The organism is Pseudomonas sp. IT-P294 (assembly GCF_949767865.1).
GTDB lineage: Bacteria > Pseudomonadota > Gammaproteobacteria > Pseudomonadales > Pseudomonadaceae > Aquipseudomonas.
Window position 1 is genome coordinate 57,317 of sequence record NZ_CATKQW010000058.1, and the last position, 55,820, is coordinate 113,136.

General features: G+C 59.8%; 56 protein-coding genes (2 of these 56 running past the window's edge). 20 read left to right on the forward strand and 36 right to left on the reverse strand.

Annotated elements, in window-relative coordinates; all coding sequences use genetic code 11:
* Window positions 1-94, reverse strand: partial view of an MFS transporter gene (locus tag ACM6I0_RS29090; RefSeq protein ID WP_414923877.1) — the 5' end (the start) only. 1,247 nt of this gene lie to the left of the window's left edge; 94 of the gene's 1,341 nt are visible here — the first part of the coding sequence; its start codon is at window positions 92-94; its stop codon lies off the left edge, out of view.
* Window positions 95-471: 377 nt separating this feature from the next.
* On the opposite strand from ACM6I0_RS29090, the gene ACM6I0_RS29095 reads away from it, so the two are divergent.
* From ACM6I0_RS29095 to ACM6I0_RS29110, 4 genes are all read left to right on the forward strand, one after another.
* Window positions 472-1,488: a Bug family tripartite tricarboxylate transporter substrate binding protein gene (locus ACM6I0_RS29095; protein WP_414923878.1), complete on the forward strand. Its 1,017-nt coding sequence runs from the start codon at window positions 472-474 to the stop codon at window positions 1,486-1,488.
* Between the two features lie 52 nt (window positions 1,489-1,540).
* A complete protein-coding gene (locus ACM6I0_RS29100) occupies window positions 1,541-2,074 on the forward strand; it encodes a tripartite tricarboxylate transporter TctB family protein (RefSeq protein WP_414923879.1) in 534 nt (177 codons plus the stop codon).
* A complete protein-coding gene (locus tag ACM6I0_RS29105) occupies window positions 2,071-3,600 on the forward strand; it encodes a tripartite tricarboxylate transporter permease (RefSeq protein WP_222590212.1) in 1,530 nt (509 codons plus the stop codon). The genes ACM6I0_RS29100 and ACM6I0_RS29105 overlap by 4 nt, the downstream gene beginning before the upstream one ends.
* Before the next feature lie 69 nt (window positions 3,601-3,669).
* Window positions 3,670-4,611 carry a LysR family transcriptional regulator gene (locus ACM6I0_RS29110; RefSeq protein ID WP_208671748.1) on the forward strand — a complete coding sequence of 314 codons (942 nt, stop codon included), beginning with the start codon at window positions 3,670-3,672 and terminating at the stop codon, window positions 4,609-4,611.
* A gap of 38 nt (window positions 4,612-4,649) precedes the next feature.
* Here the strand turns inward: ACM6I0_RS29110 and ACM6I0_RS29115 are convergent, their stop codons facing one another.
* The gene (locus ACM6I0_RS29115; RefSeq protein WP_414923880.1) at window positions 4,650-5,513 is read right to left on the reverse strand and encodes a DMT family transporter; all 864 of its coding nucleotides are present in this window, start codon (window positions 5,511-5,513) and stop codon (window positions 4,650-4,652) included.
* Window positions 5,514-5,847: 334 nt separating this feature from the next.
* On the opposite strand from ACM6I0_RS29115, the gene ACM6I0_RS29120 reads away from it, so the two are divergent.
* Together ACM6I0_RS29120 and ACM6I0_RS29125 are read left to right on the forward strand one after the other, a co-directional pair.
* Window positions 5,848-6,498, forward strand: a complete 651-nt coding sequence (locus ACM6I0_RS29120) for a hypothetical protein (RefSeq protein WP_414923881.1) — start codon at window positions 5,848-5,850, stop codon at window positions 6,496-6,498.
* A gap of 42 nt (window positions 6,499-6,540) precedes the next feature.
* Window positions 6,541-6,720: a hypothetical protein gene (locus ACM6I0_RS29125; protein ID WP_414923882.1), complete on the forward strand. Its 180-nt coding sequence runs from the start codon at window positions 6,541-6,543 to the stop codon at window positions 6,718-6,720.
* 43 nt (window positions 6,721-6,763) lie between these two features.
* On the opposite strand, the gene ACM6I0_RS29130 is transcribed toward ACM6I0_RS29125, so the two are convergent.
* Both ACM6I0_RS29130 and cysK read right to left on the reverse strand, forming a co-directional pair.
* Window positions 6,764-7,702: an aspartyl/asparaginyl beta-hydroxylase domain-containing protein gene (locus ACM6I0_RS29130; protein ID WP_414923883.1), complete on the reverse strand. Its 939-nt coding sequence runs from the start codon at window positions 7,700-7,702 to the stop codon at window positions 6,764-6,766.
* A gap of 222 nt (window positions 7,703-7,924) precedes the next feature.
* Window positions 7,925-8,899, reverse strand: coding sequence for a cysteine synthase A (cysK, locus tag ACM6I0_RS29135; RefSeq protein ID WP_285436617.1), 975 nt, complete (start codon window positions 8,897-8,899; stop codon window positions 7,925-7,927).
* A gap of 126 nt (window positions 8,900-9,025) precedes the next feature.
* Here cysK and ACM6I0_RS29140 point away from each other — a divergent pair, with 126 nt between their 5' ends.
* The 3 genes from ACM6I0_RS29140 (at window position 9,026) to ACM6I0_RS29150 (ending at window position 12,405) form a co-directional block, all read left to right on the forward strand.
* Window positions 9,026-10,102, forward strand: coding sequence for a DUF748 domain-containing protein (locus ACM6I0_RS29140; RefSeq protein ID WP_414923884.1), 1,077 nt, complete (start codon window positions 9,026-9,028; stop codon window positions 10,100-10,102).
* Window positions 10,103-10,355: 253 nt separating this feature from the next.
* Window positions 10,356-11,201, forward strand: coding sequence for an AAA family ATPase (locus ACM6I0_RS29145; protein ID WP_090181335.1), 846 nt, complete (start codon window positions 10,356-10,358; stop codon window positions 11,199-11,201).
* A gap of 25 nt (window positions 11,202-11,226) precedes the next feature.
* Window positions 11,227-12,405 (forward strand): vWA domain-containing protein, encoded by a 1,179-nt coding sequence (locus ACM6I0_RS29150; protein WP_285436620.1) that lies wholly within the window; start codon window positions 11,227-11,229, stop codon window positions 12,403-12,405.
* A gap of 107 nt (window positions 12,406-12,512) precedes the next feature.
* Here the strand turns inward: ACM6I0_RS29150 and ACM6I0_RS29155 are convergent, their stop codons facing one another.
* From ACM6I0_RS29155 to ACM6I0_RS29170, 4 genes are all read right to left on the reverse strand, one after another.
* On the reverse strand, window positions 12,513-13,439 hold the full coding sequence (locus tag ACM6I0_RS29155) for a biotin-dependent carboxyltransferase family protein (RefSeq protein ID WP_414923885.1): 927 nt from the start codon (window positions 13,437-13,439) through the stop codon (window positions 12,513-12,515).
* On the reverse strand, window positions 13,436-14,140 hold the full coding sequence (pxpB, locus tag ACM6I0_RS29160; protein WP_414923886.1) for a 5-oxoprolinase subunit PxpB: 705 nt from the start codon (window positions 14,138-14,140) through the stop codon (window positions 13,436-13,438). The genes ACM6I0_RS29155 and pxpB overlap by 4 nt, the downstream gene beginning before the upstream one ends.
* The gene (locus tag ACM6I0_RS29165) at window positions 14,137-14,889 is read right to left on the reverse strand and encodes a 5-oxoprolinase subunit PxpA (protein WP_414923887.1); all 753 of its coding nucleotides are present in this window, start codon (window positions 14,887-14,889) and stop codon (window positions 14,137-14,139) included. Before ACM6I0_RS29165 ends, pxpB begins: the two co-directional genes overlap by 4 nt.
* A gap of 78 nt (window positions 14,890-14,967) precedes the next feature.
* Entirely contained in the window at window positions 14,968-16,254 is a 1,287-nt protein-coding gene (locus ACM6I0_RS29170) for an MFS transporter (RefSeq protein ID WP_285436626.1), read from the reverse strand.
* Between the two features lie 147 nt (window positions 16,255-16,401).
* Between ACM6I0_RS29170 and ACM6I0_RS29175 the strand changes: the two genes are divergently transcribed.
* Window positions 16,402-17,316, forward strand: a complete 915-nt coding sequence (locus ACM6I0_RS29175; RefSeq protein WP_414923888.1) for a LysR family transcriptional regulator — start codon at window positions 16,402-16,404, stop codon at window positions 17,314-17,316.
* 146 nt (window positions 17,317-17,462) lie between these two features.
* Here the strand turns inward: ACM6I0_RS29175 and ACM6I0_RS29180 are convergent, their stop codons facing one another.
* The 3 genes from ACM6I0_RS29180 to ACM6I0_RS29190 are packed head-to-tail and all read right to left on the reverse strand — an operon-like array spanning window position 17,463 to window position 19,319.
* On the reverse strand, window positions 17,463-18,005 hold the full coding sequence (locus ACM6I0_RS29180) for a DUF2937 family protein (RefSeq protein WP_285436629.1): 543 nt from the start codon (window positions 18,003-18,005) through the stop codon (window positions 17,463-17,465).
* 13 nt (window positions 18,006-18,018) lie between these two features.
* On the reverse strand, window positions 18,019-18,795 hold the full coding sequence (locus ACM6I0_RS29185; RefSeq protein WP_090181320.1) for a class II glutamine amidotransferase: 777 nt from the start codon (window positions 18,793-18,795) through the stop codon (window positions 18,019-18,021).
* Window positions 18,796-18,821: 26 nt separating this feature from the next.
* Entirely contained in the window at window positions 18,822-19,319 is a 498-nt protein-coding gene (locus tag ACM6I0_RS29190; RefSeq protein ID WP_414923889.1) for an MFS transporter, read from the reverse strand.
* A gap of 152 nt (window positions 19,320-19,471) precedes the next feature.
* Here ACM6I0_RS29190 and ACM6I0_RS29195 point away from each other — a divergent pair, with 152 nt between their 5' ends.
* Window positions 19,472-21,526, forward strand: coding sequence for a S9 family peptidase (locus tag ACM6I0_RS29195; RefSeq protein ID WP_414923890.1), 2,055 nt, complete (start codon window positions 19,472-19,474; stop codon window positions 21,524-21,526).
* 195 nt (window positions 21,527-21,721) lie between these two features.
* Window positions 21,722-22,195, forward strand: coding sequence for a cyclic nucleotide-binding domain-containing protein (locus tag ACM6I0_RS29200; protein WP_285436634.1), 474 nt, complete (start codon window positions 21,722-21,724; stop codon window positions 22,193-22,195).
* Here the strand turns inward: ACM6I0_RS29200 and ACM6I0_RS29205 are convergent.
* Window positions 22,192-22,482, reverse strand: coding sequence for a hypothetical protein (locus tag ACM6I0_RS29205; protein WP_285436635.1), 291 nt, complete (start codon window positions 22,480-22,482; stop codon window positions 22,192-22,194). The genes ACM6I0_RS29200 and ACM6I0_RS29205 overlap by 4 nt on opposite strands.
* Before the next feature lie 80 nt (window positions 22,483-22,562).
* On the opposite strand from ACM6I0_RS29205, the gene ACM6I0_RS29210 reads away from it, so the two are divergent.
* The 4 genes from ACM6I0_RS29210 (at window position 22,563) to ACM6I0_RS29225 (ending at window position 24,804) form a co-directional block, all read left to right on the forward strand.
* Window positions 22,563-23,249, forward strand: coding sequence for a spermidine synthase (locus ACM6I0_RS29210; RefSeq protein ID WP_090188515.1), 687 nt, complete (start codon window positions 22,563-22,565; stop codon window positions 23,247-23,249).
* 49 nt (window positions 23,250-23,298) lie between these two features.
* The gene (locus tag ACM6I0_RS29215) at window positions 23,299-23,673 is read left to right on the forward strand and encodes a YajD family HNH nuclease (RefSeq protein ID WP_285436637.1); all 375 of its coding nucleotides are present in this window, start codon (window positions 23,299-23,301) and stop codon (window positions 23,671-23,673) included.
* A 191-nt stretch (window positions 23,674-23,864) separates the two neighbouring features.
* Window positions 23,865-24,335, forward strand: coding sequence for an RNA methyltransferase (locus tag ACM6I0_RS29220; RefSeq protein ID WP_008153126.1), 471 nt, complete (start codon window positions 23,865-23,867; stop codon window positions 24,333-24,335).
* A gap of 91 nt (window positions 24,336-24,426) precedes the next feature.
* Entirely contained in the window at window positions 24,427-24,804 is a 378-nt protein-coding gene (locus ACM6I0_RS29225) for a DUF2892 domain-containing protein (protein WP_414923891.1), read from the forward strand.
* A 57-nt stretch (window positions 24,805-24,861) separates the two neighbouring features.
* On the opposite strand, the gene ACM6I0_RS29230 is transcribed toward ACM6I0_RS29225, so the two are convergent.
* Both ACM6I0_RS29230 and ACM6I0_RS29235 read right to left on the reverse strand, forming a co-directional pair.
* Window positions 24,862-26,091, reverse strand: coding sequence for a hypothetical protein (locus ACM6I0_RS29230; RefSeq protein WP_414923892.1), 1,230 nt, complete (start codon window positions 26,089-26,091; stop codon window positions 24,862-24,864).
* 36 nt (window positions 26,092-26,127) lie between these two features.
* Window positions 26,128-26,577: a YcgN family cysteine cluster protein gene (locus ACM6I0_RS29235; protein ID WP_007898698.1), complete on the reverse strand. Its 450-nt coding sequence runs from the start codon at window positions 26,575-26,577 to the stop codon at window positions 26,128-26,130.
* A 277-nt stretch (window positions 26,578-26,854) separates the two neighbouring features.
* Here ACM6I0_RS29235 and ACM6I0_RS29240 point away from each other — a divergent pair, with 277 nt between their 5' ends.
* On the forward strand, window positions 26,855-27,448 hold the full coding sequence (locus ACM6I0_RS29240) for a nitroreductase family protein (protein ID WP_285429973.1): 594 nt from the start codon (window positions 26,855-26,857) through the stop codon (window positions 27,446-27,448).
* A gap of 141 nt (window positions 27,449-27,589) precedes the next feature.
* Here ACM6I0_RS29240 and ACM6I0_RS29245 read toward each other — a convergent pair whose 3' ends face one another.
* The 6 genes from ACM6I0_RS29245 to ACM6I0_RS29270 form a co-directional block, all read right to left on the reverse strand.
* Window positions 27,590-28,522: a D-2-hydroxyacid dehydrogenase gene (locus tag ACM6I0_RS29245; protein ID WP_285429975.1), complete on the reverse strand. Its 933-nt coding sequence runs from the start codon at window positions 28,520-28,522 to the stop codon at window positions 27,590-27,592.
* Between the two features lie 121 nt (window positions 28,523-28,643).
* The gene (locus ACM6I0_RS29250) at window positions 28,644-28,937 is read right to left on the reverse strand and encodes a YcgL domain-containing protein (protein WP_007898694.1); all 294 of its coding nucleotides are present in this window, start codon (window positions 28,935-28,937) and stop codon (window positions 28,644-28,646) included.
* Window positions 28,934-30,067, reverse strand: coding sequence for a ribonuclease D (gene rnd, locus ACM6I0_RS29255; RefSeq protein ID WP_222590190.1), 1,134 nt, complete (start codon window positions 30,065-30,067; stop codon window positions 28,934-28,936). The genes ACM6I0_RS29250 and rnd overlap by 4 nt, the downstream gene beginning before the upstream one ends.
* 123 nt (window positions 30,068-30,190) lie before the next feature.
* Window positions 30,191-30,853: a class I SAM-dependent methyltransferase gene (locus tag ACM6I0_RS29260; protein WP_285429978.1), complete on the reverse strand. Its 663-nt coding sequence runs from the start codon at window positions 30,851-30,853 to the stop codon at window positions 30,191-30,193.
* A 71-nt stretch (window positions 30,854-30,924) separates the two neighbouring features.
* Complete coding sequence (locus ACM6I0_RS29265; protein WP_414923893.1) at window positions 30,925-32,571, reverse strand: phosphoethanolamine transferase; 1,647 nt, start codon at window positions 32,569-32,571, stop codon at window positions 30,925-30,927.
* A 179-nt stretch (window positions 32,572-32,750) separates the two neighbouring features.
* Window positions 32,751-34,133 carry a glutamine synthetase family protein gene (locus ACM6I0_RS29270; protein WP_414923894.1) on the reverse strand — a complete coding sequence of 461 codons (1,383 nt, stop codon included), beginning with the start codon at window positions 34,131-34,133 and terminating at the stop codon, window positions 32,751-32,753.
* A 516-nt stretch (window positions 34,134-34,649) separates the two neighbouring features.
* Between ACM6I0_RS29270 and ACM6I0_RS29275 the strand changes: the two genes are divergently transcribed.
* Together ACM6I0_RS29275 and ACM6I0_RS29280 are read left to right on the forward strand one after the other, a co-directional pair.
* A complete protein-coding gene (locus ACM6I0_RS29275) occupies window positions 34,650-35,840 on the forward strand; it encodes a cyanate transporter (RefSeq protein WP_414923895.1) in 1,191 nt (396 codons plus the stop codon).
* A gap of 178 nt (window positions 35,841-36,018) precedes the next feature.
* Window positions 36,019-36,954, forward strand: coding sequence for a LysR family transcriptional regulator (locus ACM6I0_RS29280; RefSeq protein WP_414923896.1), 936 nt, complete (start codon window positions 36,019-36,021; stop codon window positions 36,952-36,954).
* Window positions 36,955-36,957: 3 nt separating this feature from the next.
* Here the strand turns inward: ACM6I0_RS29280 and ACM6I0_RS29285 are convergent, their stop codons facing one another.
* From ACM6I0_RS29285 to ACM6I0_RS29310, 6 genes are all read right to left on the reverse strand, one after another.
* Window positions 36,958-37,323, reverse strand: coding sequence for a 5-carboxymethyl-2-hydroxymuconate Delta-isomerase (locus ACM6I0_RS29285; protein WP_285429987.1), 366 nt, complete (start codon window positions 37,321-37,323; stop codon window positions 36,958-36,960).
* Between the two features lie 68 nt (window positions 37,324-37,391).
* Entirely contained in the window at window positions 37,392-38,309 is a 918-nt protein-coding gene (locus ACM6I0_RS29290; RefSeq protein WP_414923897.1) for a LysR substrate-binding domain-containing protein, read from the reverse strand.
* 72 nt (window positions 38,310-38,381) lie between these two features.
* Window positions 38,382-40,505: a DUF6311 domain-containing protein gene (locus tag ACM6I0_RS29295; RefSeq protein ID WP_414923898.1), complete on the reverse strand. Its 2,124-nt coding sequence runs from the start codon at window positions 40,503-40,505 to the stop codon at window positions 38,382-38,384.
* Window positions 40,502-40,888, reverse strand: coding sequence for a GtrA family protein (locus ACM6I0_RS29300; RefSeq protein WP_285429991.1), 387 nt, complete (start codon window positions 40,886-40,888; stop codon window positions 40,502-40,504). The genes ACM6I0_RS29295 and ACM6I0_RS29300 overlap by 4 nt, the downstream gene beginning before the upstream one ends.
* Window positions 40,885-41,595 (reverse strand): class I SAM-dependent methyltransferase, encoded by a 711-nt coding sequence (locus ACM6I0_RS29305; protein ID WP_414923899.1) that lies wholly within the window; start codon window positions 41,593-41,595, stop codon window positions 40,885-40,887. The genes ACM6I0_RS29300 and ACM6I0_RS29305 overlap by 4 nt, the downstream gene beginning before the upstream one ends.
* A gap of 3 nt (window positions 41,596-41,598) precedes the next feature.
* Entirely contained in the window at window positions 41,599-42,567 is a 969-nt protein-coding gene (locus ACM6I0_RS29310; RefSeq protein WP_414923900.1) for a glycosyltransferase family 2 protein, read from the reverse strand.
* A gap of 276 nt (window positions 42,568-42,843) precedes the next feature.
* Here ACM6I0_RS29310 and ACM6I0_RS29315 point away from each other — a divergent pair, with 276 nt between their 5' ends.
* Complete coding sequence (locus tag ACM6I0_RS29315; RefSeq protein ID WP_090181275.1) at window positions 42,844-43,035, forward strand: YegP family protein; 192 nt, start codon at window positions 42,844-42,846, stop codon at window positions 43,033-43,035.
* 154 nt (window positions 43,036-43,189) lie between these two features.
* On the opposite strand, the gene ACM6I0_RS29320 is transcribed toward ACM6I0_RS29315, so the two are convergent.
* From ACM6I0_RS29320 to ACM6I0_RS29365, 10 genes are all read right to left on the reverse strand, one after another.
* The gene (locus ACM6I0_RS29320; protein WP_414923901.1) at window positions 43,190-43,894 is read right to left on the reverse strand and encodes an NAD(P)H-dependent oxidoreductase; all 705 of its coding nucleotides are present in this window, start codon (window positions 43,892-43,894) and stop codon (window positions 43,190-43,192) included.
* Between the two features lie 9 nt (window positions 43,895-43,903).
* On the reverse strand, window positions 43,904-44,134 hold the full coding sequence (locus ACM6I0_RS29325) for a hypothetical protein (RefSeq protein WP_414923984.1): 231 nt from the start codon (window positions 44,132-44,134) through the stop codon (window positions 43,904-43,906).
* Window positions 44,131-45,546, reverse strand: coding sequence for an aldehyde dehydrogenase family protein (locus tag ACM6I0_RS29330; protein ID WP_414923902.1), 1,416 nt, complete (start codon window positions 45,544-45,546; stop codon window positions 44,131-44,133). The genes ACM6I0_RS29325 and ACM6I0_RS29330 overlap by 4 nt, the downstream gene beginning before the upstream one ends.
* Complete coding sequence (locus tag ACM6I0_RS29335) at window positions 45,539-46,729, reverse strand: pyridoxal phosphate-dependent aminotransferase (protein WP_414923903.1); 1,191 nt, start codon at window positions 46,727-46,729, stop codon at window positions 45,539-45,541. Before ACM6I0_RS29335 ends, ACM6I0_RS29330 begins: the two co-directional genes overlap by 8 nt.
* Before the next feature lie 27 nt (window positions 46,730-46,756).
* Window positions 46,757-48,364, reverse strand: coding sequence for a 5-guanidino-2-oxopentanoate decarboxylase (locus ACM6I0_RS29340; protein ID WP_414923904.1), 1,608 nt, complete (start codon window positions 48,362-48,364; stop codon window positions 46,757-46,759).
* A 10-nt stretch (window positions 48,365-48,374) separates the two neighbouring features.
* A complete protein-coding gene (locus ACM6I0_RS29345; RefSeq protein ID WP_414923980.1) occupies window positions 48,375-50,465 on the reverse strand; it encodes an acetate--CoA ligase family protein in 2,091 nt (696 codons plus the stop codon).
* A gap of 27 nt (window positions 50,466-50,492) precedes the next feature.
* Window positions 50,493-51,653 (reverse strand): acyl-CoA dehydrogenase family protein, encoded by a 1,161-nt coding sequence (locus ACM6I0_RS29350; protein WP_090181263.1) that lies wholly within the window; start codon window positions 51,651-51,653, stop codon window positions 50,493-50,495.
* Window positions 51,654-51,695: 42 nt separating this feature from the next.
* On the reverse strand, window positions 51,696-52,487 hold the full coding sequence (locus ACM6I0_RS29355) for an enoyl-CoA hydratase/isomerase family protein (RefSeq protein ID WP_414923905.1): 792 nt from the start codon (window positions 52,485-52,487) through the stop codon (window positions 51,696-51,698).
* Between the two features lie 407 nt (window positions 52,488-52,894).
* Window positions 52,895-54,301 carry an amino acid permease gene (locus tag ACM6I0_RS29360; RefSeq protein WP_285430004.1) on the reverse strand — a complete coding sequence of 469 codons (1,407 nt, stop codon included), beginning with the start codon at window positions 54,299-54,301 and terminating at the stop codon, window positions 52,895-52,897.
* A gap of 186 nt (window positions 54,302-54,487) precedes the next feature.
* Window positions 54,488-55,820, reverse strand: the 3' portion of a protein-coding gene (locus tag ACM6I0_RS29365; protein ID WP_414923906.1) for an ATP-binding protein. 932 nt of this gene lie beyond the right edge of the window; only the last 1,333 of its 2,265 coding nucleotides appear in the window; its start codon lies beyond the right edge, outside the window — the gene reads right to left on this strand; the stop codon is at window positions 54,488-54,490.

The window sequence follows — 55,820 nt, forward strand, 5'->3', positions numbered from 1 at the left end:
TGCTGGCCTTGGTGGTGCTGGTCAGCGGTGCGGCCGCGGCGATCGGTTGGGCAACTGCGCCGGGCAGATGCAGGGAAGCACTGGGACGAGCCATGGTGCGTACCTCATTTATTATTTTTGTGGATGCAAAACGCAGCTTCTGGGGCGGCGCTGGTGAGCACTATCGAAGGCTCATTGATAACCGTCTAATCAAAACTTGAAATAAGGCGATAGCCTCGGGTTATGGCATGCCCGGCTTTCAATGAGCTTTCAACCGATACCCTCGCCATCGGATTTCAGGAAAAAAGACTCCGGGGGCAGAGTCTTGAGCCCTCACCGCCACGTTGCCCGGCGCGACGTATAACTCCAGGCTATCGGTGTATGTATTGTTTTGACTAGACGCCGGAGCGGAGGCTTCCCACACTCAGTCCAGGCTTGCAGCTTCCAGCGTCGACAAGCCACTCATAACAACTACAAAAACGAGGCCCTTCCATGCGAAATGCATTCGTGCGCCGCACATCACGTCTGTTTCTTGGCTGCACTCTGGTCGCCGCCGGCGCCCTCCCCGCATTGGCCAGCGCCGCCTGGCAACCGGACAAAAACGTCGAAATCGTTGTCGCTGGCGGGCCCGGTGGCGGCACCGATCAACTCGGCCGGCTGATCCAGTCGATCATCACCACCCACAAGTTTCTCGACGTCAATACCATCGTCCTCAACAAGGGCGGCGGCAATGGCGCCGAAGCCTTTCTCGACTTGAAGATGAACAAGGGCGATCCGGATAAACTGGTGATCGGCACCAACAACATCTACCTGTTGCCGCTGGTATCGAAACTCGGTTACCAATGGCAGGAACTGACCCCTGTAGCGGCCGTGGCCGAGGATGACTTCATCCTCTGGAGCTACAAAGACGCCCCCTGGAAAGATGCCAAAGGCTTCTACGAAGCGGTCAAGGCCGACCCGTCGAACCTGCGCATGGGCGGCAGTCAGTCCAAGGATGTCGACCAGACCCTGACCCTGCTGCTGAACCAGACCAACAACAGCAAACTGGTGTACATCCCGTTCAAGAGCGGTAGCGAAGCCGCGACCCAACTGGCCGGCAAGCACATCGCCGCCAACGTCAACAACCCCAGCGAAAGCATCAGCCAATGGCGCGGCGACCAGGTCGAGCCGCTGTGTGTGTTCAGTAAAGAGCGCATGAGCTACACCGAGAAAGTCGCCGGTGACAAATCCTGGGCCGATGTGCCGACCTGCCACGAACAAGGCCTGGGCATCGATCAGTATCGCTTCCCGCGCACCGTATTCATGCCCGGCGAAGTCACCGCCGAACAGCGCGCGTTCTATGTCGAGCTGATGCGCAAAGTGACCGAGACCCCGGAGTTCAAGGCCTACGTCAAGCAGAACGCTTTGGTACCGACCTTCCTCGAAGGCGAGCCACTGACCGCCTACATTGAGAAAGACACCGCCCGCGTCACCCCGGTGTTCAAAGAAGCCGGCTGGCTGAAAAACTGAGTTGTTCTCGGCCGTCCGCTTGCGCACGGCCGTCACCTCTGGAGGTGTTTTGATGTCCCATTCTTCGGATTCACCGGCGCTGGTCGGCACCCGTTGGGTCGAACTCGGCCTGGCGCTCTTCACCACGCTGATCGGCGTGGTCGTGATGTTCGGCAGCGTCGAACAAGGTATTGGCTGGGGCGATTCCGGGCCCGAGCCGGGTTACTTCCCCTTCTATATCGGCCTGCTGTTGAGCGCCGCCAGTGTCGGCAACGGCGTGTTGACCGTGTTGCGCTGGCAGGCCCTGAGCCTTTCATTTGTCAGCCGCAGTGCGTTCAAGCAAGTGCTGTCGGTATTCATCCCGATTGCGTTGTTCGTCAGCGCCATGCCGTTCACCGGCATCTACGTGGCCTCGGCTTGTTTCATCGCCTGGTTCATGTGGCATGACAAGGTCCGCGTCAAACCCTATGGCAAGTGGATGATCGGCACCGTATCCCTCGGCGCGGTACTCGCCAGCTACTTGATTTTCGCGCTGTGGTTCAAGGTCCCGCTGGATGCCGGCCCGATGGGCGACTGGATTAGCCTGGCCGGGAGAAGCTTCAAATGAGCGAGTTCGATTCCCTGCTGCAAGGCATGAACCTGATCCTGACCCCGGGCCATATCGGCCTGATGGTGATCGGCGTGCTGCTGGGCATTCTGGTCGGCGTATTGCCCGGCCTCGGCGCCCCCAATGGCGTGGCGTTGCTGCTGCCACTGACGTTCACCATGTCGCCAGTGTCGGCAATCATTCTGCTGTCGTGCATGTATTGGGGCGCGCTGTTTGGCGGTTCGATTACCTCGATTCTGTTCAACATCCCCGGCGAGCCCTCATCGGTGGCGACCACATTCGACGGCTACCCGATGGCCCGCGAAGGTCGCGCCGCCGAAGCCTTGACTGCCGCGTTCAGCTCGGCACTGATCGGTGCGTTGGCCGGGGTGTTGCTGCTGACGTTCCTGTCGACCCGGATTGCCGCGTTCGCCATGTCGTTCAGCTCGCCGGAGTTCTTCGCGGTGTACTTGTTGGCGTTCTGCACCTTCGTCGGCATGAGCAAGAATCCGCCGCTGAAAACCGTGGTGGCGATGATGATTGGTTTCGCGATGGCTGCGGTGGGGATGGACACCGTCTCCGGGAACCTGCGCCTGACCTTCGACCAGCCAATCTTGATGACGGGCATCAGTTTCGAAGTAGCGGTGATCGGCCTGTTCGGCATCGGCGAAATCCTCTGCACCGTCGAGGAAGGCCTGGTGTTTCGCGGCGAGCATGCGCGCATCACGCCGATGGTCATCCTGCGCACCTGGGCCAAATTGCCGCGTTACTGGTGGACGATTGTGCGCAGCACGTTGGTCGGTTGCTGGATGGGCATCACGCCCGGCGGCCCGACTGCGGCCTCGTTCATGAGCTACAGTCTGGCGCGGCGCTTTTCGAAGAACCGCGAGAACTTTGGCAAGGGCGAACTCGAAGGCGTGATCGCCCCGGAAACCGCCGACCACGCGGCAGGCACCAGCGCTTTGTTGCCGATGCTGACGCTCGGTATTCCCGGCTCAGCCACCGCAGCAGTAATGCTTGGCGGCTTGATGATCTGGGGCCTGCACCCCGGCCCGACGCTGTTCGTGGAGCAACATGATTTTGTCTGGGGCCTGATCGCCAGCATGTACCTGGGTAACGTGGTGAGCCTGATCGTGGTGTTGGCCACCGTGCCGCTGTTCGCTTCGATCTTGCGCATTCCGTTCTCGATCATCGCGCCGATTATCATCATGGTCTGCGCCATCGGCGCTTACTCGGTGCACAACTCGTTCTTCGACGTGGTGCTGATGCTGGGCTTTGGCGCGCTGGGTTATCTGTTCAAGAAACTCGGTTACCCGATCGCGCCGCTGGTGCTGGCGGCGGTGCTGGGCGACAAGGCCGAAGATGCGTTCCGCCAGTCGATGCTGTTTTCCGACGGGCACCTGGGCATTTTCTGGTCCAATCCATTGGTCGGCAGCCTGACCACGGCCGCGCTGTTGATGCTGTTCTGGCCGTTGATTTCCAAGGCACTGGGCACCTTGACGGGCCTGCGCAAACCCCACATCGCCAAGACCAAATCGGTGCTGTGACACAGCAATGCTGGCAACGCCTGACATTTGTTGTCAGGCTTGCCGCAGTCCTTTTTGCGAGCACGGCCCATGACCCGAATTCCTGCTGCCAACGTGATCCACAGTCGACTGCGCCTGCGCCAATTGCGGCTGATGCTGGCGTTGCAGGAATTCGGTTCGTTGCGCCGCGCCGCCGATCACATCGGCATGACCCAGCCGGCTGCGACCAAGATGCTGCACGAAGCCGAGGACTTGCTTGGCGTCGAGCTCTTCGAGCGTCTGCCTCGGGGCATGCGCTCAACCCCGTTCGGGGAAACCGTGATCTATTACGCCCGCATGGTGTTTGCCGAACTCAGCGGCATGCGCGAAGAACTGGTTGCACTGGAATCCGGCAACCTCGGCCGGGTCGCGGTCGGCGCGATTCCGGCGCTGGCCTCGGGGCTGTTGACCCGCACCATCGCGACCTTGAAACAAAGCCATCCGCGGTTGTCCATGAGCATTCAGGTCGACACCAGCGACGTGCTGGTGCAAGCGCTGTTGCAGGATCAACTGGATATCGTATTGGGGCGGATTCCGGCCGGTGCGCGGGCCGAAGAATTGCTCTTCGACAGCCTCGGTGAAGAAGCCTTGTGCGTGATTGCCGGTGCGCAACATCCGCTGGCGAAGGAAAAACAGCTGAGCTGGGCAGAATTGCAGAACATGACCTGGGTATTGCAACAGCACCCGAGCCCGATGCGCGCGATCATCAATCAGGTGTTCCACAACGCGCGGGTCGACATCCCCAGCAGCATCGTTGAAACCACCTCGATCATGACCTTGCTCTCGTTGATCCAGCAGACCGACATGCTCGGCGTGACGCCCGTATCGGTGGTCGAGGACTATCCGGGGCGTGATTTGCTGGCGGTGTTGCCGATCAAGTTCGAGGCACGGTTGCCGCCGTATGGACTGATCACCCGGCGCCATCGCATTCAATCGTCAGCGATGCAGGCGTTCATGAATTCGGTGCGGGCCGAGCATGCGCTGGCCAAATGAAAAAGGCCCGGAGCGCATGCCCCGGGCCTTGTTTTGCTTCAAGCGGTTTTACGGAACACGAACACCAGACCAATGATGATCAGCAGCATGCCGAGCAGGCTCAATGTCGCCAGCCGATTACCGAAAATCAGATAGTCCATGACCGCCGTCACCGCCGGCACCAGGTAAAACAGACTGGTGACATTCACCAGATTGCCCCGGGCGATCAAGCGGTACAGCAACAACGTCGCCAATACCGACACCACCAATCCCATCCACAGCACAGGCACGAAGAACCCGGTGCTGTGTTCAAAATGAAACGGCTGGAACGGCACGAAAATCCCGCAGAGCAACAGCCCCGCCAGGTACTGCACCGGCAGCGTGCCAAGTGGATTGTCGGTGATGCGTTTCTGCATGATCGAGCCGAACGTCATGCTCGCCAGCGCCAGCAGACCGAAGAGCATTCCGGCCAACGACATGCCGGCCAGACCGATGCCCTGGTAAACCACCATGATCAGCCCGGCCAACCCCAGCATCAGGCCGAACATTCTGCTGGCTGAGCGCTGGCGCTCCATGATCGCCACCGTGAGAATCGGTTGTACGCCCATGATCGTGGCCATCATCCCGGGCGTCACTTTCAGGTCCAGGGCCAACAGGTAGAAAATCTGATACGCCCCCAGCAGCACCACACCCGTGGCCATCGCATACAACATCGGTTTGCCGCCCTTGGGCAGCTTCAGCTTGAGCAACGGCACCAGCAGCATCAATCCGCATAAGGCGATGACGAAGCGAATCAGCAGAAACGCAAAGGGTGACGCGTGGGCCAGGCCCCATTTGGAGAAGATCGCCCCGCTGCTCCACAGCAGAACGAACAGGCTCGTGGACGCCACCGCGAGCGCGGATTGTTTCGAAAGGACAAACATGAATACCACCTGTCGTCAGGCAAAAAGCCAACTCAGCCGAAGCTGAAGTTCAGTAGTTTTTTCAGACGGGCATGGGGAACAGCAGTGAAGCAGCTGATCAGCCCGATAAGCCAACGTCTGGCGGTGATACGACTGCGCACACCGGCGTGCTACGAACAGGCGGGGGGTAGTGACTGATCTGCGCAGGCTGCTGATTCCCGCACGGCGCCACGACAGCGTTGAGCGCTGAATCGAGGACCGAGTTAATGAGGGAAGCTGGCATGGGCTGATCTTTTTTGATGGGATGAACGGTGGGTTGGAAATCACCGAGCGCCGACTATAACCAGCGACTGACATGGATTGCAACGACTTGGACAAAGGGCCAGCAGCGACAGCACGTGCCGCTCAATCTACCTTGGAGGTGAATAAACGCCCAATAGTGGGGACATGGAATGCAAGAGATCACATGCCAAGGGAACGGACTCAACTTCGGTATCAGTTGTACAGGTCAAAGGCTCGAAAACTGGCCACTGTCACTATCACTCGGCTTCACCATGAACTGGAACAGCAAGGGTTAGCCTATGTGGACTTATCCAGAGTTCGTTTCGAAGCGATCACCCCCCAGGCAATGAACGCTTTCCAGCAGTGGAATGACCCGCACTTTTCATGGAACGAGGTCGCAGGATGGAAAACAAAGGAACCAATGTGTTTCGATTTAGCGATCTGGTTTGATTTGGAGCTATGCGGGTTGTGTTTCGCAAATCCGAACCAGAGTCGGCAACGCGTAAAAATAGTCCGCCTTGAAGGAAATTCAGATAAGTGTCATCCCCTGAAGAATCTCATCGCATCGCTGACACTGACCGCCGTGACTCACTATGCGCAAATCATTGGCAGCAAGCAGATCGAAATTCAGGAACCCGTGGAAGGGGCGATCCCAACCTATCAGCAACTTGGCTTCAAATTCGACATACAGGGTCGCCTTGTGATGCTTGTTGAGTGCGACTAGTATCGAACCACTGTTCATTTAATGATCAATGCTGGAGACGCAATGAAAGCGCTCGCTGAAAAAAATGCTTCTGATGGGCAATCCAACAAAATAAATCGAAAACGTCCCTCTACAGAGTTGCCTGAAAGTGTCTTGCGTCGTATCCGAGATACCCTGGCAAACCCCGTAGCCGAAGAACCTGCTGGTGTTCTCGCGGGCGATTCATTCAAATTTTCCTCATAAAAAAAACCACTCATCAGGAGTGGTTTTTCATTTCGTGCCCGGTTTACCCAAACAACCAATACCCCAACAACGTCAACACCACCACCGCCAACACCGGCCGTAACACGCGGTAGGCCTTGGGATTACGGCGTTTCCAGCGTTTGACTACGCCACTGAACTTATCGCTGGAGTTCTTGCTCCAGGCGTAAGCCTGGTTAATCCCGCCGACACGTTCATCATCAAGATTCTGTGGGGCGGTGGCGCGACCGAGAAGGCCGCTGATCCAGCGGTTGATGCGGGTCATGAGGCGATTGCTCAGCGGCCGTTCGACGTCGCAGAACAGAATGACGCGGGTTTTCTCGGTTTCGTTCTTGACCCAGTGCACGTAGGTTTCATCGAACATCACGTCTTCGCCATCGCGCCAGGCGTAAACCTGGCCGTCCACGAAGATGCGGCAATCATCGGAATTCGGTGTCGACAGCCCCAGGTGATAACGCAGGGAACCGGCGAACGGATCGCGGTGCGGGTTGAGGTGACTGCCGCCCGGCAGCAAAGCGAACATGGCGCCTTTGACATTGGGAATGCTGCTGACTAACGCCACGGTTTTCGGGCACAAGGCTTCAGCCGAAGGCAGCGGCTTGTCATACCACTTGAGGTAGAAACGCTTCCAGCCCTTCTTGAAGAACGAACCGAAACCGGCGTCGTTGTTCTTTTCGGCGGCGCGGATGTACCCCTCGTCGAACAGGTGCATGGCTTCGTCGCGGATGACTTCCCAGTTGTCCTTGAGCACGTCCAGCTCCGGGAATTTGCTGCGGTCCAGATACGGCTTGGACGGCACACCGGAGAACAGGTACATCAAGGCGTTATAAGGCGCAAACAACGCGGAATGGTTGACGAACTGACGCAACACCGGCAACCGCGCCTTGCCACGCAAATGCACATAGAGAGTGCTGCCGAGGAACAGCAACAACACTGACGCTTTCGCGGCTAAGGAAAAGGTCATTAATGACTCCTTGAGAATAGGCTCTATGCGCAACGCCTCTTACCCGACGTGGCAGCCGGCCATGATAAACATTACCGGCCTCGAGAAAAACCCGCAAAACCAAACATTCAGTATTAAGCATTGTGCAACAAAGCACTTATTAACATAGGGCTCCTGAACAGGGGCTGACCTGGATCAGCCCTGCGATCAGACGATGAATATCCGCGCATACATAGCGCCTTTTTACTGTTCATTCTCCTGATCGGTGAACAGATCGCTGAACAACATGCTCGTCAGGTAGCGCTCGCCGGAGTCCGGCAGGATCACGACGATGGTCTTGCCCTGCATTTCCGGTGTTTCGGCCAGGCGAACCGCGACTGCCATGGCGGCACCGCAGGAAATACCGGCCAAAATCCCCTCTTCCTGCATCAGACGCAGAGCCATGGCCTTGGACTCCTCGTCAGTCACCAGCTCAACGCGGTCGACCATCGACAAGTCCAGGTTTTTCGGGACAAAACCGGCGCCGATGCCCTGTATTTTATGAGGACTGGGCTTGATCTCTTCACCGGCAATCGCCTGGGTGATCACCGGCGATACCACCGGCTCTACCGCCACCGAGATAATCGGTTTGCCCTGCGTATTCTTGATATACCGCGAAACCCCGGTAATGGTTCCACCCGTTCCGACCCCGGCCACCAGCACATCTACCGCACCGTCGGTGTCATTCCAGATTTCCGGACCGGTGGTTTTCTCGTGAATCGCCGGGTTGGCCGGGTTTTCAAACTGCGCCGGCATGAAGTATTTGGCCGGGTCGCTGGCAAGGATTTCGCTCGCCTTCTCGATGGCGCCTTTCATGCCCTTGGCCGGTTCGGTCAGCACCAGTTCGGCGCCCAGAGCCTTCAGCACCTTGCGACGCTCGATACTCATGGAGGCCGGCATGGTCAGCATCAGCTTGTAACCACGAGCCGCCGCAACGAACGCCAGGCCAATGCCGGTGTTGCCCGACGTCGGTTCGATGATGGTCATGCCAGGTTTGAGTTTGCCGGAGCTTTCGCCGTCCCAGATCATGTTCGCGCCGATCCGGCACTTGACCGAATAGCCGGGGTTGCGCCCTTCGATCTTGGCCAGGATGGTCACGCCGCGCGGGGCAATGCGGTTGATCTGCACCAGCGGTGTATTACCGATGGAATGGGCGTTGTCAGCGTAAATACGGCTCATGGCTGGGTCCTTGTACAGCGTTGAATTAGCTCCCAAAGGTATGCCTGTTGCCGCTGGTCGTCCAGTCAGGTCGAACGTCCGCTGTCCGGCGCAGTCAATGCTTTACATAGCCAGAGGTATGCCACCATGAAACGTCGATACAGTTGGCCTCTGTGGACCCTCGCCGGCCTTGCTCTGGTTCTGATTGCCCTGCACATCACCCTGCCGTACCTGGTGCGTGATTACCTCAATGACAAACTGGCGAACATGGGCGATTACCGAGGCCAGGTGACCGACGTGGATCTGGCCTGGTGGCGCGGCGCCTACAAAATCAACGGATTGAAAATCGTCAAAGTTGAAGGCAAGGTGCCGGTGCCGTTCGTCAACGCTCCGTTGATCGACCTCGCCGTCAGCTGGCATTCGCTGATCTATGACCATGCCGTGGTGGCTGAAGTGAAGTTCTTCAACCCCGAGGTGAACTTCGTCGACGGCGGCGCCAACAAACAGAACTCCCAAACCGGTAAAGGCACCGACTGGCGTGCGCAGTTGAGCAAACTGGCGCCGTTCACCCTGAACGAGGTGCGCATCTACGACGGCAAGATCAGTTTTCACAATTTCAGCTCCACTCCCCCCGTCAACATGAACGCCACTCAAGTCAACGCCAGCATTTTCAATCTGACCAACGTGGTCGATACCGAAGGCAAACGCGATGCGCGCTTCGAGGGCAAGGCGCTGTTGCTTGGGCATGCGCCCCTGGAAACCAGCGCGACCTTCGACCCGTTGAGCAATTTCGAAGACTTCGAATTCCGCCTGCGGGCCAAGGACATCGAACTCAGACGCATGAATGACTTCGCCTCGGCCTACGGCAAGTTCGACTTCAACGCCGGTCACGGCGACGTGGTGATTGAAGCGCAAGCCAAGAAGGCCAAATTGACTGGCTACATCAAACCGCTGTTAAAGGACGTCGACGTGTTCAATTGGCACCAGGACGTGGAAAACAAGGACAAAGGGCTATTCCGTTCAATCTGGGAGGCCATTGTTGGTGGCTCCGAAACGGTGCTGAAAAATCAGGGCAAGAATCAGTTCGCCACGCGGGTTGAACTGAGCGGTAATGTCCATCGGCAAGATATCAGCGCGTTCAATGCGTTTTTGCAGATTTTACGCAATGGTTTCATCCAGGCATTCAACGCTCGGTACGAACGGCCGAAGCCGGAAGCAGGTTAAGGCTTGCGGGTCACGAACGGGGCACCGCTTCACGGCCACTGCTGTAGCGCGTGATATTGCGGGCGCTGACGTATGGCGATAGCTCAATGCTGGCTAGCGGCCGAGACTGAGTCAAGATGTGACGCTCCATTCAGAGACTGAATAAGCCGTCTGCGTTCACAGTCGACCGGCCTGCGCGTTATAGTCGGGCACTACAATTATTGCGCCCCGCCCTGCCCCGTTCAGGTCGGCGTTACCGTTCGAGGATTAGCAGATGAAGTTCGAAGGCACCCAGGCCTACGTCGCCACCGATGACCTGAAGCTGGCAGTCAATGCCGCCATTACCCTGGAGCGTCCACTGCTGGTCAAGGGCGAACCGGGCACGGGCAAGACCATGCTCGCCGAGCAACTGGCCGAGTCCTTCAACGCCAAGCTGATCACCTGGCACATCAAGTCCACGACCAAAGCGCACCAGGGTTTGTACGAGTACGACGCGGTCAGCCGCCTGCGTGACTCACAGCTGGGCACCGAGAAGGTCCACGACGTCCGCAACTACCTGAAAAAAGGCAAGCTCTGGGAGGCTTTCGAGTCCGAGGAGCGGGTGATCCTGCTGATCGACGAAATCGACAAGGCCGACATCGAGTTCCCCAACGACCTGCTGCAAGAACTCGACAAGATGGAGTTCTACGTTTACGAGATCGACGAGACCATCAAGGCCAAGAAGCGCCCGATCATCATCATTACCTCCAACAACGAGAAAGAGCTGCCGGACGCCTTCCTGCGTCGCTGCTTCTTCCACTACATCGCGTTCCCCGATCGCGTGACGTTGCAGAAGATCGTCGATGTGCACTACCCGAACATCAAGAAAGACCTGGTCAGCGAAGCGCTGGACGTGTTCTTTGATGTGCGTAAGGTCCCGGGCCTGAAGAAAAAACCGTCAACCTCCGAACTGGTGGACTGGCTCAAACTGCTGATGGCCGACAACATCGGCGAAGCCGTACTGCGCGAACGCGATCCAACCAAGGCCATCCCGCCACTGGCCGGCGCGCTGGTGAAGAACGAACAGGACGTGCAGTTGCTCGAGCGCCTGGCGTTCATGAGCCGTCGTGGCACTCGCTAAGCTCCATTAGATAGAGGCCAACGCCATGCTGCTCAACCTGTTCAATGAAATGCGCGCCGCCAAGGTGCCGGTCTCGGTGCGTGAGCTGCTGGACCTGATCAACGCGCTGAAACAGCGCGTGACCTTTGCCGACATGGACGAGTTCTATTACCTGTCCCGGGCGATTCTGGTGAAGGACGAAAAGCATTTCGACAAGTTCGACCGGGCGTTCGGGGCTTACTTCAACGGCCTGGAAAAACTCGACGATCACCTTCAGGCGTTGATTCCCGAAGACTGGTTGCGCAAGGAATTCGAGCGTTCACTGACCGACGAAGAGCGAGCGGCGATCCAGTCCCTGGGGGGACTGGACAAGCTGATCGAAGAGTTCAAGAAGCGCCTCGAAGAACAGAAAGAACGCCACGCCGGCGGCAACAAGTGGATCGGCACCGGCGGCACCAGCCCGTTCGGCTCCGGCGGCTTCAACCCTGAAGGCATTCGGGTCGGCGATGCCGGCAAACGCCAGGGCAAAGCGGTCAAGGTGTGGGATCAGCGCGAGTACAAGAACCTCGACGATTCGGTTGAACTGGGCACGCGCAACATCAAGGTTGCCCTGCGCCGGTTACGCAAGTTTGCGCGTCAGGGCGCGGCGGAAGAGCTGGACATCGACGGCACCATCGACCACACCGCCAAAGATGCCGGGTTGCTGAATATCCAGATGCGCCCGGAGCGGCGTAACACCGTCAAGCTGTTGCTGCTGTTCGACATCGGCGGCTCGATGGACGCGCACGTGAAGATTTGCGAGGAATTGTTCTCGGCCTGCAAGACCGAGTTCAAGCACCTGGAGTACTTCTACTTCCACAACTTCGTTTATGAATCGGTGTGGAAGAACAACATGCGCCGCACATCCGAGCGCACCGCGACCCAGGACCTGCTGCACAAATACGGTGCCGACTACAAAGTGATCTTCATCGGTGACGCCGCGATGGCGCCCTATGAAATCACCCAGGCCGGCGGCAGCGTCGAGCACTGGAACGAAGAAGCCGGTTACGTGTGGATGCAGCGGTTCAAGGAAAAGTACAAGAAGCTCATCTGGATCAACCCGTATCCGAAAGATACGTGGGGCTATACGTCATCGACCAATATCGTGCGGGACTTGATTGACGACCAGATGTACCCGCTGACGCTGCGGGGGTTGGAGGAAGGGATGCGGTTTCTGTCCAAGTAGAACACCGATCGTTCCCACGCTCTGCGTGGGAATGCATCAAGTGACGCTCCGCGTCACAGGGACGCGGAGCGTCCCGGGCGGCATTCCCACGCAGAGCGTGGGAACGATCAGTGCGAAGAAAACCGCCGCAAATACTCAACTTGCTCCCGATGCGCCACATCCTGCACCACCGGTTTCAATCGCACCTTCGCCCCCGGCAGGCACTGCGCCAAACGCGCCAATGCCAATGGCGTCAACGCTCCCAAGCGTGGATAACCGCCAATGGTCTGCCGATCATTGAGCAACACGATCGGCTGCCCGTCCGGCGGCACCTGGACCGCGCCCAGCGGGATGCCTTCGGAAATCATCGGTTTACCCTGATAGTGCAACGCCGTTCCCAGCAAGCGAATGCCCATGCGGTCGGCGCGGCTGTCGAGCGTCCAGAAACTGTTGAAGGCATCGAACAGGCTTTGTCCGCTGAACTCACCGATCTGCGCACCGAGCACCACATCCAGCGGTAAATCGACGTTGAAATCCGGTCGATGTTCTTCCGGCAACTGTCGCAGCAACAGCAGCGAACTGCCGCGATAATTCAACTGTGCACCTTTGGCCAGTGCCCGGCCCATGCCATCCAGGCCACCGAGTTCTTCGCGGACTACCGTGGCGCTGCTGCCCAACACTTTGGGGGCTTCAAACCCGCCCGGCGCGGCGAGATAGGCCCGTGCCCCGAGCAGCGGTTGAGTGAATTGCAAGCGTTGGCCTTTGTTCAGTCGGAAACTGCGCCACGGTGCCAATGGCTCGCCGTCCACTTGCGCGCCCAGGTCCGCGCCGGCCAGCGCCAGCACACAATCATCCTCGGCCACCACGGTGAACCCACCCAGGGTGATTTCAACCACCGTTGCATCCAGCTCATTGCCCAGCAACCAGTTGGCCCACGACATGGAGCGCCAATCCAGCGCCCCGCCCTGAGTCACGCCCAAGTGCCGCACGCCGAAACGGCCCGCGTCCTGCAACAGGCACAGCGGCGTGCTCGCTTCAATCGATAGATGGCTCATGCCTGCGCCTCCAACGGTGTGTCGTCGCCGCCCAGGTTGATGAACTCGGCATGGCTGACCGCTTCAAAGCGCACCGTATCGCCCGGTTGCATCAGGCTGTAACCGTCGCGTTCGCGGTCGAACAACTTGGCCGGTGTGCGGCCGATGAGGTTCCAGCCGCCGGGAGAAACCACCGGATAAGCAGCGGTTTGCCGTTCGGCGATGCCCACGCTGCCGGCGGCAACCTTTTTACGCGGCGTATTCAGACGCGGTGCAGCGAGCACTTCTTCCACCAATCCCATGAAGGCGAACCCTGGTGCGAAGCCCAAGGCGAACACCTGATATTCGCGTTCGCTGTGTCGGCGGATCACCTCCTCCGCCGTCAACCCGCTGCGCCGGGACAACAGGCTCAGCTCCGGGCCGACGCTCAGGTCATACCAGACTGGCAGCAAATGGCATTTGCCGCCGGTTCGGGCATTCGGTGACAGATCGATCAAGGCTTCGGCGATCAATTCCCGTGCCTGAGACGGACTCAACGCGCTCAGGTCGTAATGCACCATCAACGTCGTGTACGACGGCACCAGATCTATCAAATGCCCGGCGAACGCAGCACGCAGACTTTCGCTGGCAGCCAGCATCCACGGCATGTTTGCCTCGGCGATCTCGTCAAACAGACGCACCATCAGGCAATCCAGGGCCACCACCTCTACCCGCGGTTTCATGGTGCGCTCTGCTGATCGAGGGCTGCGCGGATCCGGCGCACGGCTGCCACCGAACTGGCGTTGTCGCCGTGCACGCAGAGGGTATTGGCTTGCAGGAACAAGGCGCTGCCGTCGCTGGCCGTCAGGTTGTCGCCACGGGCAATGGTCAGGGCTTGCTCAATGATTGTCTCGGGATCGTGATGCACCGCGCCCGGCAGTTGCCGCGAGACCAGCATGCCCGCGCTGTCATAGGCGCGATCGGCGAAGGCTTCGAACCACAGCGTCACGCCGTATTCATCGCCCAACTGCTGGGCGGCGCTGTTGTCGCGGGTCGCCATCAGCATCAGCGGCAAAGTGCGGTCATACGCCGCCACGGCCTGAAGCACTGTACGCAGTTGCGCCGGGTTGGCCATCATGTCGTTGTACATCGCGCCGTGCGGTTTGACGTAACTCACCTGCCCGCCCTGAGCCCGGCAGATGCCGTCGAGGGCTCCGATCTGGTAATGCAAAATATCTTGAAGTTCCTGGGCAGTGTAGGCCATCGAACGACGGCCAAAACCGACCAGATCCTGATAGGCCGGATGCGCGCCAATCTTTACGCCGTTGCTCAGGGCCAGGCTGACGGTCTTGCGCATGATGCTCGGGTCGCCGGCGTGGAAACCACAGGCGATGTTGGCGCAATCGATGAAGGGCATGACCTCGGCGTCCAGACCCATGGTCCAGTTGCCAAAGCTCTCGCCAATGTCGCAGTTCAATAGCAGGCGGCTCACGGTGAACACTCCTGTAGGCATTTTCTTTTTTTGCTGCGGGGCAGATACCCCGCAGATTATCAGTTGCTGCCGTTTTTGTTATTGGGCATCCAGTTGTTTGCCACGGGTTTCCGGCAAGCTCAGTGCCGCGAGAATCACCACGCCGTAGGACACCGCCGCAAACGCTCCGATTCCTACGCTCAACGGCACCTTTTGGCTGAGCAAGCCGATCAGCAGCGGGAACAGCGCCGCCAGTGCCCGACCGATGTTGTAGCAAAAACCCTGGCCCGAGCCGCGAATCCGCGTTGGAAACAACTCAGTCAGAAAGGCGCCCATGCCGCTGAAAATCCCAGAGGCAAAAAAGCCCAACGGGAAGCCCAGCCACAGCATCACAGCGTTACTGACCGGCAATTGGGTGTAGAGCAAAACGATGGTGAAAGAGCCAACCGCGAACAGAATGAAATTCTTCTTACGGCCAAGGATGTCAGTCAAATACGCGCTGATGACGTAACCGATGTAGGAGCCGACGATCACCATCGCCAGGTATCCACTGGTGTTGAGTACGCTCAATCCCCGCTCGTTTTTGAGGAAAGTCGGCAACCAGGAGGTGATCGCGTAGTAACCGCCCAGTGCGCCCGTGGTCAGGACCGACGCGCGAATCGTGGTGAAAAGGATGCCCGGAGCGAAAATCTCGTAGAACTTCGCCGGGTTGCTTGGCTCCTGCTTGGCCTTGGCTTCGCGGTAGATTTCCGGGTCCTTGACCAGCCGACGGACGAATATGACGAAAATCGCCGGCACGATGCCCAGGATAAACAGCGCACGCCAGGCGTCTTCCGGCGGCAACACCGAGAACAGCAGCGCGTACAGGATTGCCGTCAGTCCCCAGCCCAGTGCCCAACCCGATTGCACCATTCCCACAGCCTTGCCACGGTCCTTGGCGCGAATCACTTCACCCATCAGTACGGCGCCAGCCGTCCACTCGCCGCCGAAGCCGAACCCCATCAAAGTGCGGCTGATCAACAGTTGTTCGTAGTTTTGCGCGAAGCCGCAGAGGAAGGTGAAGCCGGCAAACCACAGCACCGTCAGTTGCAAGGTGCGCACGCGACCGATGCGGTCGGACAGAATTCCCGCCACCCAACCACCGATGGCCGAGGCGATCAGCGTGCTGGTGTGAATCAGCCCGGCCTCACCGGTGGTGATGCCCCACATCGCAATCAGGGTCGGGACCACGAAGCTGAGCATCTGAGTGTCCATGCCGTCCAGGCCGTAGCCGATCTTGCAGCTCCAGAAGGTCCGGCGTTCCTGCTGATTGATGTTGCGGTACCAGTCGAAAGGTCCCGGGCGAGCCGTGGCCTTGGGGATGTCGAGCGTGTCGGGCGCACTCATGGCAACTCTCCGTACAAATTTTATTAGTATTGTTCTGAGCCCCGACGACGCCTATCGTGGGAACCGGATGGCCTGATTTTTGGGCTGCCGGCCCTGCTGCGTCCAACTAATAAAAACCCGCCCTAGACATAAGAAAAACTTTATCCCATGAACCTGAAGTTTCTTGAGACCTTTGTCTGGGTCGCCCGCCTCAAGAGTTTTCGCCTGACGGCCGACAAGCTGTTCACCACCCAGGCGTCGATTTCCAGCCGCATCGCGGTGCTCGAAGGCGAGCTCGGCGTGAAGCTGTTTCTGCGCGATTCTCGCGGCGTGAGCCTGACGCCCGAAGGCTTGAAAGTGCTCGAATACGCCGAGCAGATGATGGACACCATGCAGGCTCTGAAGCAGTCGATCGAGACGCGCTCGAGCAAAGTCGGGCGCGTGCGCATCGGCGTGATGGACACGGTGATTCACACCTGGCTGAGTCCATTGGTGGCGCAGATGATGGATCACTACCCACTGGTGGAAATCGAGTTGGTGGCCGATACCGCGCTGAACCTCTGCGATCAGCTGCAAAAAGGCTTCCTCGATCTGATCCTGCAGACCGATCTGATGCGCCAGGAAAGCGTGCGCAGCCTGGAGCTGGCCAGCCACCCGATGGGCTGGATCGTGGCGAGCAGTTCGATCTACAACCGCGAGTATTCAGGCATTGCCGACCTGGCGCGCGAACGCATCATTACGTACTCGAAAAACTCCCATCCGCATCAGGACATCCTGAGTCTGATGCAGGCGAACGGGATTCTGACGCCCCGGCTCAATTGCGTGAATTCGGTGTCGGCGATTACCCGGTTGCTACGCGACGGATTTGGCATTGGCGCGTTGCCGCCGGTACTGGTGGCCGAGGAGCTGGCGCGGGGGGAGTTGACCCTGCTGGCCATCGATCAACGGCCGCCGAATTTGCAGGTGGTGGTGTCGTGGCGGGTGGGCGTGGAATGGGTCGAGGAGATCGTGACGCTGTGTCAGCAGGTGCTGGAGGGGTATGCGCAGAAGGTGGGCGAGGATTACATCACGTTGAGTCATTGAAGATGATCGACGATGATCGTTCCCACGTCGAGGCGTCGAACCGTCTGCGTGGTAATGCAGCCCGGGACGCTCCGCGTCCCATCCAAAGCCGAACGCGGAGCGTCCGTTGAGGCATTCCCACGCAGAGCGTGGGAACGATCACTGGCTTAGAGGCCGCGCACATCCCGGTCTACGATCGGACGGCTCTGGCGCAGGCGTTTGCCGCCCAGCACCACCCAGTCGATGAGACGGAACAGGCATTCAATCCCGAACGACAGCAGCAACGCGCCGCTCATGCCCCAGATCATCGCTTCCGGCGTCAACAGGATCTGGTAGCTGTAGCCGTACCAGGTTTCCTTGCGAATATCCGGATCAGCGGCCAGCGCCACTTGCAGGAAGCGGATGTACCACGGGCCCTGCATGGCCTGGAACTGCTTGTCGAGCGCCAGCTGGCGAGTGAGCATCGTGCTCAGGCTATCGGCATCGCTGCGAAAGATCGGGTCTTCGCTGGCACGATAATGAGCGACCAGCGCCTGCATATCGCCCTTGAAGAACTCATTGGCTGTGCCCTGGAAACCCGTCAGGCCGGTCTGGGCCTCGATCAGATGCGCTTCGACCCGTTTCGCGTAATCACTGATAAACCCAGGCACCTGAACGCCAATCAACAGGCCCGCCGCAAACAAAACAAGCCGTAGATAACTGAGCAACATGAGGGGTGAGTCCTTATTCGGTCTTGCCCTGGCTGACGCATTCGCCGCGTCGCCAGAGGCTCCATTGGCCCGGTTCATAGCGGGTCCAGGTTTCGTTTTCGGTGAGAGGTTCGGTAGCGATCACCGTGACCACGTCGTTGGGCGTGGTTTCGGCCTGGAAATCGACGATCACATCGACATCTTTCAGACGCGCCGGGCCGAAGGGCGCGCGACGGGTGATCTGCGCCAATTTGGTCGAGCAATAGCAGAACAGCCAGTCACCGTCGCTGAGCAGGCAGTTGAACACGCCTTTGCTGCGGTACTCGGCGCAGGCGGCTACCAGGTCTGGCAACAAGTCTTCGACTTCAACCGGCTCCGGGAACGCTGCGCGAACACGGTTGAGCAGGTCGCAGAATGCCGCTTCGCTGTCAGTATCGCCGACCGGACGATAGAAGCTGGCGGTCGGATTGAAATCGGCCAACTGGCCGTTGTGGGCGAAACACCAGTTGCGCCCCCACAGTTCACGCACGAACGGATGGGTGTTGGACAGGCAAACCTTGCCGACATTGGCCTGGCGGATGTGCCCGATCACCACTTCACTCTTGATTGGATAGCGCTGCACCAGGTTGGCGACTTCCGACTCGCAGCTCGCGGCCGGGTCCTGGAAAAGCCGCAGGCCACGACCTTCATAGAAGGCGATGCCCCAGCCGTCACGATGTGGGCCGGTGCGGCCGCCTCGCTGCATCAGCCCGGTGAAGCTGAACACGATGTCGGTCGGCACATTGGCGCTCATGCCCAATAACTCACACATGCTCGGATTCTCGCTTCAAGGCCGGATTACAAACGCGGTTCGACCCGCAAACGCTGAGGGTTGCTCGGAACGGGTGGACGACCGTACCGATCATCGCCAGCCCCGCCGAAGGGCTGATCGTCTTCAGGTTCGTCGGACCGGGCCGCGGCCTTGGCGGCAACCGCCTGTTCCTTGCGAGCCCTGGACGCGCGCTCGATCGGAAAACGAATCGCCACGACCACCAGGTAAAGACCGAAAGCGATCATGGAGTACATCAAGAGGTCGGAAATCGCTCGCCAGGCGTTGTTGCCGACCTTGAAAGCCAGGTCCAGCGTGGTGATGGCGATGGCCGGGGCCACTTTTTCCTTCACCGGGTCGATGATTGTCGGGCTGAACAGCAGCACGGCGACCAGCAGTTGCAGCGGCTCACGCAACCAGCGCCACATCCAGCGGGTCATGCGCATCCACACCAGCAGGCAGCCTAAAGCGGCAAAGGCGTAGAGGCCCCAAGCGATCAGATAGTCGTTCTCGGTCATGGTGTCCATGGCAAGGCAGGCAAAGAGGCGCTTATAGTAACGACTTTTCGCACATCAGGCTTGTCCCAATGCCAGTCGGTCATGACACAAAGCCGGCAGAGACTTCAAGATTTGCATTGCGCCTGCAAAACCCTATTTCGTACAACGCCCGAGAACCCTTCATGCCCCTATCCGTCAACGTTTCCGACGCGCCCATTGCCCGCAAGGCCGAGGGCGATGACCCGTATGCCTGGCTGCAGGAGCGCGACACCGACGCGGTGCTCGACTACCTCAAGGCTGAAAACAGCTATCAAGAGGCGCAAACCGCTGATCAGGCCGGGCTGCGCGAAACCCTGTTCGAAGAGATCAAGGGCCGGATTCTCGAAACCGACCTGTCACTGCCTTCCCCTTGGGGCCCGTACCTGTATTACACGCGCACCACGGCCGGTGACGAATACGCCCGTCATTACCGCTGCCCCCGTCCGGCCGATGACAGCCTGCAGCTAGACGAAGCCCGGGAGCAACTGCTGCTGGACCCGAACGAACTGGCCAAGGGCGGCTTCTTTTCCCTCGGCGCTTTCAGCATCAGCCCGGACCACCAACGCCTGGCCTACAGCATCGATTCCACCGGCGATGAGATTTACACGCTGTTTGTGAAGGAATTATCCAACGGTCGTGTCAGCGAACTGGAGTTCCAGGACTGCGATGGCAGCATGACCTGGGCCAACGACAGCCTGACGCTGTTTTTCGGTGAACTGGACGACACTCACCGTCCGCACAAACTGTTGCGCTATCGACTGGACGGCACCGCAGCCGAAGAAGTCTTCAACGAACCCGACGGCCGGTTTTTCCTGCATTGCTACCGCTCCAGTTCCGAGCAGCATTTGCTGTTGTCGCTGGGCAGCAAGACCACCAGTGAAGTCTGGGTCCTTGACGCCTCGCAGCCGCATCAGGCGTTCACCTGCATTGCGCCACGGGTGGAAGACCATGAATACGACGTCGACCACGGCACGCTGGACGGTGAATGGACCTGGTTCATTCGCACCAACCGCGACGGTATCAATTTTGCCCTGTACACCGCCGTCGATACCGGCGTGGCGCCAACCGAGGCCGACTGGCAGAACCTGATCCCCCACAACGACACCACGATGATCGAGGGCATGAGCCTGAACCTCGGCGTGATGACCCTGAGCCTGCGTGAAGGTGGCTTGCCGATCATCGAAGTTCATCCCCTGGAACTGCCGCATTACCGCGTGCAACTGCCGGATGCGGCTTACAGCCTGCATGTGCAGAACAGCCTGGAGTTTGTCAGCGACAAGATCCGCCTGCGCTACGAAGCGCTGAACCGACCGGCGCAAATCCGTCAGCTGGACCTGGCCAGCGGCGAGCAGACCGTCCTCAAGCAAACCCCGGTGCTGGGTCCGTTCGATGCCGATGCCTATGTCAGCCAACGCTTGTGGGCCACCGCGCCCGACGGCACACAAGTGCCGATCAGCTTGGTGGTCAAACGCGAAGCGCTCGGAAAACCTGTACCGCTTTATCTCTACGGCTACGGCGCTTACGGCGAAAGCCTTGACCCGTGGTTCTCCCACGCCCGTTTGAGCCTGCTGGATCGCGGCGTTGCGTTTGCCATTGCTCACGTGCGGGGCGGTGGCGAGCTGGGCGAAGCTTGGTATCGCGCCGGCAAGCAGGAACACAAGCACAACACCTTCAGCGATTTCATCGCCTGCGCCGAGCACTTGATCGCCAACGGTTTCACCACGCCTTCTCAATTGGCGATCAGCGGCGGCAGCGCCGGTGGCTTGCTGATCGGTGCGGTGCTCAATCAACGTCCTGATCTGTTCGGCGCGGCGATTGCCGAGGTGCCGTTTGTCGATGTGCTCAACACCATGCTCGACCCGGAACTGCCGTTGACCGTTACCGAATACGACGAGTGGGGCAATCCCGAAGAGCCGGACGTCTATGATCGGATCAAGGCCTACGCCCCGTATGAAAACGTCACCGCGCAAGCCTATCCGGCAATGCTGGTGATTGCCGGCTACAACGACAGTCGTGTGCAGTACTGGGAAGCGGCGAAGTGGGTGGCGAAATTGCGCGCGACCAAGACCGACAATAATCCGCTGCTGCTCAAGACCGAATTGGGTGCCGGCCACGGCGGGATGAGCGGCCGTTATCAGGGATTGCGTGACGTAGCACTCGAATACGCATTTGTTTTCAAGATTTGGGGAATTGCCTGAGGAACTTGGCCCGGCGTTTTGGTCTTAAGACCTGCCCCCCCTCTCAATGTGGGAGCGAGCTTGCTCGCGATGACGGAAGCACATTCAGCTTTGATGTTGAATGACAAACTGCTATCGCGAGCAAGCTCGCTCCCACAGGGGATTGGAGACATCCCGAATAACCGGAACCAGACACAAGAAAAAGACCGTGCCGACATGTCAGAACCGACCTTACTGAACAACGAAATCCGCGACTGGCTGATGGATTGCGGCCTGTTCGATCAATTGCTGCCGGCCGATTTCGCGGCCGCTTCGGGCTACTTCAGCATCAGCACCATCGCCCAGGGCGAAGAGATTTTCCACGAAGGCGATGCCGGCAGTTTCATGTGCATCATCCACACCGGCCAGGTGTCGGTGCAGAAGACTAACGGCGACGGGCAATTGGTGACCCTGGCCACCTTGCGCAGCGGTCGCTCGTTCGGCGAAATGGCCGTGCTCGATGGTGAACGGCGCTCGGCCAGTTGCGTGGCCGCCAGTCACTGCCAGCTGCTGAACCTGGGCAAGGACTCTCTGGAAAAGATGATCAACGACGCGCCGAAAATCGCCGCCAAGATCATCCGCGCCCTCGCCGTCGCCCTTTCAAAACGCTTGCGCATGGCCGACGGGCAACTGATCTCGCAACAGATCTAACCGCCGGGCGACTTGTCCTTTGTGCTGTTTGGTTCGATGCCCGGCACTGGTTGATCCTTGGTCGGAGGACTGGGCATTTCGATCGGCACCAGCGGTGGGCCACCGCTGCCCGGCCCGGCCTTGGGCAGGGGCGTCGGAGTGATTTGCGGGTAAGGCGTCGGTGTCGCGGTGCCGGGCGACCCCGGCAGCGGTGTGGGGCTGGTTGGAAGGGTTTGCAATTGCTGGGCCCGCACTGCAGTTATCGAGAGCGCGGCCAAGGCAATGACCGTTAGAATGGTGCGCTTCATCAATGGCTCCGTTGGCCTTGTTGTCATTGGCAGGCTACTCCCAACTGCCTCTGTTTGCCTTCCCCCAATTTGAGATTTCCATGAAACGTTTTGTTCTGCTCGACACCGCCCCTATCCCCGAGAACGGCGGCGCCCTGTGCCTGTTCGAGTATGGCGAGGATTTCGTCATCAAGATCCAGGGCGGCGATGGCGGGCAGTTGATGAACACCCGTATGCACGGTTCCGAGGATGCCTTGGCCGAGATTCCGTGCCGCAAGGTGGCGGGCCGGCCCGACTCGCGCGTGCTGATCGGCGGCCTGGGCATGGGCTTCACCCTCGCCTCGGCCCTCAAGCATTTGGGCAAGACCGCGCAAGTGGTCGTCGCCGAACTGGTGCCCGGCGTTGTGGAATGGAACCGTGGACCGTTGGGCGAAAAAGCCGGGAATCCGCTGCTCGACCCGAGGACGGTGATCCGCATGGAGGATGTGGCCAAGGTCCTGCAAGCCGAGCCACAAGGTTTCGATGCGATCATGCTCGACGTCGACAACGGTCCCGAAGGCCTGACCCAGAAGGCCAACAGCTGGCTCTACTCCGCCGGTGGCCTGAGCGCTTGCGCCAAGGCGCTGCGGCCCAAAGGCGTGCTGGCCGTGTGGTCGGCCAGTGCGGACCGCCAGTTTTCCGACAAGCTGAAAAAGGCCGGTTTCAAAGCCGAAGAAGTCCAGGTCTTCGCCCATGGCAACAAAGGCACACGCCACACCATCTGGATTGCCGAGAAGCTCAAGGGCTGAGCTAAACTGCACCTATTACCGTCATTAGTCTTTTTACAAAGGTGAACCCATGAGTTCGTCAACGCCTCCGTCCAACACGTCGAAGCTGGACCGCATCCTTGCCGACAACCAGCGCGACAAGGAAATGGGTTACCGCGACAAGGCCCTGAAAATGTACCCGCACGTGTGTGGCCGTTGCGCCCGCGAGTTCTCCGGCAAACGCCTGAGCGAACTGACCGTGCACCACCGCGACCACAACCACGACAACAACCCGCAGGACGGCTCGAACTGGGAATTGTTGTGCCTGTATTGCCATGACAACGAACACTCGCGGTACACCGACCAGCAGTATTTCGACGAAGGCTCGCTCAGCAGCCCGAAAATCGCCAAGGCGACGCACAACCCGTTTGCGGCGTTGGCTGGGTTGATGAAGAAAGAAGACTGAAGATTTCAGTTGCCTGATGCTGATCGTTCCCACGCTCTGCGTGGGAATGCAGCCCGGGACGCTCCGCGTCCCTTCACAGCCGGACGCGGAGCGACCGTTGAGGCATTCCCACGCAGAGCGTGGGAACGATCACTGCCCGCCCTCCCCCAATCCCCGTATAATCGCCGTTTTTCCCCGAAGGCACCCCGCTCGTGGCAGACAAACGGTACAGCTGCATTGGTTTGTATAACCCCAAATCACCGGAAAACGTCGGCTCGGTCATGCGCGCCGCCGGCTGTTATGGCGTGGCGTCCGTGTTCTACACCGGCAAGCGCTATGAGCGCGCCGCCGATTTCGTCACCGACACCAAGCGCGTCCACTACGACATTCCGCTGATCGGCATCGACGACCTGAAGAAAATCCTGCCCCTGGGCTGCGTGCCCGTCGCAGTGGAGCTGGTCGAAGGCGCTCGCTCGCTGCCGGAATACACGCACCCGGATCGCGCGCTGTACATCTTCGGCCCGGAAGACGGCTCGCTGGATAAAGAGATTCGCGACTGGTGCGAAGACGTGGTCTATATCCCGACCACCGGTTGCATGAACCTCGCCGCCACCGTCAACGTCGTGCTGTACGACCGCATGTCCAAGGGACTCAACACCCGTTCCGGGGCGAAATTCCGCTGAATCACCCGACATCCGATGGAACAAGCGGACCGCCCTGGCAGTCAGCTTAACTATCTATTCTTGAAGCAGCGATTCCGCCAGGAGACAGATCATGAACGAACTCAAACGCGTAGAACGCATCGGACCCACCCCGTTCCAGACTCATTCCGATCAGAACGTTCAGGGTTGGGAGCGCATCGGCTCCCTGGCCGGTGGCGTGGTGATGATGGGTAAAGGACTGCGTCGCGGCGGTGTGTTCGGCTTGATTCAAGTGGCGATCGGCGGCGTGGCACTGGCCCGTGGCATTACCGGGCACAGCTCGGTCAAGAGCCTGCTGGAAAAAAGCCGTCAGGACATGAACAACGTGCGGGCAAAGATCCAGCGGGCCGGGGAAGAACTGAACCAGTTGAAGGCCAATGCCGAAGCGGCGACCAAAACCGCTACCGTGACCGCGAACGATTCATTGAAATCGCCTAAATCCGGGGTTTGATCTGGAAGTTGTATTGAGGCTCAGGGCCCCATCGCGAGCAGGCTCGCGATGGCGGTGTTACTGAAGTAACTCGGTATCAAGGACTTTGGAGGACTCGCCGATCACACTGTCGGCAAGCTGGACGAATGCCTTGGTGTCCACACGTCCCAGGTGCATCGCCCCGCGCAAGACATCATCCAGCGAGCGCTTGTTGCGGGTTTTCAAGCGAATCTCGCGATCCAGTTCCTGCAGCAACAGCACCGCTTTCGACACCTGCGCCGGGTTAATCTGCTCGCCACGTAATGTCGTGACGTTCTGGCCGTCCCTGGCCAGTTTCTTCTGCAAACCCTCATACCGCTCATCACTCATGCCGCCGGCGCGACGCACCAGTTCGATGGCGTAATACTCGGCAAACCCTTCACTGATCCAGTCGCTGCGCTGCTGATCGTTGATCCGCCCGAACACCTGCGCCAACTCCCGCACCACAGCACTGCTGCCACTTTCGCTCACCAACGGCAGGCGTGAGTTCAGGTAGATCGATTCGTGTGCGCCCAGACTGCCGCGCCACATCGGGTCGTTGGCGCCGACGATCAGCAGCTTGGTCGGGTGGCGGGGATACACAGCCTGCACTTGCGGCCAGACAAACGTCAGCAAGGTCAGCACGTCCATGCGGCGCATACCCTGCCCCCTGGGCGAGGCCACGGTGACTTCGGTTTCCCCAAGCCGGGTGCGACGGCTGCCCAAGTGGCCGGCAAGCATCCAGCCCGTGGGCCGGTCGAACAGTCGAGAGACGTTATCCACGCGGAATTTGTTCTTGCCGACTCGCGGCCACGCGGTCTCGACGCTTTTCCAGCCGTTGGGCAATTCGAATTCAAGGCGTGAAACCAGCTCGATGCCGTCCTGCTGATCGAGTTTGGCGGGCGGCACCAGGTCGTCGCCTCGCATCAGCGCCCAGGTCGGGGTCATGCGGGTGTCGAAGCTGCCGTTCTTGCGCCCGTGGCTGATGCGCACGCGATAGCTCAGGCTGGCCTTGTCCGCGGTGGGACGCCAGACACCGCGCGTCTGTTTGCCCGGGGTGAGTTGCCATTGGCCATCGGCCTTGAAGTCGCTGTAAAGACTGCCATCGCCCAGGTCAAAATCCAGGCTGCGCACCGCTGAGCCCCGAGCCAGGGTGAGACGCACCTCAGCCTGATCGCTTTGCGGCAACAGGCGCACGTGGTAATCCAGATCGACCTTCTTCGCCGCCCACACCGACGAACTCAGGAGCAACAGCCCAACGGTCAACGCCCGGCGCAATCCCACAGCCATACACACTCCTTCGTGACACGTTAAAACCGACAGCGCTTAACCCGCCCGGAAGATCAGATGATCTTCCCAGTCATCTTCGGCCACACTGCCTTCGGCAAGCATGCGCCCGGACTGGGAAATACGTTCGTGGTGCACCGCATCGCGATCACCGCACACCAGGTGATGCCAAAGCGGCAGGTCCTTGCCTTCGCTGACCAGGCGATAGCCGCAGGTCGGCGGCAGCCATTTGAACTCGTCAGCCTTGCCCGGCGTGAGCTGGATGCAATCAGGCACAAAGTCGCGCCGGTTCGGGTAATCGGTGCACTGACAGGTTTTCAGGTCCAGCAGTTTGCAGGCGATACGTGTGTAATAGACGGAGTTATCGTCTTCATCTTCGAGCTTTTGCAGGCAGCACAAGCCACAGCCATCGCACAGCGATTCCCATTCCTCTTGATCGAGTTGATCGAGGGTTTTGCGTATCCAGAACGGTTCGACTTTGGCGGCCATGGCTCAAGCATCAATATCAGGTGGTGAAAAGGCCGCCAGTCTAGTGCCAAGGCCCCTGCGGGCCAAGCATTGGCGACTGCCGGTAGAACGGGCTTGTCAGTTTTTGCGCCGCCACGTAGCTTTGCCAGTCGCAAGGAGCCATGCCCGGATGCCATTAACGCTCAACCGCGTTGCATTCAGGTGAACTGCCGGCTCTCGACAAACCTTAACGCCCAGCTCAACTGCGCCCGCAGGTTTCAGACGACCCTCACTTTCAAACGTTGCAAGGAATCTCTTGATGAGTGCAAATCCACGCGTTGCCGACTATGCGATCCATCCTCAGTTCACCGATCGCTGGTCGCCCCGCGCCTTCACCGGCGAAACCATTCCCGAAGAAACCCTGCTGAGCTTTTTCGAAGCGGCACGCTGGGCGCCTTCGGCCTACAACTCACAACCTTGGCGATTCCTGTACGCGCGCCGCGACACGCCAAACTGGGAGCGTTACCTGGGTCTGCTAAACGAATTCAACCGTTCCTGGGCACAACACGCCTCGGCGCTGGTGATCGTGATCTCGAAAACCACCTTCACGGCCCCGGGTGCCACCGAAGAAACCCCGGCCCTGTGGCACACCTTCGACACTGGGTCGGCATGGGGCCATCTGGCGCTGCAAGCAAGCATCAGCGGCTGGCACACCCACGGCATGGCCGGTTTCGATCAGGAACTGACCCGCAAGGAGCTGAACATCCCTGAAGGTTATGCGCTGCACGCAGCGGTTGCGGTGGGCAAACTGGGCGACAAGGCGACGCTCGCCGATTACCTGCAAGCCCGTGAAGAGCCAAGCCCGCGCCGTCCGCTGAGCGAGCTGGCGGCAGAAGGCGATTTCACCCTCTAAGTCGCCACTGCAAAACCAATGCGGGAGCGAGCTTGCTCGCGATGAGGCCGTCATGTTCAACATCAATGTTGACTGACACACCGCCATCGCGAGCAAGCTCGCTCCCACAGGGTTTGCACACTATTTGAGTGAGTGGTGGTTTCAATACCCGCGATTGAAATCCACTTCCCCGCGCAGCGCTTCACCCGCCTGATACGCCCGCAAGTTTTCCAGGAACAGATTGACCATCATCGGCGGCGACGTCGGCGCGGAACTGTGCCCGGTGAGCAACAAGCCCCAGGCGGTCCAGAATGGATGGCGCTGTGGCAGCGGCTCCTGACGGCAGACGTCGATCACCGCGCCCGCCAGGTGCCCTTCTTTCAAGGCCTCCACCAGGTCCGCATCGACCACCGCCACACCGCGCCCGACGTTGATGAACACGCCGGTCGGCTTGAACTGCTTGAACAGTGCCGCATCGTACAAGTCATGGGTATTGGGGGTGTTCGGCAGCAGGTTGATCACGTAATCGACTTCACCGACCAGACGCGGCAAATCCGCCAGCGCGCCGACTTCGACAAACGGCGCCTGCTCGCGGGCTTCGCTGGCGATGCCGTACAACTCGACGCCAAACGGCAGCAAGAACTGCGCGACGGTGCGGCCGATGTCGCCGGTGCCGACGATCAACACTTTGCGTCCCGCCAGGCTTTGACCGTGACGGCTGTCCCACTTGCGCTCGACCTGGCTGACCAGACGCGGCAGCACTTCGCGCTCGTGGCCGAGCATGTAGGTCAGCACGTATTCGGCCATGACCTGGCCAAAAATCCCCACGGCACGCGTCAGGCGATAGTGGCGCGGCAAGCCATCGGCCAGCAACGGCGTGATGCCCGCCCAGGTCGATTGCAGCCATTGCGGCTGATGGCCCTGACGCAGCAGAGTGGCCAGCAGGTCCGGCTGGCCGAGCCAGATCGGGCAGTCGGCGGCCTGGCGGGCCAGTTCGGCGGAGTCACCGCTGGTCAGCACTTCCAGCTCAGGCGCGGCCTGACGCAGCAATTGGGCATAAACAGGGTGATCGTGTTCAGCAATCAGAACGCGCATGGTTCAAACCTTTCAAAAACAGTGCACACGGCCACCGACGGAGAATTCCCCCATCGTCCTGGCCATTGCCAAAAATTATTCCAGTTTTTCACACAGACGCTGAACAGCGCCTGTCTGCGGCTCACATCGGGTCGTTGCGTCGCAGCAACTCTTCCGGCAAGTGTTCGATGTATTCGTCTTCCGCCGGCGGCATTTGCAGGTGGTAACCCTGCTTCTCGAGGTTTTCCAGGACCACGGTGATGTCCTCGCGCGACAGTTTGCGCTCGGGGGTCAATACCAGGTCGAAAGCATGATGGGGTTTGCCGAAAGCGGCCATCAGACTTTCCGGGACGCGCTCCAGTGCATCGCTTTTGAGCACATAGAGGTACATCTCGTTTTTCTTCAGGCTTCGGTAGATGGAGCAAATACGTTTCAAGGCTGTTCTCCGGCGGTGGCCAGGCTGTCGAGCAGCGCCTGGCCCATCAATTCGCGGCGCCAGCCACGCAGCGAATCAGGCAATTGGTAGGGACCGTTGGGGTAGCCGCTCTTGAGCAGCGCTTCCAGGGTTTTCTTGCGCAGCATCAGCTCCGGCGCAATGTTCAGGCGCTCTGCTTCAGCCTGGCCGATCGCTCGCAGCTGTTTGACCAGCGCGGCAGCGTCCACCGGCAAAGGCTCCGGCACCGCAGGCGGCCATTGATCAGGCGACACACTGCCAGAGCGCTTGATCAGATCAAGCAGAAATTCGCCGTCCTGACGCACGGTACGCGGGTGCATGTCTTCGATTTTCGCCAACGCTGCGAGGTTGTCCGGCTGAGTGCGCGCCAACGGCCATAGCGAATGCTCACGCACGATGCGATTGCGCGGCAAATCACGGGCGCGAGCCTCACGCTCACGCCAGGCGCAGAGTTCACGCAATACGGCCAGTTGGGCGCGGGACAGCTTCCAGGCCAGCTTGGCTTCGCGATAGACCTCATACGGGTCGACCTCGCGGCGCAGGTTGGCGACCAGCTCAGCGCCGTCTTCCAGGACCCAGGCGTATTTGTCGTCAGAAAGCTTCGGACGAAGCTGTACGAAAACTTCCGCCAGGTGCAAGGCATCTTCGGCGGCGTAGCTGATTTGGGTGTCGGAAAGCGGACGTTGCAGCCAATCGGAACGGGTCTCGCCCTTGGGCAGGTCGATGCCGAGCACCTCTTGTACCAACCGTGAGTACCCCATGGAGAAACCGAGGTTCAAGTAAGCGGCGGCCAGTTGGGTATCGAACAGCGGCGTCGGCAGACTGCCGGTCAGGCGCAACAAGACTTCGAGGTCTTCACTGCACGCATGGACGACTTTGACCACCGCCGGGTTTTCCAGCAATGCGGCCAGAGGCTGCCAGTTGTCGATGGTCAGCGGGTCGATCAGGTAAGCGCGTACGCCATCGCCAATCTGCAGCAGGCCTGCGATCGGGTAAAAGGTGTCGACCCGCATGAATTCGGTGTCGAGGGCAACGAACGGCAGTTGCTGCCACTCGGCGCAAAACTGACCGAGGCTTTCGTTGTCGCGAATCCAGTGAATATCGATGGCCACACGGCTCTCCCTTGAAGAATGGCGCGCAGTATATATCGCCCCCGGCGATTTCCGCGCATCCACTGAACAAGAGCTTTAGCGAAAAGGCCTGCCAGACGGCAAGAAATGTCTGACAAATGGAGGCTAACCTGCCTTACGCAAAACATAGACGCGCGTCCGTGCGCAGCCCGGCAGGAAATCCTGATGGCTGAGCAAGCAGAATCCCGCACGCTTGAACTCGGCTTCGACTTCGGCCTTGCTGGCCAGATACTGGGGCTGAGCACCCGCCGCGCCTGAACGCTGGAGCTTGAAATGCGCATCGACCCGTACCGCCACAATCACCGTGTCGCGGCTGACCCGATGGAATTCCTTGAGCATGGCCAACCGATGTTCGGAGCTATCGATGTCTTGAAACAGATGCATGCAAAAAATGCAGTCGACCGCATTCTCTGGCAAGCCAATGTCGAAGGCCGAGCTTTGAAAAGTCTTGATCCGTTTGAGCAGACTCTGCGGATGGTGGGTCTGGGCGTGATTGAGCATGTCCTGCGACGGATCGGAGGCGAGGATCACGCGGTTCGCGTGCTCGGCCAACACTGGCCAGAAACGTCCGGCACCGCAAGCCACATCCAGAATCAAGCCTGGCTCGCCGGCGACCTTGAGCGCGCTGCGCACCAACTGCTCATCGCGCCAGAACGCCCAGCGACCCGCCAAGCCACGTGGTCGCGGCTGAAGACAGACGCGAGTGTGTTCCTGGTCGTAGCGCCGGGCGAACTCAAGCTCAATGGCTGATGGAGGTTGCGCAGACATGTGCAATGACTCTTGTTGGAGGAACTACAGGCCGCTGGTTAGCGGCCGGTGCGTAAAAAAGGTCGATACACTCACTTTTTAGCCAACACGCCGTCGGCCACCCCACGGCAACCCGCGAACATATCCAGCCCCTTGTCGTAGACCTTGCTGTTGACTGCCAGCAAGCCCAGCATCGAATGGAACAGGTTGTCCTGGCTCAACGGTTTGTCACGACTCTGTTGCAGGCACTGGGTGTCGACTGAGAACGACTTTTGATAGTTGTCGGAGAACCACGCCAGCATGGCTACGTGCTTCTGTTGTTCCGGCGCCAGCATGTACGGCGTGCCATGCAGGTACAGGTTGTATTCGCCAAGCGATTCACCATGATCCGACAGGTAAAGCATTGCGGTGTCCACTTTGCCCTGGTTTTTGCGCAGTAGATCAATCAGGGTCGACAGTACGTGGTCGGTGTAGACCAGCGTGTTGTCATAGCCGTTGACGATACTGTCGCGACTGCAATTGTTCAGCGCATTACTTTCACAGACCGGCGTGAAGCGTTCGAACTCCTTCGGATAGCGCTTGAAGTATTCAGGACCGTGGCTGCCCATCTGGTGCAAGACCAGAACAGTGTCTTTATTCAGGTTATCGATGAAGTGCTGCATACCTTGCAGGAGTATTTCGTCGCGGCATTCGCTGTCAGCGCACAACACCGGGTCCTTCAGATTGCTGACGTCATCCAGGGTGACCCTGTCGCACGTGCCTTTGCAGCCTGACTGATTGTCACGCCAGATCACGTCCAGACCGGCACGTTTGAGCACGTCCAACAGGCCCTCTTCATTCTTCGCCTTGCTGGCGTCGTAGTCCTTGCGGTTCATGTCCGAGAACATGCACGGCACCGAGACGGCCGTTTCCGTGCCGCAGGAGTGCACATCGGTATAGGCAATCAGGCCGGCTTCTTTATTCAGTTTGGGTGTGGTGTCGCGGGAATAACCGAGGATGCCGAAGTTCTCGGCCCGGGCACTTTCGCCAACGACCAATACCGTCAGGGATTTACGGCCATGGGCCTGCCATGATGCATCGCGTTGGGCATCTTCACCGATTTTCAAGAAGGGCTGTCGCGCGGAGACAACTTGCTCACGCAAATAACCGAACGAGGCACCGATGTAGTTGCTGGGCACCACCATCAGTCGCAGTTCATGGTGATTGCGAAACAGCGAGGACAAGCCTTGATAGTTGACCAGCGCGACACCTCCGATCACCGCAACCGAGGCGACAGTCACCAGCGCCTTACTCAACAGTTCACGGTGCCAGCGCCGATAATTGACCGGGGTTTTCCACAATAACCATGAAGGTAAAACACCGAGCAACACAATATAGGCCAGCAACTTCAACGACAGTAAGTCACGCACTTCGGTCGCGTTGGTTTGTGCAAAGTTACGTAGCATGCCGGTGTCAATCAGCACGCCATATTGGCTCATGAAATACGCAACACCGGCGCTGATCATGAACATCAATATCAACACCGGCTTCATCACGCGCCGGAACGCCATGAAAGTCAGCACAATGTTGAAGGCAGCCAGAACCATCGCGCCGAACGCGACGCGCATGACAAGACCCTTGCCATCGGATTCGGTGATTTCAAACAGGTGCTGCCAAAGGACTAAATTAAAGCCGGCTAGCAAGAAGGCACTGGCAATCAGTGTCACCCACTCGGGGCGCACGGGTTTGATTTTCAACATAATGATCGGTGGGTCCTGAAGAGAAGCGCCTTCGGCCAATGTGAAAAATTCATTGACCGAGGCGTCACTAACTGTAACCAGTCAACCATCAATTTTTTGTGAAAATCAAGCAATCGAATAGTTGGCTCAAGAATTCAACCCATTACTGCCTGTTTATTTGCGAAGGGTTCAGCCTTCGTTCAGGCCTGATGCAGATACCAGCGCCAGTCCTGCTCCCCTACCTCGCCCATGAACTGCCGGTATTCGGCGCGTTTCACCGCCAGGTACACGCCAAGGAATTCGTCGCCGAACGCCTCACGCGCCCAGGTCGACCCTTCCAGCGCGCGCAATGTGGTCAGCCAATCGGTCGGCAACAATTTCGTGGCCTGGGCGTATCCATTGCCCTGAACCGGTGCGCCAGGGTCGAGTTGCTCGCGAATACCGCGATGAATGCCGGCCAGGATCGCCGCGGCCGCCAGATACGGGTTGGCGTCGGCGCCACAGATGCGGTGTTCGATGTGCCGGGAGAATGCCGGCCCACCAGGCACGCGCAAACTCACGGTGCGGTTGTCCACGCCCCACGTGGCCGCGAGCGGCGCGTAACTGTTGGTCTGGAATCGACGGTAGGAATTGGCGTTCGGGCAGAACAGCAATAATGAATCGAGCAATGTGCCAAGCATGCCGCCCACCGCGTGTCTGAGCAGCGGCGTGCCGTCAGGGGCGTCGCTGGCGAACAGGTTGTTGCCCTCTTTGTCCGCGAGACTGACGTGCATGTGCATGCCGGTGCCCGCCAGATCATTGAACGGTTTGGCCATGAAGCAGGCCGTCATGCCGTGTTTGTGCGCCACGCCCTTGACCAGCCGTTTGTAGCGCACTGCTTCGTCCATCGCCTGCAGGGCGTCGGTGCGGTGTTCGAGAGTGATTTCCACCTGCCCCGGCGCGTATTCGGAAATCGCCGTGCGCGCAGGTATGCCCTGCAGTTTGCAGGCGCTGTAGAGGTCAGCCAGGAACGGCTCGATCTGCTCCAGCTCACGTAATCCGTAGACTTGAGTGCCGCGCGGCCGGCCGCCGTCGACATCCCGTGCCGGCTGCGGCCGACCGTTGCTGTCGCGCTGCTGATCCAGCAAATAAAACTCCAGCTCCGCCGCCATGACTGGGTAATAGCCGTCGGCCTGCAAGCCTTCGATCACTTTCGCCAGCAAATGTCGGGGGTCGGCAATCGTCGCGGGCAGGCCTTCCTTCGGGTGCATGCTGACCTGAACCGCCGCCGTAGGCATCAACCGCCAGGGCATGCGTGTCAGGCTGCCGCTGATCGGGTACGCCCGGCAATCGATATCGCCGACGTCCCAGACCAGGCCGGAGTTCTCGACGTCATCGCCATTGATGGTCAAGCCCAGGATGGTGCTCGGCAATGGCCGCCCGCTTTGGTAGACCGCCAACAGTTCATCGCGGTGCAACAACTTGCCCCGGGGCACACCGTTGTTGTCGAGGATGAATAGCTCGAACATCTCGATATCCGGGTTCTGTTCGAGAAAGGTCAGGGCTTCTTGCTGGGGAGCGAAGGAATTCGTGGCACAACTCATGGGGATTCTCTTTTTCCGCGTCAGGCGAACGCGCAGGCGTTGCCGGTAAGATCCCGGCGCACAGCGCGGGACCCGTAGGAACAAATCAACGGGAAAGGCAGGAATCCGGTGGACGCGCGTGACGACAGTGCCACAGCGCCCAGAAGGCTAATTCGGAGGGAAGTGCGACGGGACAACCGTCCATAGAGAGAACCGAAGAAAACAGATGAGTCGCAGCCTCACACGGCAGCTCAGGTCGTTAAATCGGGATTTGAAGAACTTTGGGTGCAGCTTGGCTAAACATTCAATTCCCAAATCACCCCAAATCCCCTGTGGGAGCGAGCCTGCTCGCGATTGCGGACTGACATTCAACATTAATGGCGACTGATACACCGTAATCGCGAGCAGGCTCGCTCCCACAGGGGATTTGTGGCACGGCCTGGTTATTTAATTTTTAAATACATCCAAGGATTATCTGATTTGCCGCCTTCAGGCCTCGCGCGCTTAATCGGCACCTGATTATCCAAGGTCCGATTGATGGAAAACGTTCGCGCCACTGCCACTGCCCGCCCTGCCCTCTGGCTGATGGTCAGCATCATTCTCGTCGCCCTGAACCTGCGCCCCTCGATGGCTGCTGTCGGGCCGTTGCTGTCGTCCATTCGCGCAGACATCCCGTTGAGTTTCAGCCTGGCCTCGCTGCTGACGATGCTGCCGGTCATGGCGATGGGGCTGGCAATGTTCTTCGGCCTGCGGGTCAGTCAACGACTCGGAGAACAGCGCACCGTGGTGATCTCGCTGGTGATCATTGGCCTGGCCACGGTGTCGCGACTGTTCGTCGACTCAGCTGTCGAACTGATCCTCAGCGCCATGCTCGCCGGCATTGGCATTGCGCTGATCCAGGCACTGATGCCGGCGCTGATCAAATCCCGTTTCAGCGACAACGTCGCCGTGTGCATGGGGCTCTACGTGACGTCGATCATGGGTGGCGCGGCGATGGCGGCATCGTTTGCCCCGCTGGCGATGACCCGCACCGGCAGTTGGCGTGTGGGGCTGGCCATCTGGGCGGCACTGGCGGTGGTCGCGTTGCTGTTCTGGGCGGCGGGACGATCGGGAACGCCGACACGCAATGCGCCAGCGCCACGCAAGGAATCTTTCTTCGCCAATTCCCGCGCCTGGTTGCTCGCGATCTTCTTCGGCTTGGGCACTGCGTCCTACACCTGTGTGTTGGCCTGGCTGGCACCGTACTACGTTGAAAAAGGCTGGAGCGAACAAGACGCCGGTTTGTTGCTGGGCTTTTTGACGGCCATGGAAGTGGTGTCCGGGCTGATCACTCCGGCCATCGCCAACCGCAGCCGCGACCGGCGCCGGGTGCTGGTGGTGTTACTGGCGCTGATCATCGCCGGTTTCTGCGGGCTGATTCTCGGCCCGCTGCACTTGAGCTTGCTGTGGCCGTGCCTGTTGGGACTGGGCATTGGCGGACTGTTCCCGATGAGCCTGATTGTGTCGCTGGACCATCTCGACAACCCGCAACGCGCCGGCGGACTCACAGCCTTCGTACAAGGCATCGGCTACCTGATCGCCGGCCTCTCGCCCCTGATGGCCGGGATGGTCCGCGATCGACTGGGCAGCTTCGAATGGGCCTGGTGGTGCCTGACCGGCGTCATGGCGCTGATGATCCTGATAGTGTTGCGCTTCAATCCGCGACATTACGCCCGGCACATCCACTGACGCGGAATCCACCATGGGACCTTCGGGAACATCGCGTAAGTCGTGTTCGGAACATTTTCTGTCCCACAACTGACTGTGAAACTTCCTACGGGGCATTCTCCTGGCACCATCGTTCCGTTAGGATCTTTCGCACAAGTTTGCGCACTGTCAGCGCAAGGAGCACAGCGAGACAGAACGGATGCTGAACAGTAACTTGCTAAGAAAGCTCGACATGCAGGACCTCATGGTGTTTGTCGCCGTGTATGAGCAAAGCAGCGTCACCGGTGTGTCAGAGGCGCTTTGCGTCAGTCAGTCCACCGTCAGTTACTGCCTGAAAAAACTGCGGACCAGTTTTGAAGACGAGTTGTTCATCAACACCCGCACGGGCATGCGCCCCACCTACAAAGCCGGCACCATGTACGCACATGTGCTGAAAATCCTCGAAAGCATCAACTTGTGCCATGCCGGCGCCCAGACGTTTGACCCGACCTTGCAACCGGTGACGTTCAACCTCTGCGCACCGGAATATTTCGAGCAGTTGATCCTGCCACGGCTGTTGAAAAGCTTTGATTTCGCCGACCTGCCGGTGATGGTCAACATGCACAAGTTCGAAACCGACATCCCGGCTGAAGAATTGCGCGAGGGTAGCCTCGACCTGGTGATTTGCTTCGGTCCCCACTTTCATCGAAGCCACAGTGACTTCAAATCCCGACAACTGCTGGAAGATGATCTGGTCTGCGTCTTCGACAAACGCGCTACGCCATTGCAGCCGCGTTTAAGCTTGCAAGCTTTTGTCGAGCGTCGGCATGTGTTCCCCACCCCGTGGACCTCCACAACCAACATGGTCGACGGCTGGCTGGCACAACAGGCGCACAAACGGCAGATTGTCGCGCGCGCCAACAGCTACAGCGCGGCACTGAAGATGATCACCGGCACCGACTTCATCCTGACCCTGCCCCGCCGTGTCCAGCAATTGCTGGCCAACGAGGCGATTTTCAATCACTGCGAAGCGCCCAACGGCTTGCCGGGATTCACCCTGGACATGCTGTGGAGCCAAGGCGCCGATCAGGACAGCGCCAATACATGGCTGCGCGAGCAAGTGATCAAGGCCTGTGCCGAGCAGGAAATGGCCTGAAACTCAGTGGCCGATGGCCGTCTTGGTGTAGGACTCTCGATCGATGTCGAGGATCTCCACGCACACCTGGACTTCAACATCGGTCGGCCATTCACACAGGTCCTGGACCACGGCCAGCAGACTTTCGGACAACTGCTTTTTGATCTGCGGCGAGCGACCGCTCAACAACGCCAGCTTCACATGCACGAATGCCCGCTCGGCCAATGCGGTCCCGACCTTGAACGTCTCGACCTTCACTGCGCGACTCTTGATGTCGAACTCCGCAGCAAACTGACCGGAACCCACCAACGTATTGTTGAGCCGGATCAACGCCAGGTCGGCATTCAGTCCGGGCAGGTTGGCGGTGTATTCCATGTGCAGGTGGGGCATGGTTTGGCTCCTGAAATGTGCTGGAAAGGTCCTACGTATATAACACGGCGTTGTCTTGTTCACTGGGACTACGGCACCACGGTGCGCTCACTCATGAACGCCTCCAGCCTCGAACGCAACCAGCGTTCGGCCGGGTCGGTATCGACGTGGCTGAGCCAGACCATCGACAGGTCCAGCGTCGGGGTCTTGAACGGAAAGGGTTCTTTGAACAACTGACCGGACGCGGCCATCGCCTCGGCGGCGTAATCCGGCAGGCTGGCGATCAGGTCGGTGCCGGCAAGCAAAGCCGGCAGCGAGCTGTATTGCGGCACCGAAAGCACGACCTGTCGCGTGCGGCCAATCTCCGCCAGCCATTCATCGGCGTAGCCACTGATATTGGCCGTGTGTGACACCAATACGTGTGGCCGTGCGCAATATTCATCGAGGGTCAGCGGCGTGTCGGACGCATCGGCGCGCAAAATGTACGGCTGGATGTGCCGCAACAGCTTGCGCTTGGCATTGGCCGGCAAGCCGCGGGTCTGGCTGATACCGACGGTGATGTCGCCGGACGCCAGCAAGTCGGGAATACGCCAGTAATCGACATGCTGAACCACGAATACCACCTTGGGCGCCTCCTGGCGCAAGGCCCGTAGCAGCGGTGGCAGCAGGCCGAACTCGACGTCGTCCGACAAACCGATGCGAAAGGTCATGGTGCTGCTGGCCGGGTCGAAGTCATGGGTCAGGCTCAACGCCACCGACAATGAATCCAGCGCCGGCGACAAGTGCAGGATGATTTCCTCGGCCCGCGCCGTCGGTTCCATGCGATGACCGACCCGAATGAACAGCGGATCGTTGAACATCGTGCGCAAACGGTTGAGTGCGGCACTGATGGTCGGCTGGCCAAGAAACAACTTCTCTGCCACCCGCGTCACGTTGCGTTCGAGCATCAACGTTTCGAACACCACCATCAGGTTGATGTCAGCCTTGCGCAGTTCATTGCGATTCATTCGTTGTCCCCGGTCCCTGATACTTGGGGCAGTGTAGAAAGGCCCGAGGAAGGCGTCTACGTGCAGCCCCCCTTAATTGACCGTCAACGTCTTCAAGCCGAGCGCCAGTTGCCGAACGTCCGGACCGAGCCCGAACTGTTTTGGGCTGACGGCATCAGCGAACTGCATTTGCAGCCTCAAGACTCCCTGACTCGATACCCGCTCTTGCATCTCGGCAGTGAGGGGAATCTCGATGAGGTTGCCATCGGCCTGCTCAAGCTGGGCGGTGATGGCCGGCATGTCATTGATGCTGATGACGACACGCTGACGCTCATGGCCAGGAGGGAGAAACGCCGTGGCTTCCAGACGCAGCGAATGCACGGGCGCCAGAACCCGGAACATCACTTCGGCGTCCGGACTTTTCGACCAGGTGCCCCAGGGTTCGGTCTCGGACCAGCCTTTGGCCAGTAGCCTGCCACCCAGGCTGGCGTCATTGAACAGCGTTTTTTGTCCGGGCTCGATAGCGGGAACCAGCTCCAGCGGATCGATCTGCGAGGCCGCCTGCAAGCACGTGCCACACTGTTTCCACCCCGGAGCCAGCACTGTGAAGCCGTCAATCCTGGCGAAGAGGTCCTTTTGGGTATCGACGTTTCTCACCGACTGGATCAGCGCACGCTCGTCGAGCAGGTACAACGAGTCGGCGTCATACTTGCCCGACGCCATGGCCCGAGCCGTTTCCTGCTCGGATTCAATCCAGCTGGCGGTGTCCATCCGGCCAAGGTAAACGGCATTCGTCGCCAGGCCATGGGCACCGGCAAAATCGGCCACCGCCATCCACTTCGGGGACAGGTTCTGCGGAACAATCCAGCGAATCTTGCGGTAATGGGCCGCAGCGCTTTCCCAGAACGGATCGACCATGGGCGATGCCCATTTCGACGCCGGCGCCACCATCAATTGCTTGCGAACCCCTACCCAGCCGGCATGGGTGTCCAGCACCTGGATCAGCAGCGCCAGTGACAGCAGACTCAAGGCTGTGCGCGGCGTGTTGGCGCGAATGACCAGGAAAATGATGGCGATGATGATTGCGTAGTACACCGGCCAGAACATTCGTCCTGAAGCCCTGAAAATATTGGCCACCGAAATCACCCACGCTGGCAGTGGATAGGTCCATTCGAGTGAGCCGAGCGCCACATTATTCGAGATCGAGAACAGGCTCAGCCCCACCAGCGCCGCCACCAAAATGGGTCGGTGCCCCAATCGCCGGGCAAAACCGGTGTTGCCTTGAAGCAGTCCCACCAGCGCACAAATCCCCAGGGTGATCAGCCCGAGCCCCAGAAAGAGAAACCCTTCACCGTCACCGTACCCTTGAACACCGGGTATATCTTTCAGGATGTAGGACCACTGCCCGGACCAATTGCCCGGATCGATCAGCGACAGCAGGTTCATGGCGTACATACCAAAACCATCGGATACCGCGCCGCCGCCCACCGAAAAATAGCCCGCCTGCCAGCAACAAAAACTGACCAGTGAAAACAGCCCGATCAATTCAATGGCCGCAGACTGTAACGTCAGTTTTTTCCTGAAGTAGCCGGCTGCGAGGTCTGCGATCCAGATCGCGGCAACCATTGCCAGAAAGTACGCATGGACCAACGCAGCCAACGCCAGCAATGAGCCCCAAGCCAATCGTCGATGGCGCAATTGCGGATGCAGGCCCAGGTACAACGAGGCCAGCACCAGAAAATGCCCGCCCAGGGACAAATGGAACGGCAGGCGCATGAGCATCGGCGGAGCAAAGAGAAACAACGCTGTGCTCACCGCGCGCACAGCGACATGAGAGGTCATCAGCCCCACCACTTTCCACGCGAACCACGCCTGCAAAACGAAGCACGCCAGGAACCACAGGCCGAAATACTGGAAAGGCGTCGGTAAAAGCGAGGCGAACGGTTTGAACACAAAGGCCAGCAGCGGATTGGAATCAGAAAAGATGATGCCGTTGCCCAACTCCAGTCCGTAGGAAGGGTTAAGTCCTATCGGAAAAGTCCACGGCGACTGCCGGAAAAAAACCCACCCCAGGTAATGCGTCGCCGGGTCTCCGTTGCCCAGCCACGCAATGTTCTGCGGATTGAGCGCCCGAGGTCCGATGACAATGAAAAAGGCCATGACACCGATCAACAATGGCAACAGGTTGATCGCCAGGCGTTTGACTGAGTCGGTCATCGGTACGTCCAGAAGTTATGCAATACAAAGGTGAAGGCCGGAATGGTCAGCGCCACCGCGCAAATACCCAGCAAATAATGCAAACCAGCCATTTGCGCGGCCCAGGCCACCAGCATCGCCAGGAGAAAACCGGCGCCCGATACCATCATGAAACGCAGCAACGTTCGGCCGTGCAGCCGCGCGGAAAAGCTCCAGGTGGTATTGATCAGGTAGGACACAACGGTCGCCACGGCAAATGCGACGCCATTGGCAATGGGCGGTAATGGCGCTACATAGTTGATGAACAACACGGCCACCAGCGCATGCAAAGCCGTGACGAACAACCCGGTCACGGCAAAACGCAGCCCGCGCTGGATCAAGGCGGATCTTTCGGCTGACGTCACGGCTTTTGCGCCAGGACAAACACCGTCAACCCGGCCAGGCGATTCGCGCCCATGAACGGCAGCTCGACGCTGCACAGCGTCTTCAACATCGTATTCACCAGTGGATGGTGCTGCTTGAGTTGCGAGCGCGGTGGCGACGGTTGTGCACCTTTGGGCAACAAGCGCAGGGCAGCCGCGATCGGGAACACCAGGCCGAAGTAGTAGGTGCCCTGCTTCACGGTCAAACCGGTATTGCGGACGACCGCTTCCAGTTGCGCAAGGGTATAGCGACGCTTGTGTTCGAGAAAGTCGTCGTGCCCGCTCCAGAGAAACTGAAACGCCGGCACGGTTATCAGGAAACGGCTGCCGGACGGCACCTTATCGACATAGGCCTTGAGGAGTCCGACGTCGTCATCGACATGCTCCAGCACGTCCATCAGTAACACCAGGTCGGCGTCCACTGCGTCGATACTGCGACGGTAATGCACCGGTTTACCGCCGGTTGTGGCGTCGGAATCGGCGTCATAGCTGATGTCCACGCACCACGCCTCACTCGCCGATGAATGAGTCAGCAGATGCCGGGAAAAGAACCCCGAACCGGCGCCCACGTCGAGAATTCGTTTGTACGGCGTAGTGCCCAGCAACCGCATGGTCGCTGCGGCCTTGGAGGCGTAATACCAATGCTGATCGATGCTTGAACCGAGGATGTCGGTTTCCTTGAGATCCATGGTTCAGTCCTTGGGATCATAGACACGCCGCACCAGATATACCGGGCGACGTTTTGACTCGATGTAGGTTCGCCCCAGGTATTCACCCAGCACCCCGATGCCGATCAATTGCAGGCCGCCCAGAAAAGTGACGGCAACCATCAGCGAGGCATAACCCGGCAGATCAACCCCGGAGATCAGGGTGCGCAGCACAATAAAGATGGCGAACGAAAAAGAGATCAGTGAAACGAACAGCCCCAGATACGTCCAGATGCGCAGCGGCTCCGTGCTGAAACTGGTGATGCCCTCGAGGGCGAAATTCCACAAGCGCCAACCGTTGAACTTGGTCGTCCCGGCCACACGTTCCGGTCGCTCATAGTCCACGTAAGTGCTGCGAAACCCGACCCAGGCGAACAGGCCTTTCATGAATCGCCGCGACTCCGGCAACGTTTGCAAGGCATCGACCACGCAACGGTCCATCAGCCGGAAATCACCGACGTTTTCCGGCAGGTGTTGTTCGGCAATTCTGTTGTGCAGACGGTAAAACCAGTTGGCCGAGGTTTGCTTGGCCCAGGAGTCGGTCTTGCGACTCACACGGTGGCCCAGCACCACTTCATAGCCTTCGCGCCAACGGGCGATCATTTCAAGGATGACTTCGGGCGGGTCCTGCAAATCGGCATCGATCGGCACCACGGCCTGGCCAGTCGCCGTCTGCAAACCGGCGGTCAAGGCCGCTTCCTTGCCGAAATTGCGACTCAGGTCGACGATACGAATGCGCGAGTCGCTCTTCTGTCGCTCCAGCAACACCTCCAGCGTTGTGTCAGTGCTGCCGTCATTGACGAACACGATCTCCAGCGCGATCAGCGCCTGATCCTTGAAGACGTCAGTGATCCGCGCGATGAATACATCAAGCGTCGCGGCTTCATTGAAGACCGGGATGACAAGCGAAAGCGCCAAAGGCCCGGTCAGTTGCGGTCCGTGCTGATGAGTCAATTGATTGCTCTTTTTTATAGTGATTTTTCTACAATCCGGGGTCGACGGCAGATGTTCGACACCGAGAGCCGAATCGTATTAAGCAGGACCGGGAGTGGTGATGCAAGGGCGAAACTGCGGGGGTTCTGGCCATTCATTCGTGGCCGGTTACGCCGTAGGAAAAGCCTTCAAACTATTGGAAACACATGCTTGATGGCCAAAAAATCCTGCTCCGCTAGGCTTGCTTCGATGCGCCACACAGGTTGTCGCAATAACTCATCGCAGGGAGCGAGCAGTATGTATTTCGAGATTTATAGACAATCCAAAGGCACCCCGAGCACCGGAAAAGGCCAATGGCGCTGGCGCCTGAGGGCCGGGAATCACGAGACGATCGCCAGTGGCGAATCGTATGTGAACAAGGCGGATTGCCTGCACGTCATCGGGTTGATCAAGGGGGTTGAGTGTGAAACGCCGGTGAAAGAAATCTAAGGTTGAATTCACTGGCCCTATCGCGGGCAAGCCCACTCCCACAGGGATCTACTGGGGCCACACAATCGTGTGTTCATCCAAGATTCCTGTGGGAGCGGGCTTGCCCGCGATAGGGCCCGAAAAAACACCATCAAACTATGGCCAAAAGCCTCCTTCAACGGGGCAACGGATACAACGCTTCATCAAACTGCGCCAACCGCGGAAACTGCATCGGCTGGTCATCACTCAAGTGCTCAAGACGCTCCTGATACCCCACCAGGAAATCCTTGCGCGCTTCGTCGCTGATGTACGGCACATGCCACGCCACGAACGGTTCCAGCACATCAAAACCGACATACGCCAGCGTGCCGCGCAGAATCGGGCGCAGCATGTCTTCCAGCGGACCATGAATCGCGCCGTCACCGAACATATGCTCGCGTCCGCCCAGGGTCACCGACACCAGCGCCTTCTTGCCGCTCAATCCGCCCTGATCGTAAAAACGTTTACCGCCGTAGCAGACACCGGATACCAGCACCCGATCAATCCAGCCCTTGAGCATGGCCGGTGCAGAGAACCAGAAAATCGGAAAATTGAGGATCAACAGGTCCGCCCATAACAGTTTGTCGAGCTCCTGCTGGATGTCCGGCGCCAGTGACTGGCTCTTCACCCCCAGACGTTGCTCCAGCGCATACACCAGGTACTCCGGGTTTTCCCGCGACGAAAAATCATCGGCGCTGGCCACCGGGTTCCAGTTCATCGCATACAGGTCGCTGACCTGTACCTCATGCCCCTGAGCTTCCAGGGTCGTGACAGCCTGGTCACGCAAGGCGGCAGTAAAGGATTTCGGCTCCGGGTGAGCGTGGACAATCAGTACTTTCATGACAATTCCTTAAACGTTTACAAGTGTGGAGTTTGAAGAAGGTAACGCGCGCGATGCCAGTAACCGGTCGAGCCAGTCCGGGTCCATCTGCGGTTCGGATGAAAACAACAGCCCGGTGTAATCCTGATGCGGTGGCGTGAAAATGGCGCTGCGCGGTGAGTAATGAATGACCGGTTTGAAACCACGTAAAACACCGGGCCAAGGCCCGGTGCGCAGATCGTTTGAATCGTCAACGGTCACACCTGGATCGCCTTCACTTCAACAAACTCGTTGAGCCCTTCTTCGCCCCATTCACGGCCATTGCCCGATTGTTTGTAGCCACCGAACGGCGCCTGATAATTGAACGCCGCACCGTTGAGGAAGCACTGCCCGGCGCGCAGCCGGCGCCCCAACTGCAAGGCACGCTCAGGGCTGCCGGCCCACACGCCGCTGGACAAACCGAACGGTGAATCGTTGGCGATCTGGATTGCCTGCGCTTCATCGGCATAAGGAATCAGGCACAGCACCGGGCCGAAGATTTCTTCCTGAGCGATGCGCATACGGTTGTCGACGTCGGCGAACAACGTCGGGCTGACGTAGTAACCGCGTTCGTATTCGTCAGCGATGTCGCCGCCACACACCAGGCGTGCGCCTTCCTGTTGACCGACCTGAATGTAGTCGCGCACGGTGCGCCGTTGTGCTGCCGAACACATCGGCCCGAGAAAACTTTGCGGGTCCAGCGGATCGCCCATGCGCAGGCTTCGGGTTTCGGCGATGGCCAGTTCCACGGCCTCGACGTAACGACTGGCGGGCAACAACATGCGGGTCAGCGCGGTGCAGGTTTGGCCTGAGTTGATCATCACGTCCTGCACGCCGTAGCGCACGGCGGCGGCCAGGTCGGCGTCCTCGGCGATCAACAACGGTGACTTGCCGCCCAGCTCCAGGCACACGCGCTTGACCGAAGGCGCCGCCGCTTGCGCCACGCGAACCCCGGCACCGGTGGAGCCGGTAAACGACACCATGTCCACGTCCGGGTGTTTGGCCAGCGCTTCGCCGACCTTCGAACCAGGTCCACTGACCAGATTGAAAACGCCGGCCGGCAAGCCGATTGCCTCGATCATCTGTGCCAGCAAAAAGGCGTGCAGCGGAGTTTCCTGGCTCGGCTTGACCACCACGGTGCAGCCGGCGGCCAGCGCCGGGGCGAGCTTGCCGATCAGTTGATGCAGCGGGTAGTTCCACGGATTGATGAACGCGCAAACGCCGACCGCTTCGCGAATGATCAGCGAGTTGCCGACTTCGCGCACTTCGTCCATCAGGCCTGCCAGTTCGACGTACTGCTCAAGTCCGAGGATCGGCCCGTCGACTTGCACCGAACGGCACCATTGCACCGGCATTCCCAGTTCAGCGGTGATGACTGCGGCCATCTCGTCGGCCCGCACGCGCAACTGCTCGGCAAGTGCGCGGATGTAGCCGGCGCGCACACTTGATGGCGTGCGCGACCAAGGACCGAAAGCACGGCGTGCGGCGGCCACCGCGTTGTCGACATCGCGCTCATCGCCCAAGGGCACCGAACCGGTCACTTCTTCAGTGGCCGGGTTGATCACCTCGGCGATGCCCTGCCCCGACGGGGTTTGCCAGCGGCCATCGATAAACAGCATCTTGTGGTTATGCATAGACCTGGGCCTCCAGCAATTCAGTGGCGCAACGGGTGATGCGCTGGCAAGCGTCACGTAACGGCTCCTCACCCAACACCAGGCCCAGACGGATGTGCCCGGCGGCGCTCGGACCGAACGCTTCACCGGCCAACACGGACACGCCGTGACGGTCGAGCAAGCGGTCGGCAAACGCTTGGGCGCTGAGACCGGTGTCGCGGATATCGACCATCACGAACATCCCGCCATCGGGTTTCAACGCGCGCACACCGGGGCAATCGGCCAGGGATTCGCACACCAGATCACGGCGCTGGCGATAGGCTTCGCGCATCGCCTCAAGCTCCGGCAGATTGCTTTCGAGCGCGACCACCGCGGCGTCCTGAACAAAGTCCGGCAAACCGTAAAGCATGCACAGCGCGAGATTTTCCAGGTGCGCGGCCAAGGATGGCGGCGCAATCGACCAGCCGATTCGCCAACCGGTCATGGCGTGGGATTTCGACAGGCTGTTAAGCGTCGCGGTGCGCTCGGCCATGCCCGGCAAACTCGCCGGGCTGACGTGTTCGCCGTCGAACAGCAACTCGCTGTAGACCTCATCGGAAATCAGCCACAGGTCGTGGGCGATGCACAACTTCGACAACGCGAGCCAGGTGTCGCGCGACAAACTGGCGCCCGAAGGATTGTGTGGACTGTTCAGCGCCAGCGCCCGAGTGCGCGACGTGATGCGCGCGGCGACGTCTTCGGGCAGCACCCGGAAGCCGTTCTCGGAGCGTACCGGCACCGGAACCACCAACGCGCCGCACGCACCGAACACCGCTTCATAGGTCACGTACATCGGCTCGGCGACGAGCACTTCATCGCCTGGATTGAGCACGCATTGGGCGACGCAGAACAACGCACATTGCGCGCCGGCCAGCACCGTGACCTGATCCGCCGAGACCTGCTGGCCGCTGCGTTGGCCGTAATGCCGGGCGATGCTTTCACGCAACGCACGCTTGCCACGCACGTCGGCGTAGTGGGTGTTGCCCGCCAACAAGCTGTCGATGGCGGCCTGCACAATCGGCACTGGCGTGTCGAAATCCGGGTCGCCGACCGACAACAGCAAAATGTCTTCACCCTGTTCCTGCAACGCCAGGGCGCGGTAATGGATGTCCCACGCGGCGGCACCATCACCGGCGATACGTTGAGTCAGATCGGAAAAGCGCATGGCGATACCTCAGCCGGAAATTGAAAGTCAGTGCGCGCACGCATGCTTGAGTTCGATCAGGGTCACGCCGTTGCGCTTGAAGCCGTGGCGCAAGTCGGTTTGCAACTCGGCCAGGCTTTGCGGCTGGCTCACGGTGCAACCGAAGGCGCGACCGAGGGCAGCGAAATCCGGGTTGCGCGGCAGCACGCCAATCGGCTCGATATCGAGGCCAAGCATGTCGTCGCGGATCTGCCCGAGCGCGTCGTTGTTCCACAGCAACACCACCAGCGGGCTGTCCAGCTCTTCGACGGCGGTGGCCAGTTCCTGCGCGGTGTAAAGGAAACCGCCATCGCCCACCAGCACCAGCCCCGGCCGTTGCGGCGCGCCGAACTTAGCGCCGATGCCGGCCGGCAAGCCATAACCCAACGTGCCGTAGCCGGTCGGGTGCAACCAGCTGCGAGGCGCCAGGCTGTTGAAGGCGTAGTTGCCGGTGTAGGCCAGTTGAGTCATGTCAGTGCTGATGAACGCGTTGTCCGGCAGTTCGGCGGCAATTCGTTCGAGAATCGCCTGATGGATCGACTGCAACGGGCCGTGACTGTTTTTCACCGCTTCACGCAGTTTGGCGACGGACGCGGTCGCTGCGCTGGCGTCACGAGCTGAGAAAGACAACCGCTCCAGCAGACCGGCCAGGGTTTGCTGTGCATCGCCGTGCAACGCCACTGCGCAGGGATAGAAGTCGTTGAACTTGCGCGGATCAATGTCGACGCGCAGCAGCTGTGCAGTCAGCGGCAGGCGCTCGGTCCAGAAATCGGTGTCGGCCATTTCAGTGCCCACGGCCAGCACCACATCGGCCTCTGCGATCAATTGCCAGCCGGGTTCCACGCACAGAGTCGAACCGGCGTTCAGCGGTGCGTCAGGCGCCAACAGGCCTTTGCCGGCGACGCTGGTGAACAGCGGCGCGGCGAGTCGGGTGCTGATTTCTTGCAAGGCGTGTTGCGCATTCAACGCACCGCCACCGGCAATGATCATCGGCCGTTTAGCGTTTTGCAGTTTGCTCGCGGCTTCATCCAGCGCGGCACTTGAGGCGGCGCCACGGCTTGGGCGACGCACCACGTCGTTGCTCCAGTCGCGACTGACTTTCGCCGACAGCACGTCGAGCGGCACCGAGATGTGCACCGGACGCGGACGCTCGCTGTCGAACACCGCGTAGGCGCGGGCGATCAATTCAGGCAAGTCGTCTGTGCTCAGCGCGACCGCCGAGAACGCCGTGATCGGCGCGGTCATGGCGCGCTGATCCTGGGTTTCGTGCAGGCAACCCCAGCCCTTGCCGAGGCTGGCCGTGTGGTTGACGCTGGAAATCACCAGCATCGGAATCGAGTCGGCATACGCCTGGCCGATACCGGTCGCGGCATTGGTCACACCGGGGCCGGTGATGATGAAGCACACGCCCGGTTTGCCACTGACGCGCGCATAGCCGTCGGCCATGAAACTCGCGCCTTGCTCGTGACGGGTCAGCACGTGGCGGATGCCGCTGCCAGGCAGGCCGCGATACAGTTCCAGCGTGTGCACGCCGGGAATACCGAACACGGTGTCGACGCCGTAGTTGGCCAACAGACGCACCAGGGCCTGGCCGCCGGTCAATGTTGTGGTTTGCATGTTCACTTCCTCACTCGTGGCCGAGGCGAATCAACGCATCGACCGCAGTCGTGCCATGGGCACCGACCAACAATGGGTTCACATCGAGTTCAAGCAATTGCCCGGCGTTCTCGCAGGCGTAATCGGCCACCGCACGGATCGCCGCGACCAGCGCGTCCGGGTCCGCACTTTCGCGACCGCGAAAACCTTGCAGCAACGCCGCACTGCGCAGGCTCGACACGGCATTGCGAATGGCACCGTCGGTGGTCGGCAACAGCAGGCTGCGACTGTCCTTGAGCAACTCCACCAGAATCCCACCGGCACCAATCACCAGCGCCAGGCCGAAGTCGTTTTCGCGCTTGATGCCGACGATCAATTCAGCCAAGGGCGGTGTCGCCATCGGCTCCAGCAGGACCTGATCGAACGGCACCTGTGGTGCGTACGCGGCAATGCTGGCGCGCATTTTTGTCAGCGCCGCGCTCAGGGCCGCTTCATCTTTGAGATTCAACGCCACGGCGCCGGCTTCGGTTTTGTGCGGCAGTTGCGCACTCACCGCTTTGAGCACCAACGGATAACCCAGGGCCTTGGCATCGGCCAGCGCCTTTTCCGGGGTGCTCAACACGCCGTTGGGCGTCGGCAGGCCAAAGGCGCGCAAGGCTGTTTTCGAATCCCACTCGTTGAGCAAACGACCTTCACCGACCAACGCTTGCGGACAAAGCGGCACCAGCGCCGATTCACCGAGCGCCAGCAACGCCTGGCGATTGCGTTGATAGCCAGCGATCCGGCCCCACGCGGCCAAGCCGTCTTCGACACCTTGCAGCGCCGCCACGCCTTGGGCATGCAAGCGTTCGCGAGCGTGGGCCGGCAGCAGTTCCGGGAACGCCGAGGTGACAAAACCGGTCTTGCCGTGCCGGACCAGGGCGGCGCAGTAAAGCTCCAGCAGCAGGTCGCATTCCTTGCGTTCGCCGGTGTATTCCGACGGGTAATCGAGCACCAGCATCGCCGCATCCGCTTCGGTGCGCAGGGCGCTGTCGAGCATACGGTTCAGGGCCTCGCCGTCACCCCAGATCGCGGTGGTGAAATCCAGCGGATTGACCAGATTGGCGTAGCTCGGCAGCACCTGCGCGAGTTCTTCACGCTGACCTTCGTCGAGTTTGGGCAAGCTCAGTTCGTTGCGTTCGGCGTAGTCAGCAATCAGCCCGGCGTCACCGCCGGAACAGGCCAGCGCGATCAGGCTGTTGCCCGACGGTAGCTTGCCGCACGCTGCCGCTTTCAGGGTTTCGACAAAGCTCACCGGGCCGCTGACGCGGATCACGCCGAGACGCGCAAACAGACTGTCGTACAGAGCGTCCGAACCCGACAGCGAGCTGGTGTGACTGAGCGCCAACTCGGCACCAATCTGCGACACGCCGGTTTTCAGGGCGATGATCGGGATGCCCTTTTCCAGCGCTTTGTGCGCGGCGCGCGCGAAACCCGGAACATTCTTCAAACCTTCGAGGTGCAAGCCGATGGCCGTGACGCGAGGCTCATCAAGCAACACGTCCATCAATTCGGCGATGCCCAGTTGCGCCTGGTTGCCGACCGACGCCATGTAGGCCACCGGCAGCGAGCGGTCACTCATCGACAGGTTGTAGGCAAAGTTGCCGCTCTGGGTCAGCACCGCGACGCCCTTCTCCACCGCTTTGCCGCCATGGGCCACCGGCCACAACGCGGCGCTGTGCAGGTAGTCGAGCAAGCCGTAGCAGTTGGGGCCGAGCAGCGCCATGCTGCCGGCGGCATTGAGCAACTGCTGCTGCAACGCCAGGCCTTCGGCGCCGGTTTCAGCGAAGCCTGAGGCGTAGCAAATGGTGCCGCCCGCGCCCTTCGCGGCCAGTTCGGCGACGCAGGTCAGGGTCAGCTCGCGGTTGGTCGCGATGAACACCGCGTCCGGACCACACGGCAACTCGGCGATGCTGCGCACACACGGCACACCTTCAAGGTTGTCGTGTTGCGGATTGACCAGCCACATCTGCCCAAGGTATCCACCTTCGGCGCAGCGCTTGAGCGCCCGGGCCATGCTGCGGCCACCGACAAACGCCAGGTTGCGTGGCGCGAGCAGGCGTTTGAGGTTGTCACGAATCATCTGCGACATGGGAAATCTCCAGACCGGTCAGCGCAACAGCGGCCGCAGCAATTCACGGGAAATGATGTGGCGCTGGATCTCCGACGTGCCTTCCCAGACCCGCTCGATCCGCGCGTTGCGCCAGATGCGTTCCACGGGACATTCATCCATCAGGCCCATGCCGCCAAAGATCTGCACCGCCTCATCGGCGACCTTGCCGAGCACTTCACTGGCGAACAGCTTGGCCATGCCAGCCTCGCCATCGGTCATGCTGCCCTGGTCCATTTTCCAGGCGGTGTGCAGGGTCAGCAGTTCAGCGGCGCGAATCTGCGTGACCATGTCGGCGAGCTTGAACGAGATGCCCTGATAGGTGCCGATCGGTTGGCCGAATTGCTTGCGATCCGCCGCCCATTGCAGCGACACGTCGAGCGCACGTTGCGCCTGGCCGACACAATTGGCGGCGACCATTACGCGCCCGGCAGTGAGCCAGGCGTTGGCCACGTCCCAGCCCTTGCCGACCTCGCCCAACACTTTGTTGGCCGGCACGCGGCAGTCATCGAAGAACATCTCAAAGGTGTGGTAACCACGGTTGCTCACGCACTTGGGACCACGGCGAATGGTCATGCCTGGCGTGTCGCGGTCGACCAGGAACGAGGTCACGGCGTTGCGCTGTTTGCCGTTGTGCTCGTAGGTGTCGGTGACGGCGAAAACGATGGCGAAATCGGCGTGCCCGGCGTGGCTGATGAAGTGCTTGCTGCCATTCAGAACGAAGTCATCGCCGTCGCGCACGGCGCGGGTCTTGATCGCGTTGGCATCGGAACCGGCGCCCGGCTCGGTCAGCGCGAAGCAATCGATTTTCTCGCCCTGGATGCACGGCAACAGATAGTCCTTGATCTGATCGCCGGTGCAGGCCATGAGGATTTTCGACGGCCGCGCGACGAACACATGCAGCGCCCATGAAACCTTCGACAGCTCACGCTCGATCAGCGCCTGGGACACATAATCCAGACCACCACCGCCCACTTCTTCCGGCATGTTGAACGCATAGAAACCGGCGGCGATGGCCTTGCCGCGAATCTGCGCTGCCAGCTCCGGGGAAACTTCGTCGGCGCGGTCGACCGCTTCCTCATGCGGCAGCAGTTCCTTGGCGACAAAGCTGCGTACCGCGTCCACCAACATTTCTTGTTCTTGGGTCAGTTGGAAATTCATGGGGCTACCTGTTGTTCGTTCACGGGTTGGGGAGCGGCGGGCTTATTTGCCGGCAAACTTCGCCGGGCGTTTTTCGATGGAGGCGCGTAAGGCTTCCGCACCGTCTTCGCTGCGACCGCAGAGCAGACCGGCGGCGAGCTCGGCTTGCAGTTGCTCCGGCAGGCTGCGCTGGGCGCCTTCGCGCATGAGTTTTTTGGTCTGGGCGAAGGCGAATGTCGGGCCGCTGGCCAGGCGCGAGGCCAGTTCAGTCGTCACTTCGAGCAGTTGTTCATCGGCACAGACTTCGCCAACGAGGCCGGCCGCCAAGGCGCGGTCGGCGCCCCACAACTCGTCGAGAAACAGCAGGCGTTTGGCTTGTTCGGTGCCGATCAGGCGTGGCAGGTGCCAACTGGCTCCGGCGTCCGGCGAGTAGGCCATGCTGGTGTAGCCGGCCTTGAATCGCGCCGATTGCGCGGCGATGCGCAGGTCACAGCAGAGTGTCAGGTCCATGCCGGCGCCGACGGCGGTGCCGTTGATGGCGGCGATGGTGGGTTTTTCCAGGCTGTACAAACGGCTCATCAGCGCGTGGGCGGTTTCGGTCCAGCCATAGGTTTCGAGGGCGCCACGGGCTTCGGCTTCGGCCCATTCGGCGAGGTCGGCGCCGGCGCAGAAGCTGCGGCCGCTGCCGGTGAGTACGACGACTCGAACGGCGGGATCGGTGTTGAACTGGTCGAGCAAGGCGTGCAGGTTTTTCAGGGTCGGGATGTCCAGCGCGTTGCGCTGGGCGGTGCGATTGAGGGTGATCCAGGCCACGCCGGCTTCGACCTGGCTGAGCAGAGAAGAGTGAGTAGTCATGCGAATCCTCGAATTATTGTGTTTGGCATGAGGTGATGCGACTTGAGGCCATACTAAACGAGTGTTCAGCAAGGCGGCAATCTGTGACCGATTTGGCTGTAACAGCTTGAAATTCACTTTAAGTTATTGGTTTTAAACGGTTTATTTTTTATGAGGGGCGTTGTAGGGATGGGGCTGTTACAACTTTGAACAACTGGGGACAAGGGATTGGGATTGGGGGGCATATCCGTTTCTGCGGTAGCGGCGGTTTGAGCAAGACTCAAGCCTGGTGTCGACAGCGGAACGCAGAGCGTCCCCGGCGGCATTCCCACGCAGAGCGTGGGAACGATCACGAAAGTGCTTGGTTACTTGGTGCTCTTCCAAGTGACCCGCTCCGTTAGCCCCTCAACGGATATACACACAACCAATCAAACAGCACTCGGCGCCAAAACCACCGAACGCTTGCGATGAATCAGGAAATACGCCCCATAACACAGCGCAATAAACCCAAACCCCCAATACAACGAAGGTCGCTGCGTCTCATCCAGCGCCAAAAACACAAACAACGAACAGCACAGCGCAATGCACGTCAGGGGCAACAGCGGAAACCACGGCGCACGGTATTTCAGATCACTGAGTTTGCCGCCATCACGCAGATAAGCCTTGCGGAATTTGTACTGCGCCAGCGCAATCACAATCCAGGTCACCGTGCCCGACATCCCGCTCACCGCCATCAACACCATGAACAGCGTGTCTGCCGCAACAAAACTGGTCATCAACGACACCAACGCAAAACACAACGTGATGCTCAGCGCCCGCAGCGGCACCCCACGCTTGCTCAGCGGAGACAGGCTTTTGGGCGCCATACCCGTCTTCGACATAGCCCACAAAATCCGCGTAGAGGCATACAGGCCCGAATTACCGACGGAAAGAATCGCGGTGAGAATCACAAAGTTCATCAGGTCCGCGGCATAGGGAATGCCGACCATGTCGAACACCTGTACGAACGGACTTTCCATCAACCCGGCCTGCTGCCACGGCACAATCGCCGACAGCACCACAATCGCCAGCACATAGAAAATCAACACGCGAAACACCACGTTGCGCACCGCGCGCGGGATGCTTTTTTCCGGCTGATCGGTTTCGCCAGCGGCCACGCCCATGATCTCGCACCCCTGAAAGGCATAGACCACGGTCATCATCACCGCGAACACCGCCGACAGGCCGTTGGGGAACAGTGAGTCGCCGATCAGGTTGGTCATCATCGGCGCCGGTGCGCCACTGGTCAGCGGGATCGCGCCAAAAATCACCAGCACACCGACCACGATGAAACCGAGAATCGCCGCGACCTTGATCCCGGAGAACCAGTATTCCGCCTCACCGAAAGCACGCGTCGCCAACGCATTCAGGCCGAACAGCACCACCACGAACAACGCCGACCAGTACCAGATCGGCACCGCCGGAAACCAGCGCACCATCAGCATGCCCGCTGCCGTGAACTCCAGCCCTACGGTGGTCGCCCAACTCATCCAGTACACCCAGCCGATCATGAAACCGGTGGCAGGCCCGATGAATTTGGTGGCGTGGGTTTGGAACGAACCGGAGACCGGCATCTGCACGGACAATTCGCCCAGGCACACCATCACCAGGTACATCAGGAAACCGGCGACCAGGTAGGCCAGAATCGCCCCCACCGGTCCGCCCTGGTTGATCGTCACGCCGGAGCCCATGAACAACCCGGTGCCGATCACGCCGCCCAGCGACAACATGAAAATGTGCCGGCTCTTGAGGGCGCGGGTCAGTTGGATGCCTTTACGTTCGGTGGATTCGCTCATGTCCGCACCCCGTCAGCAAGGTGCGCGAGGCGCGAGAAAGGATCAGCTTTACGGCAGTTCATTATTATTATCTCCAATAAGCTTCGAAGACCGCGCGGTGGCGGTTGCCTCGATTATTGGAAGACCATGTAAGGTCCGGTTGACCGTAAAGATCGAAGTTGTAAAAAGTCGTAACGAACTTGTACGTCAGGTGTGCAGCAGCTCGGCCAGCGTCTGTTGCGAACGTTGCAAATGCGCCTGAACCTGCGCCGCCAATGCGCGCACTGCCGACTCATCGTTGACCCGCGCCGCCTCTTCCAGCGCACGCAGGACATTGGCCAATGCCCGAAAACCCAATGAGTCGCTGCTGCCGGCCAGGCGATGGGCAAGGTGAGCGACTTCGGTGCAATCGTCGGCCTCGATCGCTTCCTTGAGTGCATCGCGATGCTGCGTGATCGCGTCGCGCAACACTGCCAGCAAGCCCTGAAGTTTTTGTTCGCCGAGCAAGGTGCGATGCGTGTCCAGCAACGGCCAGTCCATCGCCTCATCCGCCCTTTGCGGCGCAGGCAAAAGCGCTTGTCCGGCCAAGGCCTGGCGCAGATTGTCGAGCTTCAGGGGTTTGGCGAGGATGCCATCCATCCCGGCATCCAGATAGCTGCGTACCAATGCCGGCTGCACGCTGGCGGTCAGGGCGAAAATGCGGCCGTGACGATTCGGCCCCTCGGTGTTGCGGATCAGTTTGCACAACTCGACACCGCTGATGCCCGGCAGATGCACATCGAGCAAAATCAAATCGAAGGTCTGCGCGGCGCAGTGGATCAGCGCCTGTTCGCCCTCCTCTGCAAGCCAGACCCGATGCCCGTCCCCTTGTAACAAACCGCTGACCACTTCACGGTTCAACGCCACGTCCTCGACCACCAGAACATTCAGCGCACGACCCGGTTCGCGGTGGATCGCCACGTCGGCCAAACCGGCGATACCCGGATGCAGCGTCACTTCGAACCAGAAACAACTGCCCTGCCCGACTTCACTTTCAACACCGATCTGCCCGCCCAGTTGCTCCACCAGATGCTTGCTGATGGCTAACCCGAGACCGGTTCCGCCAAAGCGTTGCGCCACCTCGTCGCTGGCCTGGGTGAAGCGCTCGAAAATCTTTTCCTGCACCGCCTGGGCAATGCCGATGCCGTTGTCCGTCACGCTCAATCGCAGCCGTTGCCCGGCCTGCCCGGGAGCGGGCGTCAGCAACGCCACATCGACGCGAACCTCGCCGCCCTCGGTGAATTTGATCGCGTTAGCCAGCAAGTTGCTCAGCACCTGACGCAGGAATTGCTCGGCACCGTGATGCCTGACAGCAACCTGCGGATCAACTCGGCAGTGCAGCGTCGTGTCATTGCTCAGCGCGCGCGGCTCAAGCAGGGTCAGCACTTCGTCGAGCAAATGCCTGAGCGAGAAATCCACCGGTTCCGGGTGACTGACGCCCTCTTCCAGTCGAGCGAAATACAGCACTTCATTGAGAATCGACAACAACCCTTCGCCGGCC

Coding starts and splice junctions, on each gene's coding strand:
- ACM6I0_RS29210 (WP_090188515.1), top strand. CDS start 22,563: ATGAAACGTTTTGTTCTGCTCGACACCGCCCCTATCCCCGAGAACGGC.
- ACM6I0_RS29340 (WP_414923904.1), bottom strand. CDS start 48,364: ATGCAAACCACAACATTGACCGGCGGCCAGGCCCTGGTGCGTCTGTTG.
- ACM6I0_RS29295 (WP_414923898.1), bottom strand. CDS start 40,505: ATGACCGACTCAGTCAAACGCCTGGCGATCAACCTGTTGCCATTGTTG.
- ACM6I0_RS29345 (WP_414923980.1), bottom strand. CDS start 50,465: ATGATTCGTGACAACCTCAAACGCCTGCTCGCGCCACGCAACCTGGCG.
- ACM6I0_RS29145 (WP_090181335.1), top strand. CDS start 10,356: ATGAAGTTCGAAGGCACCCAGGCCTACGTCGCCACCGATGACCTGAAG.
- ACM6I0_RS29315 (WP_090181275.1), top strand. CDS start 42,844: ATGTATTTCGAGATTTATAGACAATCCAAAGGCACCCCGAGCACCGGA.
- ACM6I0_RS29330 (WP_414923902.1), bottom strand. CDS start 45,546: ATGCATAACCACAAGATGCTGTTTATCGATGGCCGCTGGCAAACCCCG.
- ACM6I0_RS29095 (WP_414923878.1), top strand. CDS start 472: ATGCGAAATGCATTCGTGCGCCGCACATCACGTCTGTTTCTTGGCTGC.
- ACM6I0_RS29290 (WP_414923897.1), bottom strand. CDS start 38,309: ATGAATCGCAATGAACTGCGCAAGGCTGACATCAACCTGATGGTGGTG.
- ACM6I0_RS29130 (WP_414923883.1), bottom strand. CDS start 7,702: ATGACCTTTTCCTTAGCCGCGAAAGCGTCAGTGTTGTTGCTGTTCCTC.
- ACM6I0_RS29235 (WP_007898698.1), bottom strand. CDS start 26,577: ATGGCCGCCAAAGTCGAACCGTTCTGGATACGCAAAACCCTCGATCAA.
- ACM6I0_RS29275 (WP_414923895.1), top strand. CDS start 34,650: ATGGAAAACGTTCGCGCCACTGCCACTGCCCGCCCTGCCCTCTGGCTG.
- ACM6I0_RS29245 (WP_285429975.1), bottom strand. CDS start 28,522: ATGCGCGTTCTGATTGCTGAACACGATCACCCTGTTTATGCCCAATTG.
- ACM6I0_RS29225 (WP_414923891.1), top strand. CDS start 24,427: ATGAACGAACTCAAACGCGTAGAACGCATCGGACCCACCCCGTTCCAG.
- ACM6I0_RS29155 (WP_414923885.1), bottom strand. CDS start 13,439: ATGAGCCATCTATCGATTGAAGCGAGCACGCCGCTGTGCCTGTTGCAG.
- ACM6I0_RS29215 (WP_285436637.1), top strand. CDS start 23,299: ATGAGTTCGTCAACGCCTCCGTCCAACACGTCGAAGCTGGACCGCATC.
- ACM6I0_RS29110 (WP_208671748.1), top strand. CDS start 3,670: ATGACCCGAATTCCTGCTGCCAACGTGATCCACAGTCGACTGCGCCTG.
- ACM6I0_RS29190 (WP_414923889.1), bottom strand. CDS start 19,319: ATGGACACCATGACCGAGAACGACTATCTGATCGCTTGGGGCCTCTAC.
- pxpB (WP_414923886.1), bottom strand. CDS start 14,140: ATGAAACCGCGGGTAGAGGTGGTGGCCCTGGATTGCCTGATGGTGCGT.
- ACM6I0_RS29140 (WP_414923884.1), top strand. CDS start 9,026: ATGAAACGTCGATACAGTTGGCCTCTGTGGACCCTCGCCGGCCTTGCT.
- ACM6I0_RS29100 (WP_414923879.1), top strand. CDS start 1,541: ATGTCCCATTCTTCGGATTCACCGGCGCTGGTCGGCACCCGTTGGGTC.
- ACM6I0_RS29180 (WP_285436629.1), bottom strand. CDS start 18,005: ATGTTGCTCAGTTATCTACGGCTTGTTTTGTTTGCGGCGGGCCTGTTG.
- ACM6I0_RS29205 (WP_285436635.1), bottom strand. CDS start 22,482: ATGAAGCGCACCATTCTAACGGTCATTGCCTTGGCCGCGCTCTCGATA.
- cysK (WP_285436617.1), bottom strand. CDS start 8,899: ATGAGCCGTATTTACGCTGACAACGCCCATTCCATCGGTAATACACCG.
- ACM6I0_RS29355 (WP_414923905.1), bottom strand. CDS start 52,487: ATGACTACTCACTCTTCTCTGCTCAGCCAGGTCGAAGCCGGCGTGGCC.
- ACM6I0_RS29335 (WP_414923903.1), bottom strand. CDS start 46,729: ATGCGCTTTTCCGATCTGACTCAACGTATCGCCGGTGATGGTGCCGCC.
- ACM6I0_RS29240 (WP_285429973.1), top strand. CDS start 26,855: ATGAGTGCAAATCCACGCGTTGCCGACTATGCGATCCATCCTCAGTTC.
- ACM6I0_RS29265 (WP_414923893.1), bottom strand. CDS start 32,571: ATGTTGAAAATCAAACCCGTGCGCCCCGAGTGGGTGACACTGATTGCC.
- ACM6I0_RS29195 (WP_414923890.1), top strand. CDS start 19,472: ATGCCCCTATCCGTCAACGTTTCCGACGCGCCCATTGCCCGCAAGGCC.
- ACM6I0_RS29320 (WP_414923901.1), bottom strand. CDS start 43,894: ATGAAAGTACTGATTGTCCACGCTCACCCGGAGCCGAAATCCTTTACT.
- ACM6I0_RS29150 (WP_285436620.1), top strand. CDS start 11,227: ATGCTGCTCAACCTGTTCAATGAAATGCGCGCCGCCAAGGTGCCGGTC.
- ACM6I0_RS29175 (WP_414923888.1), top strand. CDS start 16,402: ATGAACCTGAAGTTTCTTGAGACCTTTGTCTGGGTCGCCCGCCTCAAG.
- ACM6I0_RS29200 (WP_285436634.1), top strand. CDS start 21,722: ATGTCAGAACCGACCTTACTGAACAACGAAATCCGCGACTGGCTGATG.
- ACM6I0_RS29170 (WP_285436626.1), bottom strand. CDS start 16,254: ATGAGTGCGCCCGACACGCTCGACATCCCCAAGGCCACGGCTCGCCCG.
- ACM6I0_RS29270 (WP_414923894.1), bottom strand. CDS start 34,133: ATGAGTTGTGCCACGAATTCCTTCGCTCCCCAGCAAGAAGCCCTGACC.
- ACM6I0_RS29285 (WP_285429987.1), bottom strand. CDS start 37,323: ATGCCCCACCTGCACATGGAATACACCGCCAACCTGCCCGGACTGAAT.
- ACM6I0_RS29360 (WP_285430004.1), bottom strand. CDS start 54,301: ATGAGCGAATCCACCGAACGTAAAGGCATCCAACTGACCCGCGCCCTC.
- ACM6I0_RS29105 (WP_222590212.1), top strand. CDS start 2,071: ATGAGCGAGTTCGATTCCCTGCTGCAAGGCATGAACCTGATCCTGACC.
- ACM6I0_RS29350 (WP_090181263.1), bottom strand. CDS start 51,653: ATGAATTTCCAACTGACCCAAGAACAAGAAATGTTGGTGGACGCGGTA.
- ACM6I0_RS29305 (WP_414923899.1), bottom strand. CDS start 41,595: ATGGATCTCAAGGAAACCGACATCCTCGGTTCAAGCATCGATCAGCAT.
- ACM6I0_RS29125 (WP_414923882.1), top strand. CDS start 6,541: ATGAAAGCGCTCGCTGAAAAAAATGCTTCTGATGGGCAATCCAACAAA.
- ACM6I0_RS29260 (WP_285429978.1), bottom strand. CDS start 30,853: ATGTCTGCGCAACCTCCATCAGCCATTGAGCTTGAGTTCGCCCGGCGC.
- ACM6I0_RS29280 (WP_414923896.1), top strand. CDS start 36,019: ATGCTGAACAGTAACTTGCTAAGAAAGCTCGACATGCAGGACCTCATG.
- ACM6I0_RS29185 (WP_090181320.1), bottom strand. CDS start 18,795: ATGTGTGAGTTATTGGGCATGAGCGCCAATGTGCCGACCGACATCGTG.
- ACM6I0_RS29115 (WP_414923880.1), bottom strand. CDS start 5,513: ATGTTTGTCCTTTCGAAACAATCCGCGCTCGCGGTGGCGTCCACGAGC.
- ACM6I0_RS29230 (WP_414923892.1), bottom strand. CDS start 26,091: ATGGCTGTGGGATTGCGCCGGGCGTTGACCGTTGGGCTGTTGCTCCTG.
- ACM6I0_RS29120 (WP_414923881.1), top strand. CDS start 5,848: ATGGATTGCAACGACTTGGACAAAGGGCCAGCAGCGACAGCACGTGCC.